This is a genomic window from Aeromonas sp. TS_SC_11 (assembly GCF_057318915.1).
In genome coordinates, this window is sequence record NZ_CM170470.1 from 1884589 (window position 1) to 1941634 (window position 57046).

The window sequence follows — 57046 nt, forward strand, 5'->3', positions numbered from 1 at the left end:
CTCAACAAGCTGCTTGGCCAGAAGGTCAGCATCACCTCGAAGAAACCCCAGACTACCCGTCATCGGATTTTGGGGATCGACACCGAGGACAACCATCAGACCATCTATGTGGATACCCCGGGTCTGCACATTGAAGAGAAGCGGGCCATCAACCGCCTGATGAACCGCGCCGCCACCAGTTCGCTGGGGGATGTGGCCATGGTGGTGTTCGTGGTTGACGGTACCCACTGGACCAAGGATGACGAGATGGTGCTCGGCAAGTTGCGCCATCTGCCCTGTCCCGTTGTGCTGGCGGTCAACAAGATCGACAACGTCAAAGACAAGGAAGACCTGCTGCCCCACCTGGAGTGGCTGGGCCAGCAGATGAAGTTCTCCCATATCCTGCCCATCAGTGCCGAGAAGGGCACCAACGTGGAGAAGATCCGCGAGTGGTCCAAGGATCTGCTGCCGGAGAACAACTTCTTCTTCCCGGAAGATTACGTGACCGACCGCTCTTCCCGCTTCATGGCCTCCGAGATCATCCGTGAGAAGCTGATGCGTTTCACCGGTGAGGAGCTGCCTTACTCTGTGACCGTGGAGATCGAGCGCTTCAAGGTGGAAGAGAGCGGTATCTATCACATCAATGCTCTGATCCTGGTGGAGCGCGATGGCCAGAAGAAGATGGTCATCGGCAACAAGGGTGAGAAGATCAAGACCATAGGCACAGAGGCACGCATCGACATGGAACGCCTGTTCCAGAACAAGGTGTTCCTTGAACTGTGGGTCAAGGTCAAGGCAGGCTGGGCCGATGACGAGCGCGCTCTGCGCAGTCTCGGCTATGGCGATGACTGATTGCTGAGTCCAGCCTTCGTCATCCACAGTCGGCCCTATCGGGAGACCAGTCAGCTGGTCGAGGTGTTTACCCAGGATAGTGGCCGATTTACTCTGGTGGCTCGCGGTTCTCGCGGGCCACGCTCCCCTCTGAAGGGGCTGCTTCAACCTTTTTCCCTGCTCACCATCAGCTGGCGTGGCAAGGGGGATCTCAAGAATCTCGCCCAGGTCGAATGTCCGGATCACTCATTGCGACTCGGTGGCGATCGCCTCTTCTACGGCCTCTACCTCAACGAGCTGGTCTACTACCTGCTGGAAGCCCATACCCCTTTTCCCGAGGTGTTTGACGCCTATGCCCGTGCCCTGATGGCGCTGGCGGATGGCGAGACGCCCGAGCTGCCGTTGCGCCGCTTCGAGTTCCTGCTGTTGCAGGCGCTCGGCTATGCGGTGGACTTCGAATACGCCGCCGACGACGAGTCCGCGATCCAGCCCGAGCTGCTCTATGGCTTCGAGCGCGAATTGGGCTTTGTCGCTTGCGAGCGGGCGCCGGATCCCCGTACCCTGTTTCTCGGTGCCCACCTGCTGGCCTTTGCCGAGGGGCGATTCGATACGCCTCCCTTGCTGCAGGCGGCCAAGCGTTTCAGCCGGTTGGCGCTGCAACCCTATCTGGGCAAACGCCAGTTGAAGAGCCGGGAGCTGTTTTTAAAGCGCAAAGCCAGCACACAGTGACATATGGATATCCGCGCTGACGCCAAGGCGGCAGCCGCACAGTTAACAGATGAAGTGTTTCAAGGAGTCATCAATGAGCGAAATCTATCTGGGTGTGAACATCGACCATATTGCCACCCTGCGCAATGCCCGTGGCACCCAGTATCCGGATCCGGTACAAGCTGCCTTCGTGGCCGAGCAGGCCGGGGCCGACGGCATTACCGTCCACCTGCGGGAAGACCGTCGCCACATCACGGACCGTGATGTGGAGATACTGCGCCAGACCATACAAACCAGAATGAACCTGGAGATGGCGGTGACCGAGGAGATGATCGGCATCGCCTGTCGTATCAAGCCCCACTTCGTCTGCCTGGTGCCGGAGAAGCGTACCGAGGTGACCACAGAGGGTGGTCTTGACGTGGCTGGTCAGCTCGACAAAATCACGGATGCGGTGACTCGGTTGTCGGCCGTGGGGGCCCAGGTGTCGCTGTTTATCGATGCCGACCCGCTGCAGATCGACGCGGCCGCCGACAGTGGTGCTCCCTTCATCGAGATCCACACCGGCCGTTACGCCGACGCCACCACGGATGCCGATCGCAACGCCGAGTTCAAGCGCATCGCCGCCGGCGCTTCCTATGCTGCCGGCAAGGGGCTCAAGGTCAATGCAGGTCATGGCCTGCACTACCACAACGTCAAGGCCATCGCCGCCATCCCCGAGCTCTATGAGCTCAACATAGGCCACGCCATCATAGGCCGGGCCGCCTTCGACGGCCTGACCAAGGCGGTCAGCGACATGCGTCTGCTGATGCAGGAAGCCCGTCAGGGGATTTGACCGATCTGGGTTGATGAGAGATGAAAAGGGACGCCGCGGCGTCCCTTTTGTATGGCATCAGCCACCGGCTGATTGGATTTATGCCTATTTGATGGGCGTCAGCTCCAGAGTGATGAGCTCCAGTGGTGCCAGTTTGATGACCATTCCATCGCTGATTGAAGTCGGCACGGTTTTGTTGTCGCCATATAGTGGCTTGATATTAAAGCCTTTCGCCTCTGTGGTGGGCACTTCAAGCTGGCCTGTCGGTTCCAGGAAGAACTGTTGAGGCTGGCTCGAAGGATTGCGCAGGGTAATGAAAGACTTTGCCGGGCTCCACGCCCCCCAGCCGTAAATCTCCAGTTTGGTGGGGTCGCCGCCAATCCAGTGGCTGTCAAACAGCGCGGCCTGGTTCTGCTGCGACCAGAGCGCGGCCTTGGCCAGCAGATCCCAGTTCTCGCCGCTCAGCAGCTCCGGTGTGATATAGAGCTCCTGCAGCTGGGTGCCGGTGGCAAAGTAGCTCCAGGCCTGATCGGCAAAATCTTGTGGCGACTGCTGATCCAGATGTTTGGCCTGCTTGGCGTAGACAAGCCCGTGCAGCATAAGGGAGTTGAGCGGAAACAGCGGGCCTTGCTTGACGATGGAGCGGTAGGTCTCCGCATCCCGGTAGGTGATCCACTGCTGGACCCTGGAGCCGGGGCCATAGAAGTTGATGTCATCGCCACCGCGCCAGATGGAGTCGGCGAAGAAGAGCCAGGAGGGCGAGGCCGTGGTGCCCGTGGTCAGATTGATGAAGACCTCTTTATTGGCGGTGCGGGCATCCGAGATCAGATGGATGGCGGCATCGAAGTCGCTGGTGAACCGGCTGCCCTTGATCTGCTTGTTGGCGTTGCCGGTACCATCGAACTTGAAGTGGGTGACCCCTTGCTCCTGAATGAGTGACATCACTTTCTGGTGGAAGTTTTTGTAGTAGACGGGGCCCGAGAGAGCGAACTTGCCATCGCTCAGCTCATAGCCAAACTCGGCGGCATGGGAGACCCGCTCATCCCTCGGCTTGTTGTAGCCACCCCAGGGGGAGAACCAGATGCCGAGCTGGGCGTGATATTTTTCTGCCGCCTTTTTCAGCTTGCTGAAACCATGAGGAAAGTCCTTGCTGAATCCCCAGTTGCCCTTGCGGTCATCCCAGCCATCGTCGAACAGGAAGCCGCTCATGGGCACACCGCGTTTGGTGACCAGCTTCTCGCCAAACTGCGTGATGCGGGTGAGGGCGTCGGCTTCCGTGTAGGGGTTGAAGAAGCCGATATCGAGCCAGGAGTTGTAGTGCAGATAGGGGGCGTAGGGTCTGTCACGGGCGTCGTTGATGAACTGGTTGAAGTCACGTCTGAGCTGACCCTCGCGGAAGGTGCCGACATAGGTGCGATAGGTGAGCGGCTTGCCCTGCTCCAGCGGCAGCGCGAGCGGGATCATCTGGCTGACGCCCCCCTCGTAGGCGCGGGTGTTGACCAGCGGATTCTGCGGCGTGATGAAGAAACTGTCGCTGACGATGGGGGCGCTGTTGATGGCGCCGTAGACAAAGGGCGCCTGGGAGTGGAACGGCAACATGGAGAAGCCGTTGATCCGCTTGCCATTCTTGAGGGTGTCGAGGGCGAAGTCGATGCTGGCGTAGCGCTTGTCTTTGGCCAGCCGGATCTCGCTCTTGATCAGGAAGTCGGCGTTGCTCAGCGCTATGTCAATGTGGTCCTGCTCTTTGGCAAACGCATCTACAGTGAAGTCGGCCGACGAGGTCAGCCTGTCATCCAGCCCCTTGATATCGAACAGGGTATTCGAGCGGATGACATCCCCGTTCGCCGTGTTGGTGAAGGTGATCTCCTGGAACTTGCCAGCATCCGTTTTGACGCTGATCTGGTACTGGTTGCCCTGCAGCGACATCACCTCGGCCCGGGCGAGGGCGGGCAGGGTCAGCAGGAGCAGCAGCGTCATGGCGGTACGTGCGTTCATATTTATCTCCGTATAGATGATGAATGGCGGTGTGACTGGGCGATGGGGCTTGGCGTCCTCCTGATGCTGGCGGATTTGCGGGATGTGGTGCGGGCTCACCAGGCTGGCGAGCCCGCAGACCGGTTACAGCTTGCCGTCGCTCATGCACATGCGGATCTTGGCAGCGACCACCTCCTCCATGGCGGCCATGGCGGGCACCAGATACTGGCGGGGATCGCTGGCATCCGGGTGGGCGGCGAGGAAGGCCTTCATGGCGTCGGCGAAGGCGATCTTCAGCTCGGTGGCCACGTTGACCTTGCATACCCCGAGCGAGATGCAGCGGCGAACGTCCCGGTCGGGAATGCCGGAGGCGCCGTGCAGCACCAGCGGAATGGAGACCCTGTCCCGGATGGCGGCGAGGCGATCAAAGTCGAGACGTGGCTCTTCCTTGTAGAGGCCGTGCGCCGTGCCGATGGCCACGGCGAGGGAGTCGATGCCGGTGCGCGCCACGAACTCGGCCGCCTTGTCCGGATCGGTCAGATGGGCGTTGGCGGCGTCCACTATCAGGTCATCCTCCTGCCCGCCGAGCTGGCCCAGCTCGGCCTCCACGCTCGCCCCCATGCGGTGGCAGAAGGTGACGACCCGCTGCACCTTGGCGACGTTCTCCTCGAATGGCAGGTGGGAAGCGTCGATCATGGCGGAGTGGATGCCGGATTCGACCTTGAAGTGGATATCCTGTTCATCCTCGTGGTGGTCCAGGTGCAGCACCAGCGGTATGCGGTACTGGTGGGCTGCCGAGGCGCAGATGGAGACCAGATATTCGACCCCGGCGTGGCGATAGGTGCCCGGCGTGGCGGCCAGGATGACGGGAGATTTCAGTTGGGCGGCGGTGCGGGCCACCACCTCGACGGTTTCCAGGTTGTGGATGTTGAAGGCCGGTACGGCGTAGCCGCGGCGCTGGGCATCCTTGAGCATTTCGTGAGACGAGATCAGATACATGAGGACTCCTTGGCGCCTTCAGTGGCGTCGGGTTCAGAGAAAGAGGCGGGGGCGCTGGCGGGAGTTATCTCCCTGCCGGCGACCCAGATATGTTGCTGGTAGAGGGCCGGTGTGAGGGCGAGCAGGTTGGCCCGCTTGCCGACGGCCAGCGAGCCGAGCTGGCCGTCGATGCCGAGCATGCGGGCGGGAGCCAGCGATGCCATCTGGATCGCTTCTGCAAGGGGCACCCCGGCCAGATGTACCATGTTGCGCACGGCCCCGAGCAGGGTGAGGGTACTGCCCGCCAGGCCGCCGGTGGCGGTGCGTACCACCCCATTTTTCATCTCCACCCGGTAGTCACCGAGCAGGTAGTGGCCGTCCGGCATGCCGGCGGCGCGCATGGCATCCGTGATGAGCAGCAGGCGATCCCCGGCGCAGCGGTGGCACAGCTTGAGTACGGTAGGATGCACATGATGGCCGTCGGCGATGAGCTCCAGCCAGGCGGTGGGATGCACCAGACCGGCCCCCACCATGCCGGGTTCCCTGTGGTGCAGTCCGCGCATGCCGTTGAAACAGTGCACCAGGCCGGTCGCACCGGCAGTCAGTGCCGCCTGTGTGGTGTCGTGGCCGGCGGCGGAGTGACCCAGCATGACCCGGATGCCGGCCGCCTTGAGGTGGCAGATGGCCGCCAGGGCGTTGGCCTTCTCGGGGGCGAAGGCGACAACCTTCAGGGTGCCACGCGCCTGACGCTGCAACTGTGCCAGCTCCGCCAGGTCGAGTTCCCGGAACAGCGCCGGATCGTGGGCGCCCTTGTTGTCGGGGGTGAAGTAGGGCCCCTCCAGGTAGCTGCCGAGCAGCTGGGCGCCCGGCATGCCGCTCTCCATGGCATCGGCGACCCGATTCAGGGCGCGTACTATGGCGGGTAGCGGTGCGGTAACCGTGGTGGCGAGGAAGGCACCGACCCCTTCCGCCGCCTTGGCGAGAGAAAGCCGGGCCAGCACGCCGGCCTCCTCGTCCATCACATCGACGCCGGCCCCGCCGTGAACGTGGCCATCGATGAGGGCGGGCACCAGCAACTCGACCTCCCGCACCGGATCGTCTGCCGGTATGGGGGCGATGGCGGTGATGATGCCGCCCTCATGGGTAAGTACTTGATGCTCCAGCCAACCCTGCTCGGTCAGCAGGCGACGGGCACGGATCCGTGTTGCCATCTAGATACCCTCCTCGGCCCGCGCTTCGGCCCGCTCGCGTGCCAGCTCATCCACCAGACTGGTGAGACCGCGATGACCGCAGCACAGGGCTTGCTCGCGAAACTGTGACGGGGTCAGCTCGCCGCGATCCATGGTCATCTCCAGCAGCAGCTGCAGATTGGTGCCGGTCACGACTTCCCGGTCTGGCTGGCGCAGCGCCAGGGTAGAGGCGACCCGAAACGGGGTGCCGCCCAGCAGATCGGTCAGAAAGACCACGCCGTTGCCACGGTCGACCCGGGCCAGCGCTGCCTCGCACTGGCTCTGCAGTAAGGCCGTGGTGGAGGACTCGGGAAAGTCGATGGCGACGACCGCCTCCTGCTCACCGAGGATCTGGACCATGGCCTGCTCCATGCCGCTGGCAAAGCCGCCATGACCGCAAATGATGATGCCCAACATAAGGTGTTCCTTTACTGCAAAGGGGGCCGGCCTGTCGCCGGCACCGGATTAGAGGAAGCCTGCAAACTTGCCGACGATACCGAGCACGACCGTGATGACGATGAGGCGCAGCGGACTCCAGCCGCGGCGGATCAGCGCATACATGGCCAGGGTGTAGAGCAGCGGCAGGAAGGCCGGCATCAGCTTGTCGAGCACGTCCGCCTGCAGTTTCACCACCGCATCACCGGCGGTGATCTCCAGGGTGGTGCCGAGCCGCACATAGGTGGCGACCAAGGCGCCGATCACCGTCATGCCGACGATGGAGGCAGCATGGCCTACCTTGCGGGTGTTGGCTTTGATGAGCGGAATGGCGGCAACCCCCATGCGGTAGGCGTAGTGCGCCAGCCCGAAGCGCAGGCCGAAGTGCACCACATTGAACAGCAGGAAGAAGAACACGGCGCCCATGATGGAGCCCTGCAGCGCTAGATCGGCACCGATCCCGCCGCAGATGGGCAGCAGGGTGAGCCAGAACATGGCATCCCCGATCCCGCCCAGCGGTGCGCCGACAGCTATCTTGGTGCTCTGTATGCTGTTGACGTTCTGCTTGGATCGCTCCATCGCCAGCACTATGCCCATCACGAAAGTGACCAGGAAAGGGTGGGTGTTGAAGAAGCCCATGTGCCCCTTCATGGCCCGGGAGAGATCCCTGGGGTTGGTGTGGATCTTCTGCAGCGCCGGTAGCAGGCCGTAGAGCCAGCCGGAAGCCTGCATCCGCTCGTAGTTGAAGGAGGCCTGCAACAGCAGGGAGCGCCAGGCGAAGCGATTGATGTCCTGGCGGGTCAGCTCGGCCCCCAGTTGCTGATCTTCGTAGACGTCGTCGGAGACGGCGCGGGTCGGTTGTTGCTCGGCCGCCGGGGCGATCTGCCGGGCTGTGTTGTTAGATACCATCTTCAGTTTCCTCCTGGGTGGGGTGGGCTTGCGGCGCCGGGTCCTTGCGCATGAAGTCGATCAGGGCCATTGCCAGAGCGGCTGCGGCTATGGCCAGCACCGGCAGCTTGAGCCAGGCGGCGGCGACGAAGCCGAGGATGAAGTAGGGGATGTAGACATTCTTCATCATGATCTTGAGCAGCACGGCGAAGCCGATGGCGGGCATGATGCCGCCGGCGACCCCGAGGCCGTCGATGAGGCGGGCGGGCAGCACGTCGATGGCGGTCTTGGCGTGTTCTGCCCCGAAGTAGGTGGGCAGGAAGGCGCACAGGAAATAGAAGGTGCCGAGCGCCAGCAGGGCTAGGTAGTTGACCCTCTCTATGCCACGGGTATCGCCAGCCTCCGCCATACGATCACAGCGGGACATGACCCCGGACATCACCGAGAAGAGGAAGGTGATCCCCATCTGGACCGCCACCGCGAAGGGGACTGCGACCCCGACCGCCACATCCGGCTTGACCCCTGTGGTGATGGCGAAGGTGGCGCCGACTATGGTGCCTATGATGACGTTGGGCGGTTGAGCCCCCGCCAGCGGCGCCAGCCCCATCCAGACCAGCTCCAGAGTGCCGCCCACCAGTATGCCGGCGGGCAGGTCGCCGAGGATCAGGCCCACCAGCGGACCCAATACCACGGGCCTGTGGAAGTGAGTCAGGCCGTTGAACAGGTCAAGTCCGGCGAAGAACGCCAGAATGCCCAGCAAGAGCCCTTGCAATAAACTGATTTCCATCACAATTGTCCTTAATCAGATCAGGTTGAAAATGTCCTGTGCCGGTTCGGTCGGCACGCCCTGGACAAAGCACTCGACGTGGGCGTCCTGCAGGGCACGAAACGCCGCTATGTCCGTCTCATCCACGGATACCGTCTTGTGGATCTGACGTTTGCCGTCGGCGTAGTGCATGTTGCCGACGTTGATGCGGGGGATGGGCACGCCCCCCGCGACCAGGGTACGAAAATCTGTCGGGTTCTTGCACACCAGCAATATCTTCTGGCGATCGGCGGCCTTGCCTATGTTGTCGATCACCTTCTGCAGCGGCCAGAAGCGCACCGCAATCCCCTCCGCCAGCACCATCTCCATCAGGTTCTGCTGTATGGGGTCTTCCGCCACCTCGTCATTGGCCACCAGCACCAGGTTGGCGCCGGCAAACCCGACCCATTGCACCCCGACCTGACCGTGGATCAGCCGCTCGTCGATACGGCTCAGCACTATGTTTGGCATCAGACGCCTCCTTGCTGGTTGAACGGATAGATGTTGACGCCCTGCACGACCCGGTTGACCCGGCCGCTCGGGCAGGGGTTGTCCGGGGTGATACCCAGCGCCAGCGCTGTGTGGAAGGCGTAGTACTGGGCGTAGAGCAGGTAGCAGAACGCCAGCTCGGCATCGTCGCCGTTGAGGGGGGTGGGCAGATAGATGTGCTCGCCGGCCGCGATGAGCTGATCGGGCCGATCGGCCAGGGCGACAACCCGGGCGGCGTGGCCGTCCTGGCGAAGCTCGGTGAGCAGATCCAGGTCGTACTGGCGGGTGTAGGGATCGTTGGAGATCATCAGCACTATCAGGGTCTGGCCGTTGATGGCGGATTTCGGCCCGTGGCGAAAGCCGGTGGGGGAGTCATACATGGCCATCAGCTGACCCGAGGTGAGCTCAAGCAGCTTGAGCGCGGCCTCCTGGGCCACCCCCTGCAGGCTGCCGCTGCCAAGATAGATGACCCGCTCTGGTAGCGGTTGATTCCACTCGGGCACGCTCAGTTCGGCCTGGAGCAGAATGGCTTCCCCCAGGGCGATGAGCGGCTGGCTGACGGCGGGATTGAACTGGCGCGGCAGGAACACAGCCAGGCAGCTCAGCATCATGCTGGTCAGGCTGCTGGTCATGGCGAAGCTGCGGTCGTGGGTCTGGGGCGGCATCAGCAGCGCTAGGGAGCGGGCATCCTTCTGGCAGCGCCGGTAGAGCTCCCCTTCGCCGTTGCAGGTGAGTACCAGGTGGTGGCACTCGCTCAGCAGCTGGCTGGCCAGCTCGACGGCTGCCACGCTCTCTGGGCTGTTGCCGGAGCGGGCGAAGGAGATGAGCAGTGTCGGGTAATCTTGCGCCAGGTATACGTCCGGGTTGGTGACGATATCTGTGGTGGCGATCGCCTCGAAGCGGCCATTGAGCCTGCCGCAGAGGTAGGGCGCCAGGGCCCGGCCGGCAAAGGCGGAGGTGCCGGCGCCGGTCAGGATCACCCGCAGGTTGCTCCGGGACAGCAGGGGCAGCAGGAAGCGCTCTATGGTGGCGCGGCACTCCTCCACCATGGTGAGTGTCTCCCGCCAGGCGGCGGGCTGTTGCCGGATTTCGCGGGCGGTGGCCAGGCCGTTGGCCGAGCGCAGTGTCTCTTCTGGATAACCAAGGATCATCTCTACAACTCCTTATGCAACCGGGGTGAGCCGGGAATGACTGGCGGGGGTGGTGCCACAGGCCTGGGCGTATTGGCGCAGCACCTCCTGCACCTGATCGAGAATGAGGTCGTGGGCTCTGGCCGACAGCGTGCCCTGGCGCACCTTGCGGTATTGCAGCGGCAGGTGCTGGCTGAGCAGGGGCAGGGGAATGGGCTCTGCGGCCAGGTTGGCGAGCAGCCGGGCATAGCAGTCGTCGACCCGGCTGTCGGGCCAGTAGTAGCGAATGCGGTCGGAATAGCTGTAACCGCGGGCCAGCCGGCACTCGTTGGCATTGCCCTGATAGTGGCTGCGCCAGAAGTCGGGGCGATCCAGCATTGTCTCCTCCAGCACCTGGCGCAGGCCCGAGCAGGCGCGGGCGACCACCAGCTCCTCCTCGATGGCGGCAAGGGAGAACAGCGCCTCCCGCAGGGCGAAGGTGAGGGCAGGGCCGACCTTGAGGATGGCGAAGTGGTCGCGCACCAGCTGGCAGTAGGCTTGCGGGGTCTGGTAGTCGGTGGAGTGTGCCTCGAACACCAGATGGGGGTAGGCTTCGATCATCCGGCTGAGGGGGGCGGCCTTGTCGGACTGATAGTCGATGACATGGGTGTGGTCGAACTCCACTCCGGGTTGCACCACCAGGCCGATCACCCTGGGCCAGATGGCCTCGAGCCCGACCCTGGCAAAGGCCTGCTGGTGGGTGCTCAAGGTATGGCGGGCGGCTTCCGGTGTGGTCACGGCCAGATCGGCCAGCGTCTCATGGGCGCCGCCAGGTACCGGCACCTCTGTGCCTATCACATAGACCAGATCGCAGCAGCCAAATTCGGCCTGGCAGGTCTGCTCGGCGATCAAGGCCAGTCGGGCGGCCCGCTCGGCGACCAGCTCATCGGGGAGGGGAATCGGATCCCCCAGGCAGGACATGCTGCAATCGAGGTGGATTTTCTTGAAGCCGGCGGCGACATAGCTGGCGATCAGCACCTCGGCGTGTTCCATGGCCTGCTCGGCCGGCTCCCCCTGCCAGCGGTTGGGGCCCAGGTGATCGCCTCCCAATACCAGTCGCTGCAGGGGAAAATTGCACTCGGCGGCGAGCCGGTGCAGCCGGTCGCGAAAATCCACCGGCGTCATGCCGGTATAGCCGCCGAATTGATCCACCTGATTGGAGGTGGCCTCGACCAGCAGCAGATCATCTCCCTGTGCCGCCAGCCTCAGGGCCGCCTCCAGCACCAGCGGGTGGGCGGAGCAGACGGCGTAAATCCCGACCGGTACCCCCTGCTTGTGTTGCGCGATCAGTGCCAGCATTGATTTCATTTCCCTCTCCCTCATGGCTGAATACAGAATGAATCTTTCGATGTCTTTCTTTACACTAGGCGTACAGCCCCTTAAACGAAACAAAAGCGTGCTCACACCTTGAGTGAGATCACAAAAAGAAATGAATCGAAATGCTTTTGATGTTTCGGAAGAGTCTAAATGAGGACTTTTAAACCAATGAAAGCTTGATTTGGCATAAAGGCTGGGCGTTAATAGCTAAACGTAACGAAGTGAAAGTCCTGATTTCACCACAGCACTCCGGCAGAGAGATTATGCAAACAACCGAAAAAAGTGTGCTTGGCACCAGCGAGCGGCGGGAACGCATCATTCAGCAACTGCGCAGCAATGGCAGCGTGCAGGTCAACGAGCTGGCCAGTCACTATCAGGTATCCACCGTCACGATCCGCAATGATCTGGCGTTTCTGGAGAAACAGGGGATAGCGGTACGCGCCTATGGTGGGGCCCTCTTGTGTGAGCCGAATCAGGCAGTGCCCGAGCGCACTATCGCCGACAAGAGCGTGCTCAACACACCGGTCAAGCAGCGTATTGGCGCCATGGCGGCGAGTCTGGTACAGGCGGGAAGTCGTCTCATTCTTGACTCGGGAACCACCACGCTGGAAGTGGCGCGTCACCTGCGCGAGCACCAGGAGATAGTGGTGATGACCAACGGCATGAACGTGGCGGATGCACTGCTGGAGGCTGAAGGGGTGGAGCTGCTGATGACGGGGGGACATCTGCGCCGCAAGTCGCTCTCCTTCTATGGTGCCCAGGCGGACCAATCCTTGCAGAACTACCACTTTGACCTGCTGTTTCTCGGGGTCGATGGCATCGATCTGGAGCGTGGCGTCAGTACCCATCATGAAGATGAGGCGCGTCTCAATCGCTGTATGTGCAAGGTAGCCGAGCGGATCATAGTGGTGACCGATTCCAGCAAGTTTGGTCGGTTGAGCCTGCACAAGATCATCGATACCCAGCGCATCCACACCCTGATCACCGATGATGCCATTGCGGCCGAGACGCTGGCAGGGTTGCGTCAGACGGGGATAGAGGTATTGCTGGTGCCGGCCTGATCCGGACAGTGAAAAGGGAGTGAGAAAGAGGGATGCCATGGCATCCCTCTTTCGTTGTCAGGAGACAGGCTCAGCCAGGCTCGGGGAAGTAACGTTCCAGCAGAGCGGTGAGGATGGCCTGGCTCTGCTCGTCGGGCTCGCCGCTGACCAGGGCCGGGCGGAAATGGAGCTGGAAGGCGCGCAGGGCGGCGCGGCTCTGTTCATCCCAGGTGCCGCTGGGGGCGATCCCATAACCGTAACGGGCGAGTTGCTGTTGCCAGGTGAGGGCATTCCAGGCGGGTGCTGGCTGCTGGCGGAGGGCTGTGACCCTGGCTTCATCAGGCCAGGCACCGACCCCGTAGTGCAGGGCGAGCTCGCGCCAGGGGAAGTGGGGGCCTGGATCCTGCTTGCGTTCGGGGGCGACATCGCTGTGGGCCAGCACCTGTGTTGGCGGAATCCGGTAGCGTTGCACCAGCTTCTGGGTAAGGGCGCCGATGGCGGCGATCTGCGCCTGGGTGTAGGGCTGCCAGCGCCGCTGGTGGGCGGGTAGCAGCGCATCTTCCGGCGGATAGCCCAGGTTGACGATTTCGATGCCGAGGGAGCTGGCGTTGAGCCCCGCATACTGGTGCCAGCGACTGCGGCCCGCATGCCAGGCGCGCTGGCTGTCGGGCACCAGTTGGTAGACGGGCAGCGGTGTCTGGTCGGTGTCGCGGGGGATCAGGTAGTGAGCGCTCACCTGATGGGCCGGTTCGGTCAGCAGGCGCAGTGAGTGGGCGTCGTCCTCGTCCGTGTAGTGCAGGATCAGGAAAGCGATGCGTTCATTCTGGCTGGCACTGGGGTAACGGGAAGAGAGCTGATAGGGGGCAGGCTGGCAGGCGCTCAGCAGCAGTATGAGGCAGAGTGACCATAACCGCAGCCATATGGCCCTGTTCGGGCCCGGTTCGGAAAGGCGTGACGGCCAGCGCCGCCCACTGGCCAGCGGGACACGGGCTGACAGTGAGCAGATACGCTGGCCCATGACTCAGGCGCGGTACTTGGCGGTGAGGCCGATGAGGAAGTTGCGCAGGATCTGATCCCCGCAATCCTGATAGTGTTTGTGATCCTTGGAGCGGAACAGGGCACTCAGTTCGGACTTGGAGAGGTTGAAGTCGGCGAGCTTGAGGGTGCCGAGCATGTCCTCTTCTTTGTAGTTCAGGCCGATGCGCAGCTTGCGCAGTATCATGTTGTTGTTGATCCGGTTCGGGATCACCTGGGCCGGGGCATCTTCCCGCACACCGCGGCGCGCTATGATGAAGCCGTCGAGGAACTGGCTCAGGGCGGCATCGGGACAGGCGACATAGCCCGCTTCTTGCTCTTCCCCTTCAGCTGCCTCTTTCATCAGCCAGCTGTGCAACTGGGCGTGAGTGACCGTCAGATTGCCTTTGGCAAACATCTCGACCATCTGGTCGTTGCTGATGGTGAGGGCGTAGCGCAGACGGCGCAGAATATCGTTGTTGGTCATGTTGACTCCTGTAGAAACGGCGCAACTTTATCATCTGGCGCGCCCCGCGTCAGAAAAAGCAGGGCCGACTCTGTTCATTAACGGAGGCTGATAGCGGCTGCCAACCGGCGCCACGCTGCATCCACGGCATTCAGGCGAGGTAAAGGGGCGCCTCCCGACGCACCTGCTCCATCGCATCCTGCAACTCCAGCAACTCGGGCTCCAGCTCGCTGACCGGCACCCCGTCGCGCAGCTGTTGCTCCAGTTGGGAGAGCAGCCGTTGCAGGCCGGGCACCCCGGAATAGGCACAGCCGCCATTGAGGCGGTGCAGCTGTGCCAGCACCTCGGCATCCTCCACCTGACCGGCGAACGCTGCCTCCAGAACCGGGTCCATCTCGTCGAAGCTGGCCATCAGCATGGTCAGCATCTCTTTGGCGAGATCCAGCTTGCCAGCGGCCTGACGCACCGCCAGGGACCAGTCGATCTGCTGATCCCCGTGGTTCTGGTGGCGACGGTGGGCGAAGTCGGTGATCAGTTGGGCCAGCATGCTCTCGTCGATGGGCTTGGCCAGATAGTCATCCATCCCCTGCCGGATCAGCCGCTCCCGCTCGCCGGGAATGGCGTGGGCGGTTACCGCCACTATGGGCGTCTCGGTGTTGAGGGACTGGCTGCGGATCGCCTGGGTGGCACTGATGCCATCCATGATCGGCATCTGTATATCCATGAAAATGATGTCGAACGGCTGACTCTGGGCCAGTCTGACCGCCTCCTTGCCGTTCTTGCACACCTCCACCTGGCTCACCATCTCCTTGAGCATGGCGGCGATCAGCTTGAGATTGGCCGCATTGTCGTCCACCGCCAGCACCTTGATCGCCTGCACGCTGCGTGGGGAGGGGGTGGGCAGCGGCGCGCTCTTGGTCGCTTCGGGGGAGAGCAGGGCGTGCAGCAGCTTGCGGTGGTTGGTGGGCTTGGAGAGACAGTGCTGGGCGCCGTGGGCCAGCATGGCCTCATAGAGCGATGGCTCGTGGCTGCTGAGCAACACTATGGTGTTCTGCTGGCCGTCCAGCGCATCGAGGCGAGCGATCACCTGCTGCGGAGTGTGCAGTGTGCTGCTGCCGATGATCACCATGTCCTGATTGCTCATCTCGGGCCAGATGGTATCGATGGCGAGAGATTGCACATCCAGCTGCCATTCGGCCAGCAGGGCACACAGGGAAGAGTGGCTGAAGGGATCCGGCTCCAGCAGCCAGACCCGCTTGCCCTGAATGCGATCCAGCGGCAGCTTCTCGGTCTGGGGCAGGGGAGAGACGTCCATATCCAGGCTGAAGGAGAAGATGGACCCCTTGCCCAGCTCGGATTCAAAACGGATCTGGCCTCCCATCTGCTGTACCAGCTTCTGGGTGATGACCAGACCCAGGCCCGTGCCGCCATAACGGCGCGAGATGGAGGAGTCGGCCTGATTGAATGCCTGGAACAACTGGCGCTGCTGCTCTTCAGAGATGCCGATACCGGTATCGCGGATCAGCACGTTGAGCCGCACCTTGTTGCCGTTGCTGCCGCCGGTTTGCTCGATGTGCACATCCACGTTGCCACGCTCGGTGAACTTGATGGCGTTGCCGGCGAGGTTGGTCAGCACCTGCTGCAGGCGCATGGGATCGCCAGTGAGATAGTCCGGCACCTCGGCATCTACCTGCAGGGAGAGTTCGAGCTGCTTGTCGTGAGCACTGGGGCCGAGCAGGTGCATGGTCTCGTTGAGGGTGTCGCGCAGGCTGAACGGGATATGCTCCAGCTGCAGCTTGCCTGCCTCCAGCTTGGAGAAGTCGAGGATGTCGTTGATGATGCCTAGCAGGTTGCGGGCCGACTTCTCTATGGTCTGCATGTAGTCGGTCTGGCTCGGAGTCAGCGCCGTCTTGAGCAGCTGGCGGGTGAAGCCGATGACGCCATTGAGCGGAGTGCGCAGCTCGTGGGACATGTTGGCGAGGAACTCGGATTTGACCCGCGCAGCCTCCTGTGCTCGTTTCTTGGCCATGTCGAGCTCGACGTTCTGGATCTCTATCTGTTCAAGTGTTTCCCGCAGATCCGAGGTGGCCTGATCGATATTCTGCTGCATCTCCTCGTGATATTCCGAGAGCGCCTTGGCCATGGCGTTGATGCCGTTTTTCAGCATGTCCAGCTCGCCGGTGAGCTGACCGCTGACCCGGGTGTCGAGCCGCCCCTCCCTGATCTTGTGCACCGCCTGCACCATATCGGTGATGGGCTGGGTCACGCTCTTGACCAGCCTGAAGCCAAACAGGGTACTGAAGGCGATGCCGATGAGCACCATGATCACCGCGAAGAAGGTGTCGCGATACTGCAGGATCATGGCCCTGTCCGTGGTCATCTGCATGGAGATGTAGCCGATCATCGGCGGCTCCACATCGCTGGGCAGCGGGAAGCCGTCCATGCTGGTTTCGGCCTGGATCGGGGTACGCAATATGATGTCGTCACCGTACAGGGTGACGCTGGTCAGCTCGGGGATCTGGCTGCCATCGGGCAGCCGCAGCCGGGTGAAGTCCCTGTGATAGTTGGACGTTACGAACAGCTGGTTGTCCTGGGTGAAGACGGCGATGGACTTGATGAGCGGCGAGTTTTTGCGGTGGGTCAGGCCTATCAGCCGTTTGAGCGACTCGCGACTGTGCTGGGTCATGCCGTATTCACTGGCGATGGCCAGGGGCTCTATGATGTTGATGCCCTGATCGATCAGGTTGTTTTCCAGCTGCTGGTAGCGGTGGAAGGTAAAATAGCCGGCCATCAGGCCGCCAATGATCAGGGTCGGCAATATGGTAAAGGCCAGCACGCGGGCTCGAAGGCCGTACTTGGTCATGCGAATGGTCCCCCGATCATCAGGGTGGGCAAGATGGTCAATGACACGGCATGAGCGCGCAGGCCGGATTGGGTCATGCGGATAGTCCCCCGATCATCAGGGTAGGCAAGAGGGCAAACGACAGTGGGCGGGCCCGCAGGCCGGATTTGGTCATACTATTATTCTTGTGGGACAATAGCCTGCTGCAGATTCCACAATCATGACATAGCCACCTATAGGCACCAAGTTTTATGGCCCAGTTTTTCAAGCCCCAAAAGAAATCCACCCAGCCCCAACGTATTGAATTTACGGTAGACAGTCTGGATCACCACTGCGTCGGTATCGGCCGTCATCAGGGCAAGGCGATCTTCATCGAAGGGGCACTGCCCGGCGAGCAGGTCAAGGCCCGTATCCTCGACGACAAGAAGCAGTATGCTCACGCCGCCTTGCAACAGGTAGTGACCCCGGCGGCGAACCGCATTGCCCCCTTCTGCAACCACTACCGCGAGTGCGGCGGCTGCAATGCCCAGCACCTCGGCGAAGCGGATCAGCAGGCTGCCAAAGAGGCCGGGCTGGTCAGCCTGTTCGAACGACTGGGGCAGATCAAGGCACCAGTGCTGGAGCCCGTGCTGACAGGGGAGTCTCGCGCCTACCGCCGGGTCTGCCGGCTGGCCATCAAGTTTGACAAGAATGGCCGCTGTACCCGGGTCGGTTTTCGTCGCCGTCAGTCCAACGACCTGGTGGAGATTGAGGGTTGCCCCGTGCTGGCCGAGCCGCTCTCTGCCCTCATAGTGCCGCTGCGCGAATGCCTCAATCGCCTCAAGAGCCAGCGTGAGCTGGGCCATGCGGAGCTTATCCAGGCAGAGCAGGGGATCATGATGCTGCTGCGCCACACCGGTCGTCCCAACGAGGCGGATCGCGCCCTGCTGGTGGCGTTTGCGAAGTCGCAGGGGATAGACCTCTATCTGCAGGCCGCTGATGAACGCATCGAGCCACTGCACCAAGTATTCCAGCCATCCTACTCACTGGATGGCCTGTCTCTTGCATTTGCTCCCGGTGACTTCATTCAGGTCAATGGCCCCATCAACCAGAGCATGGTGGCCCAGGCGCTGGCGTGGCTTGGTGCGAGCAAGGATGACAAAGTGCTGGATCTGTTCTGTGGCATCGGCAACTTCACCCTGCCACTGGCCCGTCAGGCCCGTGAAGTGGTGGGAGTTGAAGGGGATCTGGCCATGGTGGCCCGCGCCGAGGAGAACGCCCGTCGCAACGGTATCGACAACGCCCGTTTCTACAAGGCGGACTTGAGCGGCGACATAGTCGGCATGTCTTGGGCGCGGGAAGGGTTCGATCTGGTGCTGCTGGATCCGGCTCGCCCCGGTGCGCTGGAGGTGATGGGTCACGTCGTGAAACTTTCACCCAAGCGAGTGGTCTACGTTTCCTGTAACCCGGTCACCCTGGCCCGTGACAGTCAGGTGCTGGTGAAAGGGGGCTACCGACTGGTGCGCCTGGGTATGCTCGACATGTTCCCGCACACGGGGCATCTCGAGTCAATGGCGCTGTTTGAGCGGGGCTAAGCAGAGGATGTCCGGATGTTCCGTCGCTGCGGCCATCTGGACGCCATTGCGCTGTTTGAGCAGTAATGATTGAGGTAATCTAGACCCTCGTAAATCGGCAGGGCCTGTTGGAGAACTCTATTGTCTTTATTGACAATATGCCTTGAAAAGTTCTCCAGATATCCCCATTTGAGGCAGTCTCATCAGGTGAGGGGGAGGAAGCGGCAGCTTTCGGCCCAATAATTTAAAGGATTGATACCATGGTTGCGGTTCGCGATATTCATTTGAAAGACAACTTCACCCTGGAAGAGTGGGTCAGCTCGCTCAACCTGAGTGACAGTGACAAGGATCAACTGCGAACCGTCTATCAGTACTGTCTGACGCTCGGTGACGAGGCGATCACCAACCGTCTGCTGGTGCGTGGTGTCGAGATGGCGGGCATTCTGCTGATGCTCAGCATGGATCTCGGCACTCTCAAGGCCGCCATCATCTACCCCTTCGTCGAAGCCGGCCTCATTAGCCAGGAGCGGATGGACGAAGACTTCGGCCCCAAGATCGCCAAGCTGGTGGAAGGGGTGCTGGAGATGGAAGCCATCCGCTCCCTGCAGACTCTGCACCGCAGCGAAACCTCACCGGAGCAGGTCGACAATGTGCGACGCATGTTGCTCGCCATGGTCGAGGATGTGCGCGCCGTTGTCATCAAGCTGGCGGAGCGGATCGCCTGCCTGCGGGAAGCCAAGAAGGCGGATGAAGAGACCCGGGTGCTGATGGCCCAGGAGATCACCAACATCTATGCGCCGCTGGCCAACCGGCTTGGCATTGGTCAGCTCAAATGGGAGTTGGAAGATCTCGCCTTCCGTTACCTGCACCCGGACACTTACAAGCAGATCGCCAAGCAGCTCGACGAGAAGCGCCTCGACCGTGAGCGCTACATTCGCGAGTTTGTGCAGTCCCTGCGCGACGGGCTCAAAGAGGCCGGAGTGGAAGCGGAGGTTTATGGCCGCCCGAAACACATATACAGCATCTGGCGCAAGATGCAGAAGAAGCACCTCGAATTCAACGAGCTGTTCGATGTGCGTGCCGTGCGGGTGGTGACCAAGCGGCTGCAGGATTGCTATGCGGCACTCGGTATCGTTCATACCCATTTCCACCATATTCCCCGCGAGTTTGACGACTATGTCGCCAACCCCAAACCCAATGGTTACCAGTCCATCCACACTGTCGTGGTGGGGCCAGAGGGCAAGACGGTGGAGATCCAGATCCGTACCGACCAGATGCATCAGGATGCCGAGCTCGGCGTTGCCGCGCATTGGCGTTACAAGGAAGGGGCGCAGGCTGCCAACAAAGCCAACAACTTTGAAGACAAGATCGAGTGGCTGCGCAAGCTGCTCGCCTGGCAGGAGGATCTCTCCGAGAGCGGATCCCTGCTCGAAGATCTGCGCAGTCAGGTATTCGAGGACAGGGTCTATGTGTTCACCCCGAAAGGGGATGTTATCGACCTGCCGGCGGGTGCCACCCCACTCGATTTTGCCTATCACGTCCACAGCATGATCGGCCACCGCTGCATCGGTGCCAAGATTGACGGCCGCATAGTGCCGTTCACCTATGCACTGCAGACCGGCGATCAGGTGGAGGTGATCACCCAGAAGGAGCCGAACCCGAGCCGCGACTGGATGAATCCCAACTCCGGCTTCCTGCGCTCCAGCCGGGCACGGGCCAAGGTGGCCACTTGGTTCAGGAAACTGGACAAGGACAAGAACATAGCCGCCGGCAAGGAACTGCTGGAAAAAGAGCTGGACAGACACAACCTGACCCTTTCCAAGGTCGACAAGGTGGTGCTGGAGCGTTTCCACGCCGAGGAGCTGGAAGACCTGCTGGCCGGCATTGGCAGCGGCGACATTCGCATCAACCAGCTGCTCAACTACCTGGACACTCGTTACAACAAGCCGACGGCGGAGGAAGAAGATCGCCGGGTGCTGGAAAAACTGGAGCAGAAGGCCAATACCCCATTCAGGCCCAAGCCCAAGGATCACATAGTGGTGGAAGGGGTCGGCAATCTGATGACCCACATAGCCCGTTGCTGCCAGCCCATTCCGGGCGACACCATACAGGGGTTCATCACCATGGGGCGCGGGGTCTCCATCCACAGGGATGATTGCGAGCAGCTCAAGGAGCTCTCCCGCCGCAACCCGGAGCGGTTGATCGATGCGGTGTGGGGAGAGAACTACTCAGGTGGCTATGGTCTTACCATCCGTATCCTCTCCAACGATCGCTCGGGTCTGCTGCGGGACATCACCACAGTGCTGGCCAACGAGAAGATTAACGTGATGGGGGTGCGTTCGCGCTCCAATGTGCGCGAGCAGACTGCCGAGATCGACATGGAGCTGGAGATCTACAACATCAACGCCTTCAACCGGGCCTTGGCCAAGTTGAGCCAGCTCAATGACGTGATCAGCGCCAAGCGCCTCTGATGGTGACCCGCCCGCAGCCGTGACCGACCGCAAGGTCGGTCACTGTTTCCCTCCTGATCACGCCCCCTGCAACCACGAATGGAAAGCTAACATCCAATGTCCCAACGTTACGATCTGCCCCAACTGCTCGATATCATGTCTCGTCTGCGTGACCCGCAAGGGGGTTGCCCCTGGGATCTCAAGCAGAGCTTCCAGACCATAGTGCCCCACACCCTGGAAGAGGCCTATGAGGTTGCCGATGCCATCGAAACCCGCGATTGGCAGGGGTTGAAGGGGGAACTCGGCGATCTGCTGTTTCAGGTAGTCTTCTATGCCCAGCTGGGCAAGGAGCAGGGGCTGTTCGATTTCGCCGATATCGTCGATGCGGTGAGCGAGAAGCTCATTCGCCGTCATCCCCATGTGTTTTCCGATGCGGATCTTGGCGATGAGCAGGCGGTCAAGGTGAACTGGGAGGCGGAAAAAGCCAGGGAGCGGGCGGCACTCGATAAAGAGAGCGTGCTGGATGATATTCCGCTCTCGCTGCCGGCCCTGACTCGCGCCGCCAAGATCCAGAAGCGCTGCGCCACCGTCGGCTTTGACTGGAAAACCCTGGGGCCTGTGGTGGACAAAATTCACGAAGAGATCGACGAAGTGATGGAAGAGGCGCTGATGGCCGACGTGGACGAGGCGCGGGTGAGCGATGAGCTCGGCGATCTCTTGTTTGCCACCGTCAATCTGGTGCGTCACTTGGGCAAGGATCCGGAGCAGGTGCTGCGGGGCGCCAACGCCAAGTTCGAGCGTCGCTTTCGGCAGGTTGAGCAATTTATCGCTGCGGAAGGCTTGAAAATGACCGATTGTTCGCTCGAAAAGCTGGACTCCGCCTGGGACAAGGCCAAGGAAACCGAACAAAGTTGATTTGGCGCAAGACGATGGCGCTGTGAGCCTGATAGATTTTTGTTCATTGTTTGGGAGTGGGGGTTTTGGTATACTGTTTCCCCGTCCTGCTTCATCCCCGAAGCACCCCTTAAAATTCCCTAAACTTCTTTCAGGTTCAGCATGACGACAAAATATATTTTTGTAACTGGTGGCGTTGTTTCATCCCTCGGCAAAGGCATTGCCGCAGCTTCTCTGGCAGCCATTCTGGAAGCCCGTGGTCTGGATGTGACCATCATGAAACTGGACCCCTATATCAACGTGGATCCGGGCACAATGAGCCCGACCCAGCACGGTGAAGTGTTCGTAACCGAGGACGGGGCCGAGACCGATCTGGATCTGGGCCACTACGAGCGTTTCATCCGCACCAAGATGACTCGCCGCAACAACTTTACTACTGGCCGCATCTACGCCGACGTGCTGCGTAAAGAGCGCCGTGGCGACTATCTGGGCGCCACTATTCAGGTTATCCCGCACATCACCAACGCCATCAAGGAGCGGGTGATTGCCGGTGCCGAAGGCCATCAGGTTGCCATCGTCGAAGTGGGCGGTACCGTGGGTGACATCGAGTCCCTGCCGTTCCTCGAAGCCATTCGTCAGCTGGCGGCTGAAGTGGGCCGCAACAGCGCCATGTTCATGCACCTGACCCTGGTTCCTTACCTGGCGGCTGCCGGTGAACTGAAGACCAAGCCGACCCAGCACTCCGTGAAAGAGCTGCTCTCCATCGGTATTCAGCCGGATGTGCTGATCTGCCGTTCCGATCGCACCATTCCGGCCAACGAGCGTGCCAAGATCGGTCTGTTCTGCAACGTGCCAGAGCGCGCCGTCATCTCCATGAAAGACGTCGACTCCATCTACAAGATCCCGGCACTGCTCAAGTCTCAGAATCTGGACTCCTACTTCACCGAGCGTTTCGGTCTGGAGTGCAAGGAAGCCGACTTGTCCGAGTGGGAACAGGTTGTCTTCGAAGAGGCCAATTCGACTGCGGAAGTGACCATCGGCATGGTCGGCAAGTATGTTTCTCTGCCGGATGCTTACAAGTCCGTCAACGAGGCGCTCAAGCACGGCGGCCTGAAGACCCGTCTCTCCGTCACCATCAAGTACATCGACTCTCAAGACATCGAGACCCGTGGCTTCGAGCTGCTGGAAGGCCTGGATGCGATCCTGGTACCGGGTGGTTTCGGTGAGCGTGGTGTGGAAGGCAAGATCCTGGCTGCCCAGTATGCCCGTGAGAACAAGATCCCTTATCTGGGTATCTGCCTCGGCATGCAGGTTGCCATGATCGAATTCGCGCGCAATGTCGCTGGCATGACAGGGGCTCACTCCTCTGAATTCAAGAAAGATTGTGCTTATCCGGTTGTCGGTCTCATCACTGAGTGGGTGGATGACGAAGGCAACGTCGAGACCCGTACCGAGAAGTCCGATCTGGGTGGCACCATGCGTCTGGGCTCCCAGCTCTGCCACCTGGTCGAGGATTCCAAGGTGCGTCAGATGTACGGCAGCCCGACCATTTACGAGCGCCACCGTCACCGTTACGAAGTGAACAACAAGCTGCTGCCGCAGATTGAAGCGGCAGGTCTGAAAGTGACCGGTCTCTCCGCCGACAAGAAACTGGTGGAAATTATCGAGATCCCGGATCACCCCTGGTTTGTGGCGGCGCAGTTCCACCCGGAGTTCACCTCAACTCCCCGTGATGGCCACGCCCTGTTTGCCGGCTTTGTGAAGGCGGCAGGCGAGTATCAGAAGCGTAATCTGAAGTAATTGAAAATAAATGCGGTTGAGGCTCTGTGCCACAGCCGCTTTTTTTGGCATATTTTTGTTGTTTTTTTACGAAACCTGAGGAAATACACATGTCCAAGATCGTTAAAGTGATCGGTCGTGAAATCATCGACTCCCGTGGTAACCCGACCGTTGAGGTCGAAGTTCACCTGGAAGGTGGTTTTGTTGGTATGGCAGCCGCTCCGTCTGGCGCGTCTACCGGTTCCCGCGAAGCGCTGGAACTGCGTGACGGCGACAAGAGCCGTTTCCTGGGTAAAGGCGTGCTGAAAGCCCTCGAAGCCGTAAACGGCCCGATCGCTCAAGCTCTGCTGGGTAAAGATGCCAAGGACCAGGCTGCTATCGACCAGATCATGATCGACCTCGACGGCACCGAGAACAAATCCAAGTTTGGCGCTAACGCCATCCTGGCTGTTTCCCTGGCCAACGCCAAGGCCGCTGCTGCTGCCAAAGGCATGCCGCTGTATGCTCACATCGCCGAGCTGAACGGCACTGCGGGTGTTTACTCCATGCCGCTGCCGATGATGAACATCATCAATGGTGGTGAGCACGCCGACAACAACGTTGACATCCAGGAGTTCATGATCCAGCCGGTTGGCGCCAAGACCCTGAAAGAAGCCGTTCGCATGGGTGCTGAAGTGTTCCACAACCTGGCCAAAGTGCTGAAGTCCAAGGGCTACAACACTGCTGTTGGTGACGAAGGTGGTTTCGCTCCCAACCTGAAATCCAACGCCGAAGCGCTGGAAGTGATCGCAGAAGCCGTTGCTGCTGCTGGCTATGTACTGGGTAAAGACATCACTCTGGCCATGGACTGCGCTGCTTCCGAGTTCTACGACGCCGAGAAGAAAGAGTACAACCTGAAAGGCGAAGGTCGTATCTTCACCTCCAACGAGTTCTCTGACTACCTGGCTGACCTGACCACCAAGTTCCCGATCGTCTCCATCGAAGATGGCCTGGACGAATCTGACTGGGACGGTTTCGCTTACCAGACCAAAGAGCTGGGCAAAAAGATCCAGATCGTGGGTGACGACCTGTTCGTAACCAACACCAAGATCCTGAAGCGCGGCATCGACAACGGCATCGCCAACTCCATCCTGATCAAGTTCAACCAGATCGGTTCCCTGACCGAAACTCTGGCTGCCATCAAGATGGCCAAAGACGCTGGTTACACTGCCGTCATCTCCCACCGTTCCGGTGAGACCGAAGACGCGACCATCGCCGACCTGGCTGTGGGTACCGCTGCTGGCCAGATCAAGACCGGTTCCATGAGCCGTTCTGACCGTGTTGCCAAGTACAACCAGCTGATCCGTATCGAAGAAGCTCTGGGTGCCAAAGCTCCTTTCAACGGTCTGAAAGAAGTGAAAGGCCAGGCTTAATTCCAGCCCGCCCTTAATCTGCTCAAAGCCCCGCCAATCTGGCGGGGCTTTTTCGTATCTGGCTCAGCCGCTTGCGGTTTCTGCATTTTTTATTCCGGCCCAACCCATACGGGACACAGGCTTCCTTTTGTCTTGCCTGCGAATATGGGAAACTAGGCCGCTTGAAGGAGACTCAGTGCATGCGGCTACTCACTCTTATCCTGCTCTTCCTGTTGGGAGGGCTTCAATACGACCTCTGGCTGGGGAAGAATGGCCTGTCCGATTATCACGAATTGTCTGATGCCATCTCCCGGCAGCAGCAGGATAATCTGGTACTCAAGGATCGTAATAACCTGATTTATCGCGAGATTGATGATTTAACCTCGGGCCTTGAGGCCATCGAGGAGTTGTCGCGCAACGATCTTGGCTACATCAAGCAGGGCGAGACCTTCTACCGGATTATCCCCAAGGATAAAGATCAGGAGACGGCGCCGGACGATGAGCCCTACGATGACTGATGTGAAAATCACTGGCGTGATCGCTATCGTTCCGGCCGCTGGCATCGGCAGCCGGATGGGGGCCGATTGTCCCAAGCAGTATCTGCACCTGGCGGGCAAGACCATTCTCGAACATACCCTGGAGCGGCTGCTCTCTCACCCGGCGATAGTGCAGGTGGTAGTGGCGCTGGCGCCTCATGATCGCTGGTTCGAAACCCTGCCAGTGGCGGCCGACGCGCGTATCCTGCGGGTAGAGGGGGGCGCCGAGCGCGCCTTTTCCGTTCTCAATGCGTTACATGCGGCCGACAGTGACTGGGTGCTGGTTCACGATGCCGCCCGTCCCTGTCTGACCCATGGCGATCTCGATGCCCTGATCGCCGCCGCCATCCAGTGTGGGGGCGCCATTCTCGGCAGCCGGGTGCGCGATACCATGAAGCGCTCTGATGCTGCAGGCAACATCATTGGTACCGTCGATCGCGAGCAGCTCTGGCATGCGCTGACGCCGCAGATGTTCCCCGCTCGCACCCTGAAGCGAGCGCTGGAGGAGGGGCTGGCACTGGGGGCCACCATCACTGACGAGGCCTCTGCCATGGAGCGTGCCGGTTTCACGGTGCGGATGGTGGAAGGGCGCGCTGACAATATCAAGGTAACCCGGCCTGAGGATCTCTCTCTGGCTGGGCTGTTTTTAAGCCAGCAGACCTAAGCCGTTTTTGCGACGTATGTGTCCACTGGCGATGAAAGTGACTTAAAGGAGCAGGCATGATCCGGATTGGACGTGGTTTTGACGTGCACAAAATTGACGAGGTAGGTCCCTGTATGTTGAGAGGACGCCAAGCATGATGCGAATTGGTCATGGTTTTGATGTACACAAGTTTGGTGGCGTGGGGCCTTGCATGCTGGGCGGGGTTGCAGTGCCGTACGAGCAAGGACTGCTTGCTCACTCCGACGGTGATGTGGTGCTGCACGCTGTGAGCGATGCCCTGCTGGGCGCCATCGGCGCCGGTGACATAGGCCGCCACTTTCCCGATACCGCTGCGCAATTCAAGGGGATCGACAGTCGTATCCTGCTGCGGGACGTTTTTGCCCGGGTAAAAACCGCGGGCTATGCCATCGGCAATCTGGATGTGACCATCATAGCCCAGGCCCCCAAGATGGCGCCCCATATCGACGCCATGTGCGCCGTGCTGGCCGCCGACCTGCAATGTGATTTGAACCGGGTGAATGTCAAGGCGACTACCACAGAACAACTCGGCTTTACGGGGCGCAAGGAAGGGATCGCCACCGAAGCCGTCGTCTTACTGGTGAAACAATAATGTTGGAACAGCTCAGTTATTTGCATGGTGTGCCTGCCGCCAAGGGCATTCTCAAGGCCGAGGCCAGCGATTTTGTGGTGGTTGAGGATCTGGGCTTCGAGCCTTGTGGTGAAGGTGAGCACATCTTCGTCCGGGTGCGCAAAACCGGCGAGAACACTGCCTGGGTTGCGGGCCTGCTGGCCGATGCAGCCGGGGTTAACCGCAATGCGGTGACGTGGGCTGGCCTCAAAGATCGCCACGCTGTGACCGAGCAGTGGTTCGGCATCCACTTGCCGGGCAAAGCCGAGCCGAACTTGTCGGTGGTCGAGAGCGACAGCATCCAGATCTTGCAAGCCAGGCGCCACAACCGCAAATTGCGGGTCGGCTACCTCAAGGGCAACCATTTCACCCTGCGTCTCACCGGTCTGGCGCAGGCCGACGGGCTGGAGGCCCGCCTGCAAGCCATCGCCACTCAGGGGGTGCCCAATTACTATGGCGAGCAGCGTTTCGGCCGGGGTGGCAACAACCTGGAAGCGGCCAAGGCGATGTTTGCCGGCAAGCGGATCAAGGATCGCAACAAGCGCTCTCTCTATCTCTCCGCCGCCCGCAGCATGCTGTTCAATGCCATCGTCAGTGCCCGCATCGAGCAGGGGTTGGCCCATCAGCTGCTGGCCGGCGACTGCGTGATGCTCAAAGGCAGCCACTCCATCTTCAGTGAAGAGGTGCTGACCCCTGAGCTGGCTGCACGGCTGGCTTCCGGTGACGTGCAGCTGACCGCCCCCCAGTGGGGACGCGGCCGCCTGGCAAGCCAGGGCGCTGCCGCCGAGTTTGAGCAGGCGGTGCTGGCTCCTTATGCCGAGTGGTGTGACGGGCTGGAAAAAGCCGGACTGGATCAGGATCGCCGCCCGCTGCTGCTCAAGCCGGAACAGATGAGCTGGCAGCTGGACGGCGAGGTGTTGACCTTGTCCTTCTTCCTGCCGGCCGGCGCCTTTGCGACCAGCGTGGTACGCGAATTAATGCAGGCCGAAGAGGCCGATCATGGTTTCAGGAATCAGTCCGATGCGAATTCTGGTCAGTAATGACGATGGTGTGCATGCCGAGGGCATTCGCGCGCTCAGCGATGCACTGAGGGCGTGTGGCGAGGTCACAGTAGTTGCGCCGGATCGCAATCGCAGCGGCGCGAGTCACTCCCTGACGCTGGAAGTACCGCTGCGGGTCTCCCGTATCAGCGAAAACGGTTACTATGCGGTGAAGGGCACCCCGACCGACTGTGTGCATCTGGCGGTCAACGAACTGGTGCGCCCCGAGCCGGACATGGTCGTTGCAGGCATCAATCATGGCGCCAACCTGGGAGATGATGTCATCTACTCAGGCACGGTCGCGGCGGCGACCGAAGGACGCCATCTCGGTTTCCCCTCCCTTGCTATCTCACTGGTAGGACGGACCCACTTCGCCACGGCGGCCCATTATGCAGCTCAACTGGTGAGGGGGGTGATGGTGCATCCGCTGCCTGCCGATCAGATCCTCAATGTGAACGTGCCCGACCTGCCCCTTGATCAGGTAAAGGGGATCAAGGTGACACGCCTTGGCAATCGACATCGGGCGGAGTCGGTGATCTGTACCGAGGATCCTCGTGGTCAGCCGATCTACTGGATTGGTCCCCCCGGCAACCAGCAAGATGCGGGAGAAGGCACGGATTTCGCCGCCATCGAGCAGGGCTATGTCTCGATCACCCCCCTGACCATCGATATGACTGCATACAGCAGTCTGGCGGGTCTGGGGGCTTGGTTAGACCTGCAGGGATGAAGGTGTGATAGTACAGCGCCTGTTGAACCAGCTGATCGCACAGGACATTCGTGATTTCCGCGTACTCGCGGCGATTGCGAAAGTACCGCGTCAGCTGTTTGTGGATGAAGCCATGGCCCACAAGGCATGGGATAACACGGCGTTGCCCATCGGCAATGGTCAGACCATCTCCCAGCCTTACATGGTGGCGCGGATGACCGAGCTGCTGATCCAGAATGATCCGGCCCACGTGCTGGAGATTGGTACTGGTTCCGGTTACCAGACCGCCGTGCTGGCACATCTGGTGGAGCACGTCTATACGGTGGAGCGGATCAAGTCGCTGCAGTTCCAGGCCCGGCGCCGACTGCGCCAGCTTGATCTGCACAACGTCTCGGCCAAGCACGGCAACGGCTGGCTGGGGTGGCCCAATAAAGGGCCGTTCGATGCAATTCTGGTGACGGCTGCGGCCAGTGAAGTGCCTACTGCTCTCACTGATCAACTGGCCGATGGTGGCCGTCTGGTGCTGCCGGTGGGCGATAGTCATCAGACCTTGCAGCTAATCGAACGGGCCGGTTCCCAGCTGACCAGCCGGATCCTGGAGCCTGTGCGCTTTGTTCCCCTAATTGATGGAGATGTTGAGTGAAGCTGTTTTCTCGTCTGTATGTGCTGGTGATGCAGTGGGCTCGTCACAGGTATGCCCCTTATTATCTGGCGATCACTGCTTTCATCGAGTCGGTGTTCTGGCCTATTCCGGTTGACGTCATGCTGGCGCCCATGGCGCTGGCCAAGCCGCACAAGGCGTGGCACTACGCTACCCTGGCGACGATCTTCTCCGTATTGGGGGCAGTGTTCGGCTATGCGCTCGGCTATGCCCTGTGGGAGCCGCTGGTGCAGCCGTTGGTGGTCTCTGTGGGGTATGAAGGCAAGATTGCCCTGGCACAGCAGTGGTTCGAGCAGTGGGGCATCTGGGTGATTTTTATTGCCAGCTTCACGCCAATCCCCTACAAGGTGTTTACCGTCACGGCGGGCTTGCTGCATATGGCACTGTTGCCCTTCATTGTGACCTCGCTGATCGGCCGTGGCATGCGCTTCTTCCTGGTGGCAGGCCTGATGCGCTGGGGCGGTGAGAAAATGGAGCGCAAGCTGATGCACTATGTGGATGTGCTGGGCTGGCTCTGTATTGGTTTGGCCGTTGCGGCCTATTTCTGGTTTAGTCGTTAAGGATCCACTATGCGTTCGCGTGTCTGGCAAGGAAGCAGTATCGTCGTGTTGTCATGGCTGCTGCTCGCTTGCTCTTCCAGCAAGACTGCTGCTCCGGTACAGGGATTGGGCAATGATCGCCTTGTCTCCACCATACCGGCTCGTCATGGGGCGGCCCAACCTGCTATTCAGGGCAACAGCTACACGGTGAAAAAAGGGGATACCCTCTACTCCATCGCCTTCAATTCGGGTAACGATGTGCCATCACTGGCCAGCCTCAACGGTATCAGCCCTCCCTATAACATCTACCCGGGACAGCAGCTCAGGCTCGATGCATCCGGTAGCAATACCCTGACTGCCAATCGCAGCGCCAGCACCTATCAAGTGCGTCGTGGCGACACGTTAAGCAGTATTGGCCGTCAGTTTGGCATGTCGAATCAAACACTTGCACAGCGCAACAACCTGCAGGTGCCATATGGGCTCCATGTTGGTCAGGTGCTGAACGTACAGTCTGCCGCTATGGGTGGTGGCCAGATGGTTGCCGTGACGCGTCCTGTCACACCGCAAAGTAGCGGCCCCAAACCGCTTGCAATGGCACCATCAGGTACGACCACACCATTTATCAAACAGAAAACGATTGCTCAGCCATCTTCAAAAGAATACGCTCAGATAAGAGAACAAAAAAACAACAATAAACCTCAGTCGAGACTTTCTTGGCACTGGCCGACGCAAGGCCGGATAGTTGAGGGTTTCTCCGTTGCAGAACAGGGAAACAAAGGCATAGATATCGCTGGCCAGAAGGGGCAACCCGTCTACGCAGCGAGTGGCGGAAAAGTCGTCTATGCGGGTAGCGCACTAAGGGGGTATGGCAAGCTGATCATCCTCAAGCATGATGATGACTACCTCTCGGCTTATGCTCACAACGACGAGTTGCGAGTGAAGGAAGGGGATAGCGTCAAAGGCGGAGCGGTCATTGCCAACATGGGCAGCACGGACGCGCCGGATGTGCGTTTGCACTTTGAAATCCGGTATCGAGGCAAGTCGATAAACCCGATGAGCTATTTGCCAAAGCGTTAACCCCAGAGAGTTAAGTCTTACTCTGGTTCAGGTCAGGGAGACACACCATGAGCCAAGAACAACTGGTTATGCAGGATGCCGAGTTAGAGTTCGACGAAGAGCTGGAGACCCGTGAGGAAGAAGAGGTTCAGGAAGTAGCCGCTGAAGTTGAAGAGACTATTTCCGATGAACTGATGGCTCCGGAAGTCAACAAGGTGATGGATGCTACCCAGCTCTATTTGGGGGAGATTGGCTTCTCCCCCTTGCTCACCGCCGAAGAAGAAGTCTATTACGCTCGTCGTGCGTTGCGAGGCGACAAAGCCGCCCGCAAGCGCATGATTGAGTCCAACCTGAGATTGGTGGTCAAGATCGCCCGTCGCTACAACAACCGCGGCCTGGTGCTGCTGGATCTCATCGAAGAGGGCAACCTTGGCCTCATCCGCGCGGTAGAGAAATTCGACCCGGAACGCGGCTTTCGTTTTTCCACCTATGCCACCTGGTGGATCCGCCAGACCATAGAGCGGGCCATCATGAACCAGACCCGCACCATCCGTCTGCCTATTCATGTGGTCAAAGAGCTGAACGTTTATCTGCGTACTGCTCGTGAACTCTCCCATCGTCTCGATCATGAACCGACTGCAGAGGACATCGCCTTTGCACTGGATCGCTCGGTAGACGACGTAAATCGTATGCTCAAGCTCAACGAGAAGATCACCTCGGTGGATACCCCCATCGGTGGCGATCGTGACAAGGCGCTGCTGGATGTGCTCTCTGATGAACGTGGCATGGGGCCCGAGCTGGAGTCGCAGGATGACGACATGCGTGCCAGCATAGTGCACTGGCTGGAAGAGCTTAATCCCAAGCAGCGCGAAGTACTGGCACGTCGTTTCGGTCTGCTCGGTTATGAACCGGCCACGCTGGAAGATGTAGGATCCGAGATAGGCTTGACTCGGGAGCGGGTACGCCAGATCCAGGTGGAAGGACTGCGTCGCCTGCGGGAGATCCTGCTGGGGCAGGGGCTCTCCATTGAGGCACTGTTTCGTACCAATTAGTTAGTACCAAGGCAGTCTGATACTGCTGATAGAAATGAAGAAGGGGCCATGTGCCCCTTCTTCTATTGCAACTGGATCCGCAAGATCACACCGGATCCAGAGTGTCCAGTGGCCAGCGTGGTACTGCTTTGACCGCAAGCGGCTCGAACACACCTGCCTTCAGGCGCTGCATGCCGGCATAGGCGATCATGGCGCCGTTATCGGTGCAGTACTCGGTACGCGGATAGAACACCTCACCCTTGAGGCTCTCCATCAGCTCGGCCAGCTGGGCTCGCAGGTGACGGTTGGCACTGACGCCACCGGCTACCACCAGCCGTTTGAGGCCGGTCTCTTTCAGAGCGCGACGGCACTTGATAGCCAGGGTATCGACCACCGCATCTTCAAACGCACGGGCGATATCGGCACGGGTCTGCTCATCGTCACCGTTGGCTGCTATGGTGTTGGCGGCAAAGGTCTTGAGACCGGAAAAGCTCATGTCGAGCCCAGGACGGTCAGTCATGGGACGGGGGAAGTGGAAACGTCCGGTGGTGCCCTTTTCTGCCAGCCTGGAAAGCAGTGGGCCACCCGGGTAGTCCAGCCCCATCAGTTTGGCGGTCTTGTCGAACGCCTCGCCGGCGGCATCATCGATGGACTCGCCTAGCAGCAGATAGCTGCCGATACCGTCAACCCGCACCAGCATGGAGTGACCACCGGAGACCAGCAGTGCCACGAAGGGGAACTCGGGCGCTCTCTCTTCCAGCATGGGAGCCAGCAGGTGGCCTTCCATATGATGTACGGCGATGGCCGGTTTGTTCCACGCCATGGCCAGCGAGCGGCCTATGGTGGCCCCTACCAGAATGGCGCCCACCAGGCCCGGGCCCGCGGTATACGCGATGCCGTCGATGTCATCTTTACCCAGTCCCGCCTCTTGCAATGCGGCCTGGATCAAGGGGATCGTCTTGCGAACATGATCTCGGCTGGCGAGCTCGGGGACAACGCCACCGTAGTCCGCATGCAGCTTGACCTGGCTGTACAACTGATGGGAAAGGATCCCTTTTTGATCGTCGAAGATCGCGATCCCGGTTTCGTCACAGGATGTCTCTATGCCCAATACACGCATTGCTAAAAAATTTCACTGCTAAAATGAGACGGCTATGGTAACCTTCGCGGGTTTTTTAAACCAGAGCGATCTCTGCGGGTTTACTTTCATTCCCTGTCCAGAGTATAATTTCGCACCATTTTAAGACATGCTGATCGACTGATGGTCAGCTAACAATATATCACTGAGGTGAAAGGCACATGCCAGTAATCAAAGTCCGTGAAAATGAGCCGTTTGACGTTGCTCTGCGTCGCTTCAAGCGTTCTTGCGAAAAGGCCGGTATCCTGTCTGAAGTTCGTAGCCGTGAGTTCTACGAGAAGCCGACTACCATTCGTAAGCGCGCCAAAGCGTCTGCTGTAAAGCGTCACGCCAAGAAGCTGTCTCGCGAAAACGCACGTCGTATCCGCCTGTACTAATCGGGGGATAATGCCGTGTCTCTGAAGGATCAACTCAAGGATCAACAAAAACTTGCCATGCTTGCCAGAGATAAGGCTCGCTTGGGGGCGATCCGTTTGTTGATGGCAGAAATCAAGCAACGTGAAGTTGATTCCCGTATCGAGCTCAATGATGAGGATATCCTCGCTGTCGTGACCAAAATGGTCAAACAGCGCCGCGATTCCATCAGCCAATTTGAAGCTGCTGGTCGCCAGGATCTCGCCGACAAAGAGTCCGCCGAGATCGTTGTGCTGCAGGAATTCCTGCCACAACAGCTGACCGCAGACGAAATTGCCGCACTGATTGAGCAAGCCATCACTGAAAGTGGTGCTGCCGTCATGGCTGATATGGGCAAGGTCATGGCTGTCTTGAAGCCGAAAATTCAGGGGCGTGCCGACGTCGGCGCCGTCAGTGCTCAGGTGAAAACCCGCTTGGCGTAACAGGCAACTCTCTTGTTTGGTCGAAGAAGCCGTGCTTCCTTGGGAATGCGCGGCTTTTTTATTTTCTACGCAGTGAAACAGGACGGTTATGGCAGGCAGGATCCCACAATCCTTTATCGATGATCTGCTCGTACGCACAGACATAGTCGAGCTGATCGACTCGCGAGTGCGGCTGAAAAAAGCCGGTAAGAACTACCAGGCTTGCTGCCCTTTTCATAACGAAAAAAGCCCTTCTTTTACCGTCAGCCAGGAAAAACAGTTCTATCACTGTTTCGGTTGTGGTGCCCACGGCAATGCCATCGGTTTTGTCATGGAGTACGACGGTCTCGAATTTCCCGATGCTATCGAAGAGCTCGCCAGCATGCAGGGCATGCAGGTACCTCGCGAGCAGAGCATGGGTGGCTCCGCCAGTTCCCAACCCGCCGTCAGCAAGGATCTCTATGAGCTGATGAGCCAGATCGCCCGCTTCTATGAAAGCAACCTGAAGAGTGCCCCCCAGGCGGTGGAATACTTGAAGGGGCGCGGGCTGACCGGGGAAGTGGTCAAGCGTTTCAATATTGGTTATGCCCCAGCAGATTGGGATCAGGTGAGACGCCGTTTTGGCGCCAGCCGCGATCACGAGCAGTTGCTCATCTCGGGTGGCATGTTGATCACTCGTGACAGCGGTGCCGGCAGCTATGATCGCTTCCGCGATCGCATCATGTTCCCGATCCGTGACAAGCGGGGCCGAGTCATAGGTTTCGGTGGCCGGGTGCTGGGTGATGGCACGCCCAAGTACCTGAACTCGCCGGAAACCCCGATCTTTCACAAGGGGCGGGAGCTGTTCGGTCTCTACGAAGTGAAACAGGCACACAAAGATCCGCGCCGGATCCTGGTAGTCGAAGGCTACATGGATGTGGTGGCGCTTGGTCAATACGACATCGACTATGCCGTTGCTGCCTTGGGAACCGCCACCACAACTGACCATATCCACACCCTGTTTCGCACCACGGCAGAGGTGGTTTGCTGCTACGACGGTGACAATGCCGGTCGTGAAGCGGCCTGGCGAGCGCTGGATAATGCACTGTCCCATCTGCAGGATGGACGTGAACTCAAATTCGTGTTCCTGCCCGATGGAGAAGATCCGGATTCGCTGGTGCGTCAGATTGGTAAGGAAGGTTTTGAGGCCTTGCTGGATCAAGCTCAACCCTTCGCCGACTTCATGTTCGAGCGTCTGGGGCGGGATGCTGCCCTCTCCGGTGAGGCGGGCAAGTTCGAGGTGGCCAACAAGGCAGCCGAGCTTATTCGCCGCGTACCGGAAGGGTTTACCCGCGAAGGGTTGATCACCCGCCTCTCCAGCATGATGCGCTGGGGGGAGAATAAACAACGTATTGCCGAATTGTTCGCCCGCAATAGCCAGCCGAAGGCAGAACTCACCAAACCCAAAGCTGCCAAGCTGACACCATTGCGCCGAGCACTGGCGCTGATGGTACAGTATCCGTCGGTCACCGCCGAACTGCCGGCCATGCCTGAGCTGGCTGGATTGCGGGTACAAGGCATCAAGTTTCTGTTGCAGCTGCATCAGCAGATCCTGGCGCAATCCGGCATTACTACCGGCATCTTGCTGGAACACTGGCGTGGTACCAAAGAAGGCGAGATCCTGGCCCAGTTGGCAATGCACGACTTGTTTGAAGAGGTAAAGCTCGACCAGGAGCCGGATATTCTGGGAGAATTGCAGGATACCTTCGTCGGCTTTATTAACCAGTTTCTGAAGCAACGAATTGAAGAATTGCAGGCCAAAGTGGCTCAGGAAGGGCTAAGCTCTGAGGAAACACAGGAGCTGATGATGCTGATCAGAGAAGTACAGACTGAGAAAAGAAATGAGAGTGGGGCTTGATAATTGAGTGATTAGTCCCAATATAAATAGCGTTGCCCGAATCGACGGGATTAAAAGCAAACACTTTATGACCGCCTGGCCCCGACAATACTGCGGGCAGGGGTTTCTCACGACCGACGCCGCAACCAGACATAGCATGTCTGGCGGTTTTCTATTAGAATTGGCTATTTGCGCAGCAGCGCACTGTACGCGCAACCTAGCATCACCAACCGGATGAGTTCTATGGAGCAAACCCCGCAGTCTCAGCTTAAACTCCTCGTTGCCAAAGGTAAAGAACAGGGCTACCTGACCTATGCCGAGGTGAACGATCACCTCCCGCAAGACATTGTCGACTCTGACCAGATCGAAGACATCATCCAGATGATCAACGACATGGGTATTCAGGTGGTTGAAAACGCCCCGGATGCCGATGACCTTATCATGGCTGAAGGTGGTACTGCCGATGAGGACGCTGCCGAAGCAGCGGCCCAGGCACTGGCATCTGTTGAATCTGAGATTGGTCGTACGACCGATCCCGTCCGCATGTACATGCGGGAAATGGGTACCGTCGAACTGCTGACCCGCGAAGGCGAAATCGACATCGCCAAGCGGATCGAAGACGGTATCAACCAGGTACAAAGCTCTGTGGCAGAGTACCCGGAAGCGATTACCTATCTGCTTGAGCAGTATGATAAATACGAAGCCGAACAGCTGCGTCTGTCCGATATCATCTCAGGTTTTATCGATCCTAACGAAGCCGATGATGTAGCACCGACTGCTACCCATATCGGTTCCGAACTTGGCGAAGACGATCTGGCCGACGAAGACGAAGACGAAGACGAAGATGAAGACGACGATGGTGACAGCTCGGATGACGAAGGTGACGGTGGTCCTGATCCGGAAGTTGCTCGCGAGAAGTTTGGTGATCTGCGTGCCCAGTATGAGGTAACTCGCCTCTCCATTCAGAAGAATGGCCGTGCTCACGAAGATACCCAAGCTGCGATTGCCCAGCTGGCCGATGTGTTCCGTCAATTCCGCCTGATGCCCAAGCAGTTCGATCGCCTGGTCAACAATATGCGCGAAATGATGGAGCGCGTCCGCGTGCAGGAACGCATCATCATGAAGCTCTGCGTTGAGCAGGCCAAAATGCCGAAGAAAACCTTCGTTGCGGCCTTCACCAACAACGAGTGTGAAACTGCCTGGTTTGAATACCAGAAACAGGCTGGCAAGGCTTGGTCTCCACGTCTGCTTGAGATGGACGAAGAAGTACTGCGTTCCATCGGCAAACTGCAGCAGATTGAAGAAGAGACGGGGCTGTCCATCGCGCAGATCAAGGACATCAACCGTCGCATGAGCATTGGTGAGGCCAAGGCCCGCCGTGCGAAGAAAGAGATGGTTGAGGCGAACTTGCGTCTGGTTATCTCTATCGCCAAGAAGTACACCAACCGCGGTCTGCAGTTCCTGGATCTGATCCAAGAGGGCAACATAGGTTTGATGAAAGCGGTAGACAAGTTTGAATACCGTCGTGGCTACAAGTTCTCGACCTATGCCACCTGGTGGATCCGTCAGGCCATTACCCGCTCCATTGCGGATCAGGCCCGTACCATCCGTATCCCGGTACACATGATCGAGACCATCAACAAGCTCAACCGTATCTCCCGTCAGATGCTGCAGGAGATGGGTCGTGAACCGAACCCGGAAGAGCTGGCCATGCGCATGGGCATGCCGGAAGACAAGATCCGCAAGGTACTGAAAATTGCCAAAGAGCCTATCTCCATGGAGACGCCCATTGGTGATGATGAAGATTCCCACCTGGGCGACTTCATCGAAGATACCACCCTGGCCCTGCCAGCGGATGCAGCCACCAGCGAAAGCCTGCGCAACGCGACCCGCGAAGTGCTGGCCGGTCTGACCGCTCGTGAAGCCAAGGTACTGCGGATGCGTTTCGGGATCGACATGAACACTGACCACACCCTCGAGGAAGTGGGCAAGCAGTTCGACGTTACCCGTGAGCGTATTCGCCAGATCGAAGCCAAGGCGCTGCGCAAGCTGCGCCATCCGAGCCGCTCGGAAGTGCTGCGTAGCTTCCTGGACGAATAGTCCCTAGGTATCTGCCCGAGTTGTCGTCTCAAAAGCCCCGCCATGCGGGGCTTTGTTTTATTCGGGTTTCACGAAGAGGCCGGGGGACAGACATATTGATAGCCGAGTGGACAAAATGTCGCCAAGTGATTGATCTGCCTATGGACTGACTAGCAGACATCCCCTATAATCCACGCCGCAAACCAACATTCTGGCCCCTTAGCTCAGTTGGTTAGAGCAGTCGACTCATAATCGATTGGTCGCCCGTTCAAGTCGGGCAGGGGCCACCAAATCCAGAAAGGCGCAGTAGGTTAGTAACCGCTGCGCCTTTTCTATTTCTGGCGTTTTGAAGTGTACTTGTGAGTGTACTTAGCTAACTGCTAGGGGCGGAATGGTGACGGCATTCCAAGCCCTATCAATTGCCCAGTGATGGGTTGACACAATGACAGTGGTTTTAGGGGACAGGAAGAAAAGTTGTGTGGGGAGCGGAGAGAGGCATCGTCGATTTGCTGGGGGGAATTGCATGGAGGGGAGCAGGGGGTAAGGGGGGTTCTTATATATATGCAATGAGGCTTGAAAAAATCTCACAGAAAATATGACAAATGGCCCTCTCTGCAATAGCCAATACAACCCCATAGATGTACTAGCAACAGAGGATAGTAATCAGATGGGGACTGTATGTCTTGAGAGGCGTAAGGGGTAAAGCGCTTCCCCTCTGTCACCGGATTACTTCATCTTTCACGGCTTCATAGTAGGAATAATGGGAGTGTCGAGCGCATAAAGGGCAAGAGATACGCTCATCGCGCCAATCTTTCTTCTGAATGAGCGTTACGCCCTTACAAGCTGGACAGTGGTAATTGATATTCAGCGCCCTTAGCTCTTCTTGGCGTTCGCTGTCAACGTTCAGAAGGGCCAAATCAAGCGTCCCTTGTAGCGAACGAGTATCGGTATAGACACCATCACACAAAGCCATATCAAAGCCTTTAAGTTTGGGTGGCGTAATGCGGTAGCTAGAGCCTTTACGCTCAATGACAATGCCCTTGTAAGAGAATTTGATAACATCTGGTTTGTATTCATGAGTGCGGACAGGCTTATCTGCCTGCCCTCCGAATTTGAAATTTGCTATCTTGGGCTTCTTGATGAGAGGCATTAACCACCTCTCAGCTTCTTGAAGAACTCTACAGCGTCCTGAGTGTTGTTAAGCGGATTTGGCTTATAACCAGCTTTCACACGTCTAGCCCGTTCCCATTGCTGCCATTGCTTGGTTGTCCAATTGGCGTTGGCTAGTTCTTCCCCCGTAAATTCTGTTTGTTGGGGAGCTTCAGAGAATCCATGTTTGCGCATAGCATCATTCTTCAATGACTGCATATAAGCAATGTGCTCTTTAGAGCCAGCACCAATACCAAGAGCTTTCATGCTCTTGCTCACTTTAGAGGCGTCGCCTTGAGCCTCTTGAATGATGGCTGCAAGCTGATCATCACTAATTGATTCGTCTTGAAACAGGTCTTTGATTTGTTCATTCATATTTAACTTCTCCGAAAGGGGTTAGGTGCCCAGGTGAAAGGGGCATCAATGTCATAGTTCTTGAATTTTGAATAATCGCGGTAGTGGTCACAGTGGGTTACAGGAACCCGTTTGCGTGTGTTAAGAAAACACCACATAGTAAGAGTCCTACTTTGCTAAAAATGGCTGTTTTAAGCCTTGATAGACAAGGTCTGGAGAGGAAGTGACACAGGGGGGAGGTACTGCCCTACAGGGTAGGGGGAGTGGCACTAATAAGCTCGTTACGCAGTCGATGATAAGTGCGTTTAGAAAGGCCGTATTTGGTATGCAATACAGAGTGGGAACAACCGAGCTTAATCTCTCGCTCTAGCTCTGGGGTACGTTGGTAGCGCATCCCTTTCGATTTATTCAATTGTTCTTGCTTTGTGAGTAAGGCTTCATCGATTGCTTCAGAGAGAGTAAAAGTATCAGTGACTAGCAATCGGCTGTAAAGGCTGGTCGGCCTGATGCCTGCAATCACTTTGATGATACCATTTGCGCTTTGGCGCTCTACACATACCGCCTTGTCTTGTTGGTTGTAATAGACGCGATAGAGGTTCATACAGTAACAACCTCCTCGCCAACTACGACCGTGACGCCCTCAGAGGAGACGGTGTTACTGATCTCTCGCATAGCCAAGCTTATGTACCTTTCTGGGAGTTCTCTGTAACTCACCGCGTTATCTAAGCATCCTGCTAGGAGGATTAACTCCCCTGCTCGATCTCGTCCTACTGCGCAGCATCGGCCATATTGATCGAGGTGCGCTATTATTGTTCTTTGCATTCTTGTTCTTCCGCTCCCACAGTAGAAAGCCGTAAGTTATTTAAGAGGGTACGCACACTCTCACGAGAGAAAGGTTTGCCTCGTTGGGTTAGCAATCCTTTTTCATTCAGCGCTGACGCCATCGCGTTGTATCCGTAGCCAAACGCAAGGAGTTCTTGAACGGGGCCCACCAGTTTTTCTAAGTATGTTCTAGTAGCGATGCCCTTGGCTTGGTTGAACTGCTCGTGTGTCGAATTGAAACGTTTCATTAGATTCACCTATGAAAAATAAAAATAGAAAGGGTGTGGGTGAGGAACACCACGAAGGGGTAAAGAAATATCAACTCACCAATTATCTTGATCATCATCGTCACTTCCCCATGCCCATTCTTCTTCTGCATACACGTCTTGTACTGGGACTGGGTCCGGCTGTTCTTTAGGAGGGGCGAGTTTGTCGAGGTTAAGAATGAGGATTCTCGAACGGGAGTTACTGTCTTGGTGGAACTTAGTCACGCGCTCTAAGTACTGTAGCTCTTCAAGACGGGCTAATGAGTACTTGATTGAACGCTCTGAAAGATTTGTGATGGATGCCAACCGTTGATTGGTTGGCCAAGCGCGAGCGTCTTTATCACGTTGGGGATTAACGAAGGAAGATATTGCTATCAGGGTATGCTTGTCATTGCTAGATAGATCAGGAAGGGTTGCTCTACACAACCTCGTTGTTATCTCTAATTGCGTCATCACTCGTGTGTGATCCTCTCTTTTTCTTAGCCAGTTCCCTAAGGATGAGGCTGACAATAAAGCGAGTAGGTTTCATGCCTTCTGGCAGGTACTTGATAAGGTCATTCGCCACAAAGGCAGGCAGCTTTACTCGCAAGCCGTTCTGTTCGCTGTACATATTTTCTACCTGTTTCTGCTATGGACGGTAACAGTCCGCAAGGGCTTATCCCCGAGCAGACTCTATTTTCATGTTGTTCTTACTTATATATACCCCGATTTTTCAAAAAACCTGACAAATATTTTTAATCTTTTGATGTTAAGCTAGTGTGGCATGACTCTAGCCTAGAAGGTGATACCATTAATCAGTCATCTATTCTTAGTGTAAGGGGGGGGGGGGGGGGGGGGGCACCAATTGCCTGGGGGGGGGCACCAATTGCCCAATAACAAATAACGTAACAGATAAATAAATAACTATTACAGGGCACACAGTGCCCCCCTTGTGCCGAAGGCGTATATAGAAACTATCTGACTGTATGTGCCTCAGGCCGGCAGGGCCAAGCTAAAGATACGCCTAAAGGAAAGAGAGAAAAGACAAACTACTTCTCTCCTGTCCTTCAGTAGCCCTTGGCCACTAGCTACCTACAGTCATGGACTGTGTAGGTTCCTTCTCTTCTTTTAGGCGTATCTTTACTCTTTGCCGAAGGCGTTAGTCTGCTTACGTATGTCATAGAGTGTCACTAGGCGTAGCCTATGGATTCTACAGGTAATCTCCTAAACCTCGTTAGAGAGTCTCCTAGACGCCTTCCTGTGTGTTTATCTAATCAGCGTTGCTTTCTTCAATCACACACAAACGTCCTTTGGTTTGGATCAAAATGTGTCTGGGCTTACCACTATCCAATATTCCCCAGACACCAACCAATTCGATTCTATCGTCATAAACCCTGATGTCTCGTCCTTCAAAGCTAACGTGCCCTCCTTGTGACTCACACATAATCTTTCCCTTTTCAAAGTTTGGATAGAACTTGAAAAGGAATGGCCCTGCCACCAAGATCAGCAACACAGCAATGATCGCTATGAAGGAGACTTTTCTATAAAAATCCATGACAATCAAGCCCTAGTCTAAAACGATCCTTGGCGGTTCCTGACTGCCATCACTATCAAGGTACTCCTCAAACTTGGCAATGAAAGCAGAGAGGGCTTTGTGAAGCTTGTGCAAGTCGTACCCACGTAAATCAATATTAGAGAGTATCGACTGTGCCATGCCTAACGCATCTTCATCCATGCTAATCTGATCAATTGAAAACCCCTGTTTTGCTAAGTGTTGGTGCAACCAATGAACATCTGAGGGGGTCTTATACAAACACCAATGGAAGAAAAATATCAGCGCACCACACTCATATATGAAGTGGAAAGGGGCGTCTGTATTCCCCTTTGTTTGCTCCACCATATGACACAGCTCATAACCATTCTTAGGCCCAAGATCCATCATCATACGTGATACCAATGATGACTTAATCCCCAGGGCACGTGACAATAATTTTACTCCCTTTCTTACAGTTTTTGCTTCGGGGTTTAGTCTAATGAACACTTGATATAAACAGATTCCCACAGCCAAAAGAGCAAGCAAACCGTAGCCTATTGTTATTGCCATTCCATCCCTGCCCTAGCTTGACATAACTAACCAGCATGGTAGCGCCTTTGGCGTCAGGAAGATAACTCACGTCCCCCAAAGTTAACGGAAACCACGGTATCCGCTGCCAGATCCAATAACCGCCGCTCCCATAGCTCCAAGGCTCGGCGCTTCTCTGGTAGGTACTCATATCGGTCATAGTGTTTACTGGATACGTCATTCAGGGCGTGATTCTGTAGGCGGTCGCGCAGATCTTTAGCTATGCCAAGCTCACCCATCAGGGTCTTACAGGTGCGGCGAAAATCGCGGGGGATAAAGTGCGCCATCTCGGTGCGTTTACGGTAACGGTCAATCGCTTGGCTAAGTGAGGCCATCGGCATTGGCTCGTTTGGCTTGGTGGCGTGAGCAAAGATAAAGGGGCTACCCGCCGTTTCCTCTTGCTGCTCTCTCAGTACTCGTAAGGCACTATCAGTAAGGGGGATCAGGTGGGGGCGGCCATTCTTGGAAAGCTCGGCGGTAATGGTCAGGGTCTTGGCTTGCCAGTCGATACTTGCCCAGCGTGAGGCGGCAAGTTCATAGGGACGTTGGCCGCCCGTGAAGAAACAGAGTCGGATCAGGCTGCGCAGGGTCAAGCCTAAGCTAGTGGGTTGCTCCATATCATCGAGCAACTGGCGAGCCTCTGCCCACGTTAGGAAACGCTCCCCAACGCGTTCGGCGGCCTTTTGCTTGGGTATGGCAGCCACCGGATTAAGCACCAAACCAAATTTGGCATCGTCTATGAAGTTGGCGGGGTCGTTGTCATGCTTTAGCCCGTAATTGAATGCGGCCATTAGATAGCTTCTGACTCGATTGGATTGGGTAGCAGCACCACGGTGGATCATGTGTGCCAGAATGATTTTGATATCGTGTGCGGTCACGTCCTTAGCTTTGGTCGTGGGTTTGATTACTGGGTAGGTCTCTTTCTCCAAGGCCACCAATACGGCCTCATAGGTGCGCTTGCCATCCTTATTCATCTGCTCGGTGTAGCTTTTGAATAGCTGCTCAATGGTTCCTTGCTGCTCATGCTCCCGCTTTTCTTGCTCCCGCTCCTTTGCTTGACGGGCCAGCTCGTCTTTGGGGTCTAGGCCATCGCGGATCATCTGACCAAACGCCTTGGCCTTCTCGCGGGCATCGGCAAGGGTGAGGTTTGGGAAGCTGCCAAGCGGTATAAATGCCCACTTCCCATCGCGCCTGTAGCGAAACGTCAGGGTCTTTGTGCCACTAGGGAATACCTGTACACCTAACCTCCCTTCTCCTCGGGTGCGATTGTCGTCAGTCTGAAAATACGGGTTCTTTTTCGCGGGTAGCGCGTTTACTTCACTGTGAGTCAATGGCATTGGATGGCAAACCTCGCTAAGTGCACTTCAATATTTTCGAAGTGTACTTGCAAGTGTACTTGGAATGAAGCTACCTGTTACTATCTGAGACATAATGATACACAGCATGCTTGTAAGTGATTGTTATGTAGGTAATTAAAAATCCGCGCCGCAAACCAACATTCTGGCCCCTTAGCTCAGTTGGTTAGAGCAGTCGACTCATAATCGATTGGTCGCCCGTTCAAGTCGGGCAGGGGCCACCAAATCCAGACAACGCCGCTCATCATGAGCGGCGTTGTCGTTTCTGGCGCTTACCATTGCCGGTCCAGATCGGTGGCGTAGAGCGCCATGGCGCGTCGATAAGGGATCAGAGCGGGAGCGGTTGTCGTCTCTGCCAGCACCGCCAGCAGGCTCTCCATTCCCTCCTTGTGGCGCCCCAGGTTGTAGCAAACCATGGCGCGAAATACCTTGAACTCATTGGCATTCGGGAAGCAGGCCTGACCCTGCTCGAAGGCCGTCAGCGCCTCCGGATACTGTCCTGTGGTGCGATAAGAGCTGCCAAGGCCGAGCCAGGCTCCGCGCAGCGCCTCACCCGCCAGCCCCAGTGCGATGGCCCGCTGATAGAGGGGGATCGCCTGTGCCTCTCGCCCCAGGTTATCGTGCAGGCCAGCCACTTCATAATGCAGCTCGGCGTTTTGCGGATGCTCTGCGAGCTGAAGCAGGCCGTGTTGACGAGCCTCTTCGATCCGTCCCTCGGCTTTCAGATTTTGTAGCTGTTCCATATGCGCTCCTGCATGGGAATGTCGACTCAGTATGCCTGCGAGTCGGCGACCGGGAAATGACAGAGGGCGCACTATCGTGTGGGGGCAAGGGGCAGTTTATATGGCTCCACATGAGCCTGGCCCCCTGCCCGGATGGGAAGGAGGCCCTGCTGGTTGGTAGCAACTTGAAAGCGTCGCAACCCCTTGGGGTTTACTGGGCGTTCAGGCTGTAGGTCAGTGTCTGATCGTTGAAGCGGACCACATAGGCTCCCACCACCGGGGTAGTGATGTCGGCACCGGTCAGCTCGGCGACGCCATCCTTGTTGGTATCCCCGTAGTTCTGGCTCCAGTCACCCTTTACATCGAACTTGAAGCGCTGGTTGGTTTGGCCATCGAAGGTGACTCGTGCTTCCCACTGATTGTCGGCGACCAGGGTCATGGCAAGAACACCCCAGCCGTTCGGGGTACCGCGAAAGTGCAGGGTCGGCAGCTCGCTGGTGTAGGCGTCACTGCCGTCGATCACGTTCACGGTCGCGCTGGCACTGGCTGTCAGCCCTTCTATATCGGTGACAGTGACTGTCACTGTGCGGGAACCCAGGGTATCGAACTGGATAGTCTCTGTCTTGCCGATGCCACCGGTGGACCAGCTGTAACTCGCCACACCGGCATCATCGGTGGAGCCTGAGGCGTCAAACACCAGGTTCTCACCCAGCTTGACGCTGGGGTTTTTGGGCGAGATGACCGCAACTGGCGCCTGGTTATTGTTCAATGCAGTGACCGTGTAGCTGAGATCGCTCTCCTTGAGAGCGATGCGATACTGGCCGGCACCATTGAAGTAGATATCCCTGGTACTGCCCTTGTCGGCAATGCCGTCCCCTTCGTTGTCACCGTAGTTCTCGGTCCAGTTGCCAAACACATCGAACTTGAAGCGCTGGGCACCGCTGGTGTCACCGGCGCCGGTGAAGTTGATGATGGCCGACCAGATGCGGTTGGCGTCCACCTGCATTGCCGTGTTGCCCCAGGCATTATGGGTACCGCGCAGGTTCATGCTGCTGAATCGGTTACCCGGAATGAGGCCACCGCAAGGGGCTGCCTTGGTACAGCCGACCAGGATGGCGGCGGCCTTCATGCCGACGAGGTCCAGGCTGGCCTTGCCGCTGCCGTCGACCTTGATGTAGGCGCCGCTGCAGTAATCATTGCCACTCAGGATGTTGCAGTACTCGCCAGCGGGCAGTCCGGTCTGGACTGAGGCTATCAGGTTGCCGCTTTCGTTGTTGATGGCGACGAAACCTTTGTCACCCCGACCGAAGGCAATCTGGTTGTTGCCGTTATCCCACCAGTTGTTGACCGGCAGATCCTTGGTCTGGTTGTGGAACATGGCCATGTTCATGATCTGTGGACGGCGTTGTTCACAGTTCCACTGGGTATCGGAGCAAGGTGTGCTGCCAGGGGCGCCCTTGTCGGTTTCGTAGGTACCCATGTTCTCGAAGCGATATCCCGACATTACCTGTTTCCAGCCATAGGGCCAGGCCATCATGAAGACGTTGGCCAGCTCATAGCGGGCACCGTTCATAAAAGTGAGCATGCCGCCGCCACCGTGACCGCGCTCGCGGTCGTGGTTGACCACGAAGATGAAGGACTTGTCGGAAGGGAGCAGGCCCCAGCTCTCTCCCAGGGTTTTGAGATTCTTGATCTTGCCGTTGAAGTTGGCAGCGAGATCGGTGCCGTACTTGAACTCGGTGACTGTGTCGATATGGGTGTAGCGATTGGGCTGGATCTCGGCGGATTCACCACCTGCGCCGATCACTTCCAGATAGGCTTTTGGGGAGCCTGCCTTGACGAGGATGGCCTTCACATCGGCAGGGGCCATGTGTTTGGCCGCGTCAACCCGAAAACCCGAAACTCCCCAACCGAGCAGGGTCTTCATATAGGTGGCAATCTGATCCTGCACATAGGGCGACTCGGTTTTCAGGTCCGGCATCCCGTAGAGCGCGCCATTCCAGACGTTGTTGCTGTCGCCGTAGTTGGTGATGTCACCGCTATGGTGGAAGTCGTTGTAGCCGAACTGGGGATACTGATATTGCCCCGAGTTGTAGCTGCCGCCGCCGGTGGCGGTTCCCGTGCCCGATGCCAGCTGGTTGAAGACGGCATCGGCGTATATCTTGACCCCGGCGGCGTTACAGCGGGCGATCATGCTCTTGAGCTCCGCCTCGTTGCCGCCATGGCTATTGAAATTTTTGAAGCTGACAGGTTGATAGACGGTCCACCAGACCTGGCTTCCTTGCTTGTGCTCGGCAGGCGGCGTGATCTGAACGCTTCCGAATCCCTTGGGGCCGAGGACATTCTCGCACTCGTTGGCGATGTCGTTGAACTTCCATTGGAACAGGTGAACCATGACGCCTTCGGCGGTGGCAGTGTGGCTGAATGAGCTCAGGACCGCAGTGAGCATGGCAGTTCGAAACAGTGTGTTGTGCATGACGATTTTCCCTTCGATTTTGCTGTTATTGATGTATCACTGTCTGAATGTCGAACGGACAACGAACAATCCTCGTTCGGCTCAGTAGCATCAATGAAATCGATTTGGTTGAAAATCAAACAATTTTATTTAGTTAATAATTGTGAATGAAAATGCTTTCATGCCTGTTTGAACGGTTATCGATGACAAGGTATGAGGCTTTCCAGCGTCGGAATCATCCGGTATCGACGCTGGCGTTAAGCAGGGGAAGGATGACTGGGTATGCAGGTGCGAGTATGCCGATGCAGCATGGCCGCATCTAGATGATGTCGGGATACGGGCACCCGGGGAGGATGCCCGTCTGGGTCAAGAGTGCGGCTCTTGCCGGACTGTTGCGGTACGCTGGCGCATCGGCAACATGCGAGCTACCAGGTTGCTGCGCTGACGCCAGGAGGTGAACGCCAGGGCCGTCAGGTGCAGAGCAATCAGCCCCTGCAGCACCCAGGTACACCAGACGTGCCAGTCATCGGCACCCAGCTCAAACCCCGTCTCCGTGTTCTGAAACCAGCCGCTACCTGCGGTGGCCAATACGGTCAGCCAGAGCGCCCATACCGCCAGTTTGCCGCTGCCATGATGACCGGGGGCGGCCGGAGCACGTTCCCGCAGCTCCACGGCCTGCTGGCGAAAATCTTCCCGGCTCGGGATCAGGGCTCGCAACCGGGCATGGTCTTTGGCGAAAGAGAGTCCCCACAGTAGGCGCAGGACAATCAGTGCCATGGCTGCGTACCCCAGCCATTCATGCCACTCCTCCCCGGCTTCGTTGAGCCAGAGATTGCCGACACAGGCAACCGCCACACCCCAATGGGTGAGGCGGACCAGACTATCCCAATGAAAGGGATCAGCCTTTTTGCTTGGCATATTTGTGGTACTCCTTCTTCAGGTCATTGACCTTGGCCAGGTGCTCGCGCGCCTTGGCCTCGTCACCCGCCTTGAGGGCGGCCAGGCTGGCATCCAGCTCGCTCTGCACCTCGTTCATGCCTTCCAGGAACTTCTCTTTCTTGGCGGTGGGCATGTTCTTCTGCTTGGCGACGTCGAGCTGAGCCTTCATCTCGTTGATGTGCTTCTCCATGGTGGCTGCATCGTCAGCTTTGACAGCCTGCTTGTAGTTGAAGCCGATCTTCTTCATCGGCTGTTCCAGATCACCTGCCATGGCAGGCAGGGTCATCAGGCCAAACATCAGGGGCAGCAACAGGGGGCGAACAGTTTTCAACATGGAATTTCCTTATTGGACGACATTGCGGTTTCTTATGGCACTCTTTTAAGTGCGGTTAATTTAACATGATGCCATGAAGATTGGGCAATTGTATGAAGAAAGTACGACCAATTGTGACCAAGTGTGTCCATTGTGCTGATCACATGTAGCACGCCGAATGACACCAGGTTTGTCAGGTGATGGACGTTGGCGAGGGGAGGAATAGCGACATCACAACCCCGTTGCTGGTAATCGGGCGGTGCCGGGCAGAAAAAAGGGCCCGCAGGCCCTGATGATCATGATGGTGGCGAAGGCGGGAATTACTGCTCCTGCTCGCGCTCTATGGCACGCCAGCCGATGTCCTTGCGGTAGAAGATGCCATCCCACTTGATGCGACCAGCCAGCTGATAGGCGCGTTGCTGCGCCTCGGCAACCGTGTAGCCCAGCGCGGTGGCACACAGCACGCGGCCACCCTGGGTCAGGCTGGTATCCCCTTCCAGTCGGGTCCCGGCATGGAACACCTTCTCACCGGCCACTTCATCCACCGGCAAGCCGCTGATGGGGTGATTGCTGCTGTAGTCGCCAGGATAACCACCCGCTGCCAGCACAACACCGATGGCGGCGCGAGGATCATAGATGGCCTCTTTCTGATCCAGCTTGCCTTCGCAGGCGGCCAGGCAGAGCTCCACTAGGTCGGACTGCATTCGCAGCATGATGGGCTGGGTCTCGGGGTCGCCGAAGCGGCAGTTGAACTCGATCACCTTGGGGTTGCCCTGGCCATCGATCATCAAGCCGGCGTAGAGGAAGCCGGTGTAGACATTGCCTTCGGCCGCCATGCCACGCACGGTTGGCATGATCACCTGCTCCATCACCTTGTTGTGCACCGCATCGGTGACCACGGGTGCCGGGGAGTAAGCGCCCATGCCGCCGGTGTTGGGGCCTGTGTCGCCATCGCCGACCCGCTTGTGATCCTGACTGGTGGCCATGGGCAGCACATGCTCGCCATCCACCATGACGATGAAGCTCGCCTCTTCCCCATCCAGAAACTCTTCGATCACCACACGGGCACCGGCATCGCCGAATGCATTGCCGGAGAGCATGTCACGCACGGCGTCTTCCGCTTCTTGCAGGGTCATGGCGACGATCACGCCTTTACCTGCCGCCAGACCATCGGCCTTGATGACGATGGGAGCACCCTTCTCACGCAGATAGGCGAGCGCAGGATCGACCTCGGTGAAGTTCTGGTAGTCGGCGGTCGGAATGGCGTGACGGGCCAGGAAATCCTTGGTGAAGGCCTTGGAGCCTTCCAGCTGGGCGGCGGCGGCGGTTGGGCCGAAGATGGGCTGACCGGCGGCGCGGAAGGCATCGACCACCCCCTTCACCAGCGGGGCTTCAGGCCCGACTATGGTGAGACCGACCTGTTTCTCTTTGGCAAAGGCCAGCAGCCCCTCGATGTCGGTCGCCTCGATGGCGACGTTCTCGACGCCAGGCTCCAGCTGGGTGCCCGCATTGCCCGGTGCGACGAAGACGTGGTGCACCAGTGGAGAGTGTTTGGCCTTCCAGGCCAGGGCGTGTTCACGACCGCCGTTGCCAATGATCAGTACTTTCATCGTATCGCTCGCTTCTATTTGTGGTAACCGGCTCGGCTCGCAGATGGCGCGTCGCCGGTTGAAAATAGTCAGTTGAAAAGAGACAACAAAAGGGTCGCCAGCGGCGACCCTGACTCATCAGTGACGGAAATGGCGCATGTTGGTGAACACCATTGTCATGCCATGTTCGTCGGCGGCGTCGATCACTTCCTGATCGCGCATCGAGCCACCTGGCTGGATGACGCAGGAGATACCGGCGGCCGCAGCGGCATCGATACCGTCACGGAACGGGAAGAAGGCATCGGACGCCATGACGGAGCCCGCTACTGTCAGCCCTTCATCCTCGGCTTTGATGCCGGCGATCTTGGCGGAGTAGACCCGGCTCATCTGGCCGGCGCCGACGCCTATGGTCTGGCCCTCTTTGGCGTAGACGATGGCGTTGGATTTGACGAACTTGGCCACTTTCCAGCAGAACAGCAGATCTTTCAGTTCGGCTTCGGTTGGCTGGCGCTTGCTGACCACTTTCAGGTCACCCTGCGTCACCATGCCGAGATCCCGCTCTTGTACCAGCAGGCCGCCGTTGACCCGTTTGAGGTCAAACCCCTGGGCCGGAGCAGTCCACTGGCCGCACTCGAGCAGACGAACGTTCTGCTTGGCGGCGACCACATCGCGAGCCTCCTGGCTCACGCTCGGGGCAATGATCACTTCCACGAACTGGCGCGCGACTATGGCGGCTGCGGTGGCCCCGTCCAGTTCGCGGTTGAAGGCGATGATGCCGCCAAAGGCGGAAGTGGGGTCTGTCTGGTAGGCGCGATCGTAGGCAGTCAGCAGGTCATCGCCGATGGCCACGCCGCAGGGGTTGGCGTGCTTGACGATGACGCAGGCGGGCTCACTGAACTCTTTCACGCACTCCAGCGCCGCATCGGTATCGGCGATGTTGTTGTAGGAGAGCGCCTTGCCCTGCAGCTGTTGGCTGCTTGCGACAGAACCCGGGGTGGCATGCTCCTCGGCATAGAAGGCGGCAGCCTGATGGCTGTTCTCGCCGTAGCGCATGTCCTGCTTCTTGATGAACTGGCTGTTGAAGGTGCGCGGGAAGCGGGACTCGGCATCACCCTCCTTGTTGTCGCCATAAGAGGGCACCATGGTACCGAAGTAGTTGGCGATCATGCCGTCGTAGGCGGCAGTGTGCTCGAAGGCGGTGATGGCAAGGTCAAAACGGGTAGCCAGTTTGAGGCTGTTGCCGTTGGCATCCATCTCGGCGATCACGCGTGCGTAGTCGGCTGCCTTGACCACGATTGCCACGTCTTTGTGGTTCTTGGCGGCGGAGCGCACCATGGTCGGGCCGCCGATGTCGATGTTTTCGACTGCATCGGCCAGGGGACAACCGGCTTTGGCCACGGTAGCGGCAAAGGGGTAGAGGTTGACGACAACCATGTCGATGGGGGAGATATTGTGCTGGGCCATGATGGCGTCATCCTGGTCCCGACGGCCGAGAATGCCGCCATGAACCTTGGGATGCAGGGTCTTGACCCGACCATCCATCATTTCAGGGAAACCCGTGTAGTCGGAGACCTCGGTCACCGGCAGACCCGCGTCGCCGAGCAGCTTGGCGGTGCCGCCAGTGGAGAGCAGGGCCACGCCACGTTCGTTGAGTGCCTTGGCAAATTCCAGGATGCCAGTCTTGTCAGACACACTCAGCAGTGCACGGCGAATGGGTCGAGCTTGTTCCATCACACTATCGTCCTCAGCATGCGGGAACTTCTATGGCAGGCAAGCGCACTGGGTCGCACCAAACACAGAGAGTCCCCAAATAAATGTAAGTGGGGGATTTCGCAAACCACTCTCGCCTGAAAGACCCGTTTCTGGCAAAAGCGTTTTAGGAAATGCCCGCTTGACGCGACGCTCTCTTGTGGGCGCGTATTCTACACAAAAAATGTGACCTGTGGTGGATTTTTTAAAGTGACAAAGCCTTGTCTGGTGAGGTGTTAAACGTTTTCTGGTTGTTTTTTGTGAAACGTTTGTCTTTTCAGTGTTTTGATGAAAAAAAGCGGCGGACTCACCTTTTGCTTGCCCCTTTCCTGCCCTTGGCTGGCAATCAAGGGGCAAAGGGGCGATAGTAGGTTCCGGTTTTTTCGAGTGGCAAACCAGAAGGGAGACAGGGCATGTATCGGATCGGTGAACTGGCCAAGGCGTGCGGGGTAAAGGCGGATACTCTGCGCTTTTACGAGAAAAACGGCCTCATCTCGCCGGGGATCCGCAACGAGTCCGGCTACCGCCTCTACGGTGAGCAGGACAGGCGGCGACTGGAGTTCATCATACGTGCCAAGTCGGTGGGCTTCTCCCTTGCCGACATAGGTGAGCTGCTCGATCTCGACACCCACAAGGCCAACGTGACCTGTCAGGAGGTGAAGGCGGTGGCCGACACCAAGCTGGCCCAGGTGGAGCAGAAAATCGTGGAGCTGACCCGATTTCGCGAAAATTTGCGCGAGCTCTCCAACATTTGCTGCGGCGGTCCGCGCTCGGCGGAGCACTGCGCCATCCTGGAGGTGCTCGAATCCGGCGCCCCCGCCCAGCATGAGCATCATGCCCACGCTCATGAATAAACCCATTGATCCGACAGCGGTTGCTGGTGGCGAGCATCCAGATAGCGCCCTATCAGCCGTTTGCGCACAGAGGCAAACATCATGATGACAAGACCCGAAGTCACCGTCTTCCTGGCTATTTCCCTTGATGGCTTCATCGCGGGGGAGGCCCACTCGCTCGACTGGTTGACGCCTTATTCCTCCGATCCTCCCGATGAAACCGGGTTCAATGCGCTGATGGAACATAGCGATACGCTGCTGATGGGACGCAATACCTATGATGCCGTCATGGAGTTCGGCGTCTGGCCCTATGACGGGCTGACAGTCAGGGTGATGACGCACAATCCCGTCGAGCCTCGCTATCAGGAACAATTTGTCAGTGGTGAACTGAGGCAGGTACTGGCCGGGCTGTGGGATGAAGGGGCCCGTCATGTCTATCTGGATGGCGGCAACCTGGTGCGCCAGGCTCTGCAGGCCGACCTGGTCGATACGCTGACGCTGTCCAGCGTCCCGGTGCTGCTTGGCAAAGGCATTCCGCTGTTCGGGGCTGATATCCCGGTGAGTCATTGGCATCCAGCTCAGGTGAAGACGCTGCCAAGCGGGATTGTTCAGGTGAGTTACCAGCGAGAGCAAAAGGGCTGATCAGTTTGCCAGGATGCCATTGTGACGGCGGCGATTTGGTGACAAAATCGCTGCGTTTTTGACCTGGGCCACAGGCCTGCAGAGAAAACCGCAATACAGCCAATAACGAGAGAGAAGAGAAGGAGCCACTATGGCCAAGAGAAGGGTTGATGAGCCCGTCATCGTGCAGGATATCGCCGCTCAGGCAGGCTATGCCCACAGGCGCGGGGAGATAAAGGATAACCACTTGCAAGCCCTGCTCACGGATCCGCTGTTTCGCAGCCGGGTCGAGCCAAGCAAGAAGGGCAAGGGGAGCTACCAGCGCAAGGCCAAACACGGCAAGCGGTGGGAGCCCGGCCAACAGCAGATGGGACGCGTCTGCTGCTGAGCGGGTTTCTGCCATCGGCAGGATTCAAAACAATCAGGGCGCCAATGGCGCCCTGATTGTTTTATGGCGAAAACGGCTCGCCAATACTTGGCTCACGACCTGTCGCGAGAAACAGTCAACAAGGTGAAGAGCAGCGCAGGAACCGGAGCGTATAGGCATACGTGAGGATTCCGAGCAGCGCATGAGCCTTGATCACGGTTTCGCAGCAAGATCGTGAACAAGTTTTTACTCGTCCATAAAGAGTTCCAGCAGCACATTCAGGTAACGATGGCCGAGGGCGGTGAGCTGCCAGCAGTCACCCAGATCTTCGATCAGCTCCTTGGTCTGGGCAATCGCGAGCATAGTCTCCACCCGCTCCAGGCCCAAGCCGGTGTAAGCCTCGAACTCCGCCTTGGGGGCCGGCTCGAATAATCTGAACCGGTTCATGAAGTACTCCAGTGGCAGTTCGTCCTCGGTCACCTGCCACTGCTTGTCCAGGTAGGGGCGGGCGGGATCCAGATAGCCTTTCGGGTGCTTCACCTTGGCGCTGCGCAGTATCTGGCCGCTGGCGAGATCTGTCATCTTGCCGTGGGCGCCGCAACCTATCCCGAGATAATCGCCGAAGCGCCAGTAGTTGAGGTTGTGGCGGCACTGATAGCCCGCTTTGGCATAGGCCGAGATCTCGTACTGCTGATAGCCCCGGGCGGTGAGCATGGCGTGCCCCTGCTCGTAGATGTCCCACAGGGTGTCATCCTCCGGCAGCCGTGGCGGCTTGGAGGCAAAGGCCGTGTTCGGCTCTATGGTGAGCTGATACCAAGAGAGATGCGGCGGCGCGCAGTCGATGGCCTGTTGCAGATCATAGAGGGCGTCGTCCAGGCTCTGATCCGGCAGGCCGTGCATCAGATCCAAGTTGAAGGTGGGAAGCGCGATGGCGTGGGCCAGCGCAGCGGCCTTGCGGGCCTCTTCGGGACCGTGGATGCGGCCGAGCCTAGTCAATTTTTCTTGCTGGAAGCTCTGCACCCCGATGGAGATGCGGTTGATGCCTGCCTGCTTGAAGCCGGCGAACTTGTCCGCCTCCACAGTGCCCGGGTTGGCCTCCATGGTGATCTCGCAATCCGGCGTCAGGGGGATGCGTGCGCGCACCCCGTCCAGCAGGGTCTGCATGGCCTCTACCGTCAGCAGGCTGGGGGTGCCACCGCCGATAAAAATGGAGGAGAGCGGACGCCCCTGGGCCCACTTCAGATCCAGATCCAGATCCTCCAGCAGAGCGGCCACATACTCGAGGTGGGGCAGCTCCCCTTTCTGGGCGTGGGAGTTGAAGTCGCAGTAGGGGCACTTCTGGACGCACCAGGGCACATGGATATAGAGGGAGAGGGGCGGCAGTTGCAGCATGGGGCTTCCAATAATCAAAAATAAAAACGGGGGCTGACGGCCCCCATTGTAGATGACAATGCTTGATTGGCGAGAGGCGGCGAACTCAGTGAGTCGCAGCCAGAGCGGCTTTCAGCTTGGCCAGCGCCTGGCCGCGATGACTCAGCTGGTTTTTCAGCTCGCTCGGCATCTGGGCCGAGGTGCAGTCATGGTCGGGGACGAAGAACACAGGATCATAGCCAAAGCCGTGCTGGCCGCGAGGCTCGTCGATGATCATCCCCTCCCAGCTTGCCTGGCAGATGATGGGGGTGGGATCGTCGGCGTGACGCATGTAGACCAGCACGCACCAGAAGCGGGCGCTCTTGAGGTAATCGGGGGCACCTTTGAGCTCGGCCAGCAGCTTGTCGATGTTCTCCTTGTCGCTGGCACCTGCACCGGCAAAGCGGGCGGAGTAGACGCCGGGGCGACCGTGCAGCAGATCCACTTCCAGTCCCGAGTCGTCGGCGACGGCGGGCAGACCTGTGATGCGGGCGGCGTGACGGGCCTTGATGATGGCATTCTCGACGAAGGTGGTACCGGTCTCGTCGGCATCAGGCACAGCAAACTCGCTCTGTGGGATCACCTGGATCTTCATATCGGCCAGCATGGTGGCCAATTCCTTCACCTTTTTCTGGTTCCCTGTTGCCAGGACAAGCTTGTTCATCGAGCACCTCCGCAAAAATAATCTGCGCATTCTATGCGGGGCATGCCTTGAGTAAAAGCGCCAATTGCCCTCAATACTTCCGAGGTTTGTCACTACCTTGACCCCGGTGGAGGTGCGAATAACATACATGTTTCCGTATAGGAATAACCAAAGTGATTAAATACCATTTCAATTCATTACTGTGAGTCAGTAGACTCGCGCCCCAATCGATTTTCCGTAAGCCATGAGGTGACTGATGCCATTGATTCTTCTGCTTGTACTACTGGTGCTGTTCAGTCCGCTGGCCATCGACATCTACCTGCCCGCCATTCCGCAGATGGCTGAGCAGCTAGGTGCCGAAGTGACACTGATGCAGGGTACCATCACCTGGTTTCTGTTCAGCATGGGGCTGGGTCAGCTGCTGGTGGGGCCGCTCGCAGACCGGTATGGCCGCAAGCCCATCGCCCTGGGCGGTGTGCTGCTCTATGGCCTGAGCGCCCTGGCGGCCGGCTTTGCCGCCAGCCTGGGTGAGCTGATGCTGGCGCGGGTGCTGCAAGGCTTCGGCGCCTGTGCCACCTCGGTCGCCGCTTTTTCTGTGGTGCGTGACAGCTATGGTCCCAAGAAGAGCGGCCAGATGATCTCCTATCTCAATGGCGCCATCTGCTTTATTCCGGCGCTGGCGCCGCTGCTGGGGGGCTGGCTCACCGCCAAGGCAGGCTGGTCTGCCAACTTCTGGTTCATGGCAGGTTACGCGGCCATCGTCGGCAGCTGGCTGCTGTGGCGGATGCCGGAGACCCGTCCGGACGAGACCAGCAGCAGTGGTCCGCTCATCAGCTGGTCCCGCTACAGCCCTGTGCTGCGCTCTCCCAGCTTCCTGTTCAACGCCTGTCTGTGCATGTTGGCGATGGCTGTGATCCTGGCCTATGTCACGGCCGCCCCTGTGCAGTTGATGGTGAAACTGGGGCTGGACATGAGCGGTTTCAGCTACTGGTTCACGGCCAATGCGACGCTGAACATCCTCGCCTGCTTCCTGGCGCCCCGTTTCATCGCCAGAGTCGGACCGAGACGCACACTGCGTATCGGTCTGCTGGTGATCACACTGTCAGCCATGGCGCTGACCCTGGTGCAGCATATCGATCACCCGCTGGCCATGATGGGGCCCGTGTTCTTCTCCAGCATCGGCTTTGCCATGGTGCTGGGGGCTGCGGCTGGCATGGCACTGGCACCGTTCGGCCACTGTGCCGGTACGGCAGCGGCCCTGCTCGGCCTGTTCCAGATGAGTGGCTCCGGCGCCCTGGTGGGGATCACGGGCTGGTTGATGCCGGATCCGCTCAACCAGCTGGCGCTGCACATGTGGCTGCTGTTGCCGCCATTGCTGTTGCTGCTGACCCGTCAGGGCCGGCGCTTGTGTTTGCAATAAATCCTGTGCTCTGATGGGCACACTCAGGGGGCCATGAGCCCCCTGTTCTTTTTGCAGGCGACATCTCGCCTGATTCTCATGACACACAGACCCGTGGAGAAAACCGGATGAGCCAGACTCTCAACGC

55 protein-coding genes and 2 tRNA genes (2 of these 57 running past the window's edge) are annotated in these 57046 nt (G+C 58.3%); 29 read left to right on the forward strand and 28 right to left on the reverse strand.

The window, feature by feature from the left end:
- The 3 genes from era to pdxJ form a co-directional block, all read left to right on the forward strand.
- Positions 1-831 carry the 3' portion of a GTPase Era gene (gene era / locus AC1P02_RS08975; protein ID WP_005318854.1) on the forward strand. The gene continues 69 nt to the left of window position 1, outside the view, so only the last 831 of its 900 coding nucleotides appear in the window; its start codon lies off the left edge, out of view; the stop codon is at positions 829-831.
- Positions 832-1539 carry a DNA repair protein RecO gene (recO, locus tag AC1P02_RS08980; protein WP_042872706.1) on the forward strand — a complete coding sequence of 236 codons (708 nt, stop codon included), beginning with the start codon at positions 832-834 and terminating at the stop codon, positions 1537-1539. It abuts the gene before it with no gap.
- A gap of 73 nt (positions 1540-1612) precedes the next feature.
- Positions 1613-2350 carry a pyridoxine 5'-phosphate synthase gene (gene pdxJ / locus AC1P02_RS08985; protein WP_087757222.1) on the forward strand — a complete coding sequence of 246 codons (738 nt, stop codon included), beginning with the start codon at positions 1613-1615 and terminating at the stop codon, positions 2348-2350.
- Between the two features lie 84 nt (positions 2351-2434).
- On the opposite strand, the gene AC1P02_RS08990 is transcribed toward pdxJ, so the two are convergent.
- The 9 genes from AC1P02_RS08990 to kbaZ all read right to left on the reverse strand — a co-directional run bounded on the left by AC1P02_RS08990 (position 2435) and on the right by kbaZ (position 11604).
- Positions 2435-4324 carry an enterotoxin gene (locus tag AC1P02_RS08990; RefSeq protein ID WP_485185073.1) on the reverse strand — a complete coding sequence of 630 codons (1890 nt, stop codon included), beginning with the start codon at positions 4322-4324 and terminating at the stop codon, positions 2435-2437.
- 123 nt (positions 4325-4447) lie between these two features.
- Positions 4448-5302, reverse strand: a complete 855-nt coding sequence (locus AC1P02_RS08995; protein WP_058395225.1) for a tagatose bisphosphate family class II aldolase — start codon at positions 5300-5302, stop codon at positions 4448-4450.
- Positions 5293-6492 (reverse strand): N-acetylglucosamine-6-phosphate deacetylase, encoded by a 1200-nt coding sequence (gene nagA, locus AC1P02_RS09000; protein ID WP_485185075.1) that lies wholly within the window; start codon positions 6490-6492, stop codon positions 5293-5295. The genes AC1P02_RS08995 and nagA overlap by 10 nt, the downstream gene beginning before the upstream one ends.
- Positions 6493-6927 carry a PTS galactosamine/N-acetylgalactosamine transporter subunit IIA gene (agaF, locus tag AC1P02_RS09005; RefSeq protein WP_485185077.1) on the reverse strand — a complete coding sequence of 145 codons (435 nt, stop codon included), beginning with the start codon at positions 6925-6927 and terminating at the stop codon, positions 6493-6495.
- A gap of 48 nt (positions 6928-6975) precedes the next feature.
- The gene (agaE, locus tag AC1P02_RS09010) at positions 6976-7854 is read right to left on the reverse strand and encodes a PTS N-acetylgalactosamine transporter subunit IID (RefSeq protein ID WP_265466685.1); all 879 of its coding nucleotides are present in this window, start codon (positions 7852-7854) and stop codon (positions 6976-6978) included.
- Positions 7844-8620, reverse strand: a complete 777-nt coding sequence (gene agaW, locus AC1P02_RS09015) for a PTS N-acetylgalactosamine transporter subunit IIC (protein WP_485185080.1) — start codon at positions 8618-8620, stop codon at positions 7844-7846. Before agaW ends, agaE begins: the two co-directional genes overlap by 11 nt.
- A 15-nt stretch (positions 8621-8635) precedes the next feature.
- Positions 8636-9109 (reverse strand): PTS N-acetylgalactosamine transporter subunit IIB, encoded by a 474-nt coding sequence (gene agaV / locus AC1P02_RS09020; RefSeq protein ID WP_042872688.1) that lies wholly within the window; start codon positions 9107-9109, stop codon positions 8636-8638.
- Positions 9109-10278 (reverse strand): SIS domain-containing protein, encoded by a 1170-nt coding sequence (locus tag AC1P02_RS09025; RefSeq protein WP_096119083.1) that lies wholly within the window; start codon positions 10276-10278, stop codon positions 9109-9111. The genes agaV and AC1P02_RS09025 overlap by 1 nt, the downstream gene beginning before the upstream one ends.
- 12 nt (positions 10279-10290) lie before the next feature.
- Complete coding sequence (gene kbaZ / locus AC1P02_RS09030; protein ID WP_485185083.1) at positions 10291-11604, reverse strand: tagatose-bisphosphate aldolase subunit KbaZ; 1314 nt, start codon at positions 11602-11604, stop codon at positions 10291-10293.
- Positions 11605-11876: 272 nt separating this feature from the next.
- Here kbaZ and AC1P02_RS09035 point away from each other — a divergent pair, with 272 nt between their 5' ends.
- Positions 11877-12674, forward strand: a complete 798-nt coding sequence (locus AC1P02_RS09035; RefSeq protein WP_058395219.1) for a DeoR family transcriptional regulator — start codon at positions 11877-11879, stop codon at positions 12672-12674.
- 70 nt (positions 12675-12744) lie between these two features.
- On the opposite strand, the gene AC1P02_RS09040 is transcribed toward AC1P02_RS09035, so the two are convergent.
- The 3 genes from AC1P02_RS09040 to barA form a co-directional block, all read right to left on the reverse strand.
- On the reverse strand, positions 12745-13671 hold the full coding sequence (locus AC1P02_RS09040) for an N-acetylmuramoyl-L-alanine amidase (protein WP_485185085.1): 927 nt from the start codon (positions 13669-13671) through the stop codon (positions 12745-12747).
- A 3-nt stretch (positions 13672-13674) separates the two neighbouring features.
- Positions 13675-14154, reverse strand: coding sequence for a YehS family protein (locus AC1P02_RS09045; RefSeq protein WP_005318863.1), 480 nt, complete (start codon positions 14152-14154; stop codon positions 13675-13677).
- A 130-nt stretch (positions 14155-14284) separates the two neighbouring features.
- Positions 14285-16996: a two-component sensor histidine kinase BarA gene (gene barA / locus AC1P02_RS09050; protein ID WP_485185087.1), complete on the reverse strand. Its 2712-nt coding sequence runs from the start codon at positions 16994-16996 to the stop codon at positions 14285-14287.
- A 230-nt stretch (positions 16997-17226) separates the two neighbouring features.
- Here barA and rlmD point away from each other — a divergent pair, with 230 nt between their 5' ends.
- The 14 genes from rlmD to rpoS all read left to right on the forward strand — a co-directional run bounded on the left by rlmD (position 17227) and on the right by rpoS (position 31924).
- Positions 17227-18549: a 23S rRNA (uracil(1939)-C(5))-methyltransferase RlmD gene (gene rlmD / locus AC1P02_RS09055; RefSeq protein WP_485185089.1), complete on the forward strand. Its 1323-nt coding sequence runs from the start codon at positions 17227-17229 to the stop codon at positions 18547-18549.
- Positions 18550-18788: 239 nt separating this feature from the next.
- Positions 18789-20999 carry a GTP diphosphokinase gene (relA, locus tag AC1P02_RS09060; RefSeq protein WP_021139204.1) on the forward strand — a complete coding sequence of 737 codons (2211 nt, stop codon included), beginning with the start codon at positions 18789-18791 and terminating at the stop codon, positions 20997-20999.
- A gap of 96 nt (positions 21000-21095) precedes the next feature.
- Positions 21096-21893, forward strand: a complete 798-nt coding sequence (gene mazG / locus AC1P02_RS09065; protein WP_429180520.1) for a nucleoside triphosphate pyrophosphohydrolase — start codon at positions 21096-21098, stop codon at positions 21891-21893.
- 141 nt (positions 21894-22034) lie between these two features.
- Positions 22035-23672: a glutamine hydrolyzing CTP synthase gene (gene pyrG / locus AC1P02_RS09070; protein WP_005318871.1), complete on the forward strand. Its 1638-nt coding sequence runs from the start codon at positions 22035-22037 to the stop codon at positions 23670-23672.
- An 89-nt stretch (positions 23673-23761) separates the two neighbouring features.
- Entirely contained in the window at positions 23762-25063 is a 1302-nt protein-coding gene (gene eno / locus AC1P02_RS09075; RefSeq protein ID WP_485185092.1) for a phosphopyruvate hydratase, read from the forward strand.
- A gap of 179 nt (positions 25064-25242) precedes the next feature.
- A complete protein-coding gene (ftsB, locus tag AC1P02_RS09080; RefSeq protein WP_005318876.1) occupies positions 25243-25560 on the forward strand; it encodes a cell division protein FtsB in 318 nt (105 codons plus the stop codon).
- The gene (gene ispD, locus AC1P02_RS09085) at positions 25553-26242 is read left to right on the forward strand and encodes a 2-C-methyl-D-erythritol 4-phosphate cytidylyltransferase (protein WP_485185094.1); all 690 of its coding nucleotides are present in this window, start codon (positions 25553-25555) and stop codon (positions 26240-26242) included. The genes ftsB and ispD overlap by 8 nt, the downstream gene beginning before the upstream one ends.
- Before the next feature lie 133 nt (positions 26243-26375).
- On the forward strand, positions 26376-26852 hold the full coding sequence (ispF, locus tag AC1P02_RS09090) for a 2-C-methyl-D-erythritol 2,4-cyclodiphosphate synthase (protein ID WP_005318882.1): 477 nt from the start codon (positions 26376-26378) through the stop codon (positions 26850-26852).
- Entirely contained in the window at positions 26852-27910 is a 1059-nt protein-coding gene (truD, locus tag AC1P02_RS09095; protein WP_374994399.1) for a tRNA pseudouridine(13) synthase TruD, read from the forward strand. The genes ispF and truD overlap by 1 nt, the downstream gene beginning before the upstream one ends.
- The gene (gene surE / locus AC1P02_RS09100) at positions 27891-28637 is read left to right on the forward strand and encodes a 5'/3'-nucleotidase SurE (protein ID WP_021139209.1); all 747 of its coding nucleotides are present in this window, start codon (positions 27891-27893) and stop codon (positions 28635-28637) included. Before truD ends, surE begins: the two co-directional genes overlap by 20 nt.
- Before the next feature lie 4 nt (positions 28638-28641).
- Complete coding sequence (locus AC1P02_RS09105; protein ID WP_005318888.1) at positions 28642-29259, forward strand: protein-L-isoaspartate(D-aspartate) O-methyltransferase; 618 nt, start codon at positions 28642-28644, stop codon at positions 29257-29259.
- Positions 29256-29837 (forward strand): YqaA family protein, encoded by a 582-nt coding sequence (locus AC1P02_RS09110; RefSeq protein ID WP_021139210.1) that lies wholly within the window; start codon positions 29256-29258, stop codon positions 29835-29837. The genes AC1P02_RS09105 and AC1P02_RS09110 overlap by 4 nt, the downstream gene beginning before the upstream one ends.
- A 9-nt stretch (positions 29838-29846) precedes the next feature.
- Complete coding sequence (locus tag AC1P02_RS09115) at positions 29847-30893, forward strand: peptidoglycan DD-metalloendopeptidase family protein (RefSeq protein ID WP_485185098.1); 1047 nt, start codon at positions 29847-29849, stop codon at positions 30891-30893.
- A 47-nt stretch (positions 30894-30940) separates the two neighbouring features.
- The gene (gene rpoS / locus AC1P02_RS09120) at positions 30941-31924 is read left to right on the forward strand and encodes an RNA polymerase sigma factor RpoS (protein ID WP_017411567.1); all 984 of its coding nucleotides are present in this window, start codon (positions 30941-30943) and stop codon (positions 31922-31924) included.
- Between the two features lie 85 nt (positions 31925-32009).
- Here rpoS and tsaD read toward each other — a convergent pair whose 3' ends face one another.
- Positions 32010-33023 carry a tRNA (adenosine(37)-N6)-threonylcarbamoyltransferase complex transferase subunit TsaD gene (tsaD, locus tag AC1P02_RS09125; RefSeq protein WP_087757227.1) on the reverse strand — a complete coding sequence of 338 codons (1014 nt, stop codon included), beginning with the start codon at positions 33021-33023 and terminating at the stop codon, positions 32010-32012.
- A 179-nt stretch (positions 33024-33202) separates the two neighbouring features.
- Here tsaD and rpsU point away from each other — a divergent pair, with 179 nt between their 5' ends.
- The 5 genes from rpsU (at position 33203) to AC1P02_RS09150 (ending at position 38101) form a co-directional block, all read left to right on the forward strand.
- The gene (gene rpsU / locus AC1P02_RS09130) at positions 33203-33418 is read left to right on the forward strand and encodes a 30S ribosomal protein S21 (RefSeq protein ID WP_005309452.1); all 216 of its coding nucleotides are present in this window, start codon (positions 33203-33205) and stop codon (positions 33416-33418) included.
- 15 nt (positions 33419-33433) lie between these two features.
- Positions 33434-33877: a GatB/YqeY domain-containing protein gene (locus tag AC1P02_RS09135; RefSeq protein WP_021139213.1), complete on the forward strand. Its 444-nt coding sequence runs from the start codon at positions 33434-33436 to the stop codon at positions 33875-33877.
- Positions 33878-33965: 88 nt separating this feature from the next.
- The gene (gene dnaG / locus AC1P02_RS09140; RefSeq protein ID WP_021139214.1) at positions 33966-35753 is read left to right on the forward strand and encodes a DNA primase; all 1788 of its coding nucleotides are present in this window, start codon (positions 33966-33968) and stop codon (positions 35751-35753) included.
- Between the two features lie 222 nt (positions 35754-35975).
- Complete coding sequence (gene rpoD, locus AC1P02_RS09145; RefSeq protein WP_058395209.1) at positions 35976-37832, forward strand: RNA polymerase sigma factor RpoD; 1857 nt, start codon at positions 35976-35978, stop codon at positions 37830-37832.
- 192 nt (positions 37833-38024) lie between these two features.
- Positions 38025-38101 (forward strand) — tRNA-Ile (locus AC1P02_RS09150).
- A gap of 428 nt (positions 38102-38529) precedes the next feature.
- Here AC1P02_RS09150 and AC1P02_RS09155 read toward each other — a convergent pair.
- The 7 genes from AC1P02_RS09155 to AC1P02_RS09185 form a co-directional block, all read right to left on the reverse strand.
- Positions 38530-38961, reverse strand: a complete 432-nt coding sequence (locus AC1P02_RS09155; RefSeq protein ID WP_042643609.1) for a hypothetical protein — start codon at positions 38959-38961, stop codon at positions 38530-38532.
- Positions 38961-39335 (reverse strand): hypothetical protein, encoded by a 375-nt coding sequence (locus AC1P02_RS09160; protein ID WP_042643607.1) that lies wholly within the window; start codon positions 39333-39335, stop codon positions 38961-38963. The genes AC1P02_RS09155 and AC1P02_RS09160 overlap by 1 nt, the downstream gene beginning before the upstream one ends.
- Before the next feature lie 226 nt (positions 39336-39561).
- Positions 39562-39915, reverse strand: coding sequence for a hypothetical protein (locus tag AC1P02_RS09165; protein ID WP_485185107.1), 354 nt, complete (start codon positions 39913-39915; stop codon positions 39562-39564).
- 205 nt (positions 39916-40120) lie between these two features.
- Positions 40121-40384 carry a recombinase family protein gene (locus tag AC1P02_RS09170; RefSeq protein ID WP_485185109.1) on the reverse strand — a complete coding sequence of 88 codons (264 nt, stop codon included), beginning with the start codon at positions 40382-40384 and terminating at the stop codon, positions 40121-40123.
- 75 nt (positions 40385-40459) lie between these two features.
- The gene (locus tag AC1P02_RS09175; RefSeq protein ID WP_485185111.1) at positions 40460-40855 is read right to left on the reverse strand and encodes a helix-turn-helix domain-containing protein; all 396 of its coding nucleotides are present in this window, start codon (positions 40853-40855) and stop codon (positions 40460-40462) included.
- A 1093-nt stretch (positions 40856-41948) separates the two neighbouring features.
- Entirely contained in the window at positions 41949-42485 is a 537-nt protein-coding gene (locus tag AC1P02_RS09180; RefSeq protein ID WP_309265635.1) for a hypothetical protein, read from the reverse strand.
- 53 nt (positions 42486-42538) lie between these two features.
- On the reverse strand, positions 42539-43840 hold the full coding sequence (locus AC1P02_RS09185; protein ID WP_309265634.1) for a tyrosine-type recombinase/integrase: 1302 nt from the start codon (positions 43838-43840) through the stop codon (positions 42539-42541).
- Positions 43841-44005: 165 nt separating this feature from the next.
- Here AC1P02_RS09185 and AC1P02_RS09190 point away from each other — a divergent pair.
- A tRNA-Ile gene (locus AC1P02_RS09190) sits at positions 44006-44082 on the forward strand.
- A 48-nt stretch (positions 44083-44130) separates the two neighbouring features.
- On the opposite strand, the gene AC1P02_RS09195 is transcribed toward AC1P02_RS09190, so the two are convergent.
- The 6 genes from AC1P02_RS09195 to purH form a co-directional block, all read right to left on the reverse strand.
- Positions 44131-44601: a tetratricopeptide repeat protein gene (locus AC1P02_RS09195; RefSeq protein WP_485185113.1), complete on the reverse strand. Its 471-nt coding sequence runs from the start codon at positions 44599-44601 to the stop codon at positions 44131-44133.
- Positions 44602-44791: 190 nt separating this feature from the next.
- Positions 44792-47056 (reverse strand): alpha amylase C-terminal domain-containing protein, encoded by a 2265-nt coding sequence (locus AC1P02_RS09200; protein WP_485185115.1) that lies wholly within the window; start codon positions 47054-47056, stop codon positions 44792-44794.
- A 345-nt stretch (positions 47057-47401) separates the two neighbouring features.
- Complete coding sequence (locus AC1P02_RS09205; protein WP_485185117.1) at positions 47402-47953, reverse strand: cytochrome b/b6 domain-containing protein; 552 nt, start codon at positions 47951-47953, stop codon at positions 47402-47404.
- On the reverse strand, positions 47934-48308 hold the full coding sequence (locus AC1P02_RS09210; RefSeq protein WP_005318930.1) for a cytochrome b562: 375 nt from the start codon (positions 48306-48308) through the stop codon (positions 47934-47936). Before AC1P02_RS09210 ends, AC1P02_RS09205 begins: the two co-directional genes overlap by 20 nt.
- Positions 48309-48607: 299 nt before the next feature.
- Entirely contained in the window at positions 48608-49897 is a 1290-nt protein-coding gene (gene purD, locus AC1P02_RS09215) for a phosphoribosylamine--glycine ligase (RefSeq protein ID WP_290076776.1), read from the reverse strand.
- Positions 49898-50014: 117 nt separating this feature from the next.
- A complete protein-coding gene (gene purH / locus AC1P02_RS09220; RefSeq protein WP_485185120.1) occupies positions 50015-51607 on the reverse strand; it encodes a bifunctional phosphoribosylaminoimidazolecarboxamide formyltransferase/IMP cyclohydrolase in 1593 nt (530 codons plus the stop codon).
- Positions 51608-52038: 431 nt separating this feature from the next.
- Here purH and zntR point away from each other — a divergent pair, with 431 nt between their 5' ends.
- The 3 genes from zntR (at position 52039) to AC1P02_RS09235 (ending at position 53467) form a co-directional block, all read left to right on the forward strand.
- On the forward strand, positions 52039-52479 hold the full coding sequence (zntR, locus tag AC1P02_RS09225; RefSeq protein ID WP_058395202.1) for a Zn(2+)-responsive transcriptional regulator: 441 nt from the start codon (positions 52039-52041) through the stop codon (positions 52477-52479).
- A gap of 81 nt (positions 52480-52560) precedes the next feature.
- The gene (locus AC1P02_RS09230) at positions 52561-53100 is read left to right on the forward strand and encodes a dihydrofolate reductase family protein (protein ID WP_485185123.1); all 540 of its coding nucleotides are present in this window, start codon (positions 52561-52563) and stop codon (positions 53098-53100) included.
- A gap of 130 nt (positions 53101-53230) precedes the next feature.
- Entirely contained in the window at positions 53231-53467 is a 237-nt protein-coding gene (locus AC1P02_RS09235) for an alternative ribosome-rescue factor A (RefSeq protein WP_265430577.1), read from the forward strand.
- A 225-nt stretch (positions 53468-53692) separates the two neighbouring features.
- Here the strand turns inward: AC1P02_RS09235 and hemW are convergent, their stop codons facing one another.
- Both hemW and rdgB read right to left on the reverse strand, forming a co-directional pair.
- Positions 53693-54838 carry a radical SAM family heme chaperone HemW gene (gene hemW / locus AC1P02_RS09240; protein ID WP_005318942.1) on the reverse strand — a complete coding sequence of 382 codons (1146 nt, stop codon included), beginning with the start codon at positions 54836-54838 and terminating at the stop codon, positions 53693-53695.
- An 85-nt stretch (positions 54839-54923) separates the two neighbouring features.
- A complete protein-coding gene (gene rdgB, locus AC1P02_RS09245) occupies positions 54924-55520 on the reverse strand; it encodes an RdgB/HAM1 family non-canonical purine NTP pyrophosphatase (protein ID WP_021140084.1) in 597 nt (198 codons plus the stop codon).
- A gap of 235 nt (positions 55521-55755) precedes the next feature.
- Between rdgB and AC1P02_RS09250 the strand changes: the two genes are divergently transcribed.
- Both AC1P02_RS09250 and AC1P02_RS09255 read left to right on the forward strand, forming a co-directional pair.
- Entirely contained in the window at positions 55756-56919 is a 1164-nt protein-coding gene (locus tag AC1P02_RS09250) for a multidrug effflux MFS transporter (protein WP_485185126.1), read from the forward strand.
- Between the two features lie 107 nt (positions 56920-57026).
- Positions 57027-57046: the 5' portion of an oxidoreductase gene (locus AC1P02_RS09255; protein WP_485185127.1), read on the forward strand. Its footprint extends 1030 nt past the window's final position; the window shows 20 of its 1050 coding nt (coding positions 1-20); the start codon lies at positions 57027-57029; the stop codon falls past the right edge of the window.

Coding starts and splice junctions, on each gene's coding strand:
- pdxJ (WP_087757222.1), top strand. CDS start 1,613: ATGAGCGAAATCTATCTGGGTGTGAACATCGACCATATTGCCACCCTG.
- AC1P02_RS08990 (WP_485185073.1), bottom strand. CDS start 4,324: ATGAACGCACGTACCGCCATGACGCTGCTGCTCCTGCTGACCCTGCCC.
- AC1P02_RS08995 (WP_058395225.1), bottom strand. CDS start 5,302: ATGTATCTGATCTCGTCTCACGAAATGCTCAAGGATGCCCAGCGCCGC.
- nagA (WP_485185075.1), bottom strand. CDS start 6,492: ATGGCAACACGGATCCGTGCCCGTCGCCTGCTGACCGAGCAGGGTTGG.
- agaF (WP_485185077.1), bottom strand. CDS start 6,927: ATGTTGGGCATCATCATTTGCGGTCATGGCGGCTTTGCCAGCGGCATG.
- agaE (WP_265466685.1), bottom strand. CDS start 7,854: ATGGTATCTAACAACACAGCCCGGCAGATCGCCCCGGCGGCCGAGCAA.
- agaW (WP_485185080.1), bottom strand. CDS start 8,620: ATGGAAATCAGTTTATTGCAAGGGCTCTTGCTGGGCATTCTGGCGTTC.
- agaV (WP_042872688.1), bottom strand. CDS start 9,109: ATGCCAAACATAGTGCTGAGCCGTATCGACGAGCGGCTGATCCACGGT.
- AC1P02_RS09025 (WP_096119083.1), bottom strand. CDS start 10,278: ATGATCCTTGGTTATCCAGAAGAGACACTGCGCTCGGCCAACGGCCTG.
- kbaZ (WP_485185083.1), bottom strand. CDS start 11,604: ATGAAATCAATGCTGGCACTGATCGCGCAACACAAGCAGGGGGTACCG.
- AC1P02_RS09035 (WP_058395219.1), top strand. CDS start 11,877: ATGCAAACAACCGAAAAAAGTGTGCTTGGCACCAGCGAGCGGCGGGAA.
- AC1P02_RS09040 (WP_485185085.1), bottom strand. CDS start 13,671: ATGGGCCAGCGTATCTGCTCACTGTCAGCCCGTGTCCCGCTGGCCAGT.
- AC1P02_RS09045 (WP_005318863.1), bottom strand. CDS start 14,154: ATGACCAACAACGATATTCTGCGCCGTCTGCGCTACGCCCTCACCATC.
- barA (WP_485185087.1), bottom strand. CDS start 16,996: ATGACCAAGTACGGCCTTCGAGCCCGCGTGCTGGCCTTTACCATATTG.
- rlmD (WP_485185089.1), top strand. CDS start 17,227: ATGGCCCAGTTTTTCAAGCCCCAAAAGAAATCCACCCAGCCCCAACGT.
- relA (WP_021139204.1), top strand. CDS start 18,789: ATGGTTGCGGTTCGCGATATTCATTTGAAAGACAACTTCACCCTGGAA.
- mazG (WP_429180520.1), top strand. CDS start 21,096: ATGTCCCAACGTTACGATCTGCCCCAACTGCTCGATATCATGTCTCGT.
- pyrG (WP_005318871.1), top strand. CDS start 22,035: ATGACGACAAAATATATTTTTGTAACTGGTGGCGTTGTTTCATCCCTC.
- eno (WP_485185092.1), top strand. CDS start 23,762: ATGTCCAAGATCGTTAAAGTGATCGGTCGTGAAATCATCGACTCCCGT.
- ftsB (WP_005318876.1), top strand. CDS start 25,243: ATGCGGCTACTCACTCTTATCCTGCTCTTCCTGTTGGGAGGGCTTCAA.
- ispD (WP_485185094.1), top strand. CDS start 25,553: ATGACTGATGTGAAAATCACTGGCGTGATCGCTATCGTTCCGGCCGCT.
- ispF (WP_005318882.1), top strand. CDS start 26,376: ATGATGCGAATTGGTCATGGTTTTGATGTACACAAGTTTGGTGGCGTG.
- truD (WP_374994399.1), top strand. CDS start 26,852: ATGTTGGAACAGCTCAGTTATTTGCATGGTGTGCCTGCCGCCAAGGGC.
- surE (WP_021139209.1), top strand. CDS start 27,891: ATGCGAATTCTGGTCAGTAATGACGATGGTGTGCATGCCGAGGGCATT.
- AC1P02_RS09115 (WP_485185098.1), top strand. CDS start 29,847: ATGCGTTCGCGTGTCTGGCAAGGAAGCAGTATCGTCGTGTTGTCATGG.
- rpoS (WP_017411567.1), top strand. CDS start 30,941: ATGAGCCAAGAACAACTGGTTATGCAGGATGCCGAGTTAGAGTTCGAC.
- tsaD (WP_087757227.1), bottom strand. CDS start 33,023: ATGCGTGTATTGGGCATAGAGACATCCTGTGACGAAACCGGGATCGCG.
- rpsU (WP_005309452.1), top strand. CDS start 33,203: ATGCCAGTAATCAAAGTCCGTGAAAATGAGCCGTTTGACGTTGCTCTG.
- dnaG (WP_021139214.1), top strand. CDS start 33,966: ATGGCAGGCAGGATCCCACAATCCTTTATCGATGATCTGCTCGTACGC.
- rpoD (WP_058395209.1), top strand. CDS start 35,976: ATGGAGCAAACCCCGCAGTCTCAGCTTAAACTCCTCGTTGCCAAAGGT.
- AC1P02_RS09155 (WP_042643609.1), bottom strand. CDS start 38,961: ATGCCTCTCATCAAGAAGCCCAAGATAGCAAATTTCAAATTCGGAGGG.
- AC1P02_RS09160 (WP_042643607.1), bottom strand. CDS start 39,335: ATGAATGAACAAATCAAAGACCTGTTTCAAGACGAATCAATTAGTGAT.
- AC1P02_RS09165 (WP_485185107.1), bottom strand. CDS start 39,915: ATGAACCTCTATCGCGTCTATTACAACCAACAAGACAAGGCGGTATGT.
- AC1P02_RS09170 (WP_485185109.1), bottom strand. CDS start 40,384: ATGAAACGTTTCAATTCGACACACGAGCAGTTCAACCAAGCCAAGGGC.
- AC1P02_RS09175 (WP_485185111.1), bottom strand. CDS start 40,855: ATGACGCAATTAGAGATAACAACGAGGTTGTGTAGAGCAACCCTTCCT.
- AC1P02_RS09180 (WP_309265635.1), bottom strand. CDS start 42,485: ATGGCAATAACAATAGGCTACGGTTTGCTTGCTCTTTTGGCTGTGGGA.
- AC1P02_RS09185 (WP_309265634.1), bottom strand. CDS start 43,840: ATGCCATTGACTCACAGTGAAGTAAACGCGCTACCCGCGAAAAAGAAC.
- AC1P02_RS09195 (WP_485185113.1), bottom strand. CDS start 44,601: ATGGAACAGCTACAAAATCTGAAAGCCGAGGGACGGATCGAAGAGGCT.
- AC1P02_RS09200 (WP_485185115.1), bottom strand. CDS start 47,056: ATGCACAACACACTGTTTCGAACTGCCATGCTCACTGCGGTCCTGAGC.
- AC1P02_RS09205 (WP_485185117.1), bottom strand. CDS start 47,953: ATGCCAAGCAAAAAGGCTGATCCCTTTCATTGGGATAGTCTGGTCCGC.
- AC1P02_RS09210 (WP_005318930.1), bottom strand. CDS start 48,308: ATGTTGAAAACTGTTCGCCCCCTGTTGCTGCCCCTGATGTTTGGCCTG.
- purD (WP_290076776.1), bottom strand. CDS start 49,897: ATGAAAGTACTGATCATTGGCAACGGCGGTCGTGAACACGCCCTGGCC.
- purH (WP_485185120.1), bottom strand. CDS start 51,607: ATGGAACAAGCTCGACCCATTCGCCGTGCACTGCTGAGTGTGTCTGAC.
- zntR (WP_058395202.1), top strand. CDS start 52,039: ATGTATCGGATCGGTGAACTGGCCAAGGCGTGCGGGGTAAAGGCGGAT.
- AC1P02_RS09230 (WP_485185123.1), top strand. CDS start 52,561: ATGATGACAAGACCCGAAGTCACCGTCTTCCTGGCTATTTCCCTTGAT.
- AC1P02_RS09235 (WP_265430577.1), top strand. CDS start 53,231: ATGGCCAAGAGAAGGGTTGATGAGCCCGTCATCGTGCAGGATATCGCC.
- hemW (WP_005318942.1), bottom strand. CDS start 54,838: ATGCTGCAACTGCCGCCCCTCTCCCTCTATATCCATGTGCCCTGGTGC.
- rdgB (WP_021140084.1), bottom strand. CDS start 55,520: ATGAACAAGCTTGTCCTGGCAACAGGGAACCAGAAAAAGGTGAAGGAA.
- AC1P02_RS09250 (WP_485185126.1), top strand. CDS start 55,756: ATGCCATTGATTCTTCTGCTTGTACTACTGGTGCTGTTCAGTCCGCTG.